This window comes from Stratiformator vulcanicus (genome assembly GCF_007744515.1).
GTDB lineage: Bacteria > Planctomycetota > Planctomycetia > Planctomycetales > Planctomycetaceae > Stratiformator > Stratiformator vulcanicus.
Genome location: NZ_CP036268.1, coordinates 2,454,785 through 2,512,455 on the forward strand (window position 1 = coordinate 2,454,785; position 57,671 = coordinate 2,512,455).

The 57,671-nt window shown below is 57.1% G+C and carries 48 protein-coding genes, 1 tRNA gene and 1 CRISPR repeat array (1 of these 50 cut by a window edge); of the genes, 27 read left to right on the forward strand and 22 right to left on the reverse strand.

What is annotated here, in order from left to right:
* Nucleotides 1–87 precede the first annotated feature (87 nt).
* The 9 genes from cas2e to Pan189_RS09560 form a co-directional block, all read right to left on the reverse strand.
* Nucleotides 88–408, reverse strand: coding sequence for a type I-E CRISPR-associated endoribonuclease Cas2e (cas2e, locus tag Pan189_RS21670; protein ID WP_145363687.1), 321 nt, complete (start codon nucleotides 406–408; stop codon nucleotides 88–90).
* Nucleotides 293–1,225, reverse strand: coding sequence for a type I-E CRISPR-associated endonuclease Cas1e (cas1e, locus tag Pan189_RS09525; protein WP_310821297.1), 933 nt, complete (start codon nucleotides 1,223–1,225; stop codon nucleotides 293–295). Before cas1e ends, cas2e begins: the two co-directional genes overlap by 116 nt.
* 16 nt (nucleotides 1,226–1,241) lie before the next feature.
* The gene (gene cas6e / locus Pan189_RS09530; protein WP_145363689.1) at nucleotides 1,242–1,934 is read right to left on the reverse strand and encodes a type I-E CRISPR-associated protein Cas6/Cse3/CasE; all 693 of its coding nucleotides are present in this window, start codon (nucleotides 1,932–1,934) and stop codon (nucleotides 1,242–1,244) included.
* A gap of 4 nt (nucleotides 1,935–1,938) precedes the next feature.
* Nucleotides 1,939–2,682 (reverse strand): type I-E CRISPR-associated protein Cas5/CasD, encoded by a 744-nt coding sequence (cas5e, locus tag Pan189_RS09535; protein WP_145363690.1) that lies wholly within the window; start codon nucleotides 2,680–2,682, stop codon nucleotides 1,939–1,941.
* Complete coding sequence (gene cas7e / locus Pan189_RS09540; protein ID WP_145363691.1) at nucleotides 2,679–3,887, reverse strand: type I-E CRISPR-associated protein Cas7/Cse4/CasC; 1,209 nt, start codon at nucleotides 3,885–3,887, stop codon at nucleotides 2,679–2,681. The genes cas5e and cas7e overlap by 4 nt, the downstream gene beginning before the upstream one ends.
* Before the next feature lie 95 nt (nucleotides 3,888–3,982).
* A complete protein-coding gene (gene casB / locus Pan189_RS09545) occupies nucleotides 3,983–4,579 on the reverse strand; it encodes a type I-E CRISPR-associated protein Cse2/CasB (protein WP_145363692.1) in 597 nt (198 codons plus the stop codon).
* On the reverse strand, nucleotides 4,576–6,183 hold the full coding sequence (gene casA / locus Pan189_RS09550) for a type I-E CRISPR-associated protein Cse1/CasA (RefSeq protein ID WP_145363693.1): 1,608 nt from the start codon (nucleotides 6,181–6,183) through the stop codon (nucleotides 4,576–4,578). Before casA ends, casB begins: the two co-directional genes overlap by 4 nt.
* Entirely contained in the window at nucleotides 6,176–8,980 is a 2,805-nt protein-coding gene (cas3, locus tag Pan189_RS09555) for a CRISPR-associated helicase Cas3' (RefSeq protein WP_145363694.1), read from the reverse strand. The genes casA and cas3 overlap by 8 nt, the downstream gene beginning before the upstream one ends.
* A complete protein-coding gene (locus tag Pan189_RS09560) occupies nucleotides 8,977–10,035 on the reverse strand; it encodes a helix-turn-helix transcriptional regulator (RefSeq protein WP_145363695.1) in 1,059 nt (352 codons plus the stop codon). Before Pan189_RS09560 ends, cas3 begins: the two co-directional genes overlap by 4 nt.
* Nucleotides 10,036–10,308: 273 nt before the next feature.
* Nucleotides 10,309–11,313: direct repeats of the CRISPR family, unit length 29 nt; unit sequence GAGTTCCCCACGCACGTGGGGATGAACCG.
* Between the two features lie 934 nt (nucleotides 11,314–12,247).
* Between Pan189_RS09560 and Pan189_RS09565 the strand changes: the two genes are divergently transcribed.
* The 4 genes from Pan189_RS09565 (at nucleotide 12,248) to Pan189_RS21335 (ending at nucleotide 14,853) form a co-directional block, all read left to right on the forward strand.
* The gene (locus tag Pan189_RS09565; protein WP_310821299.1) at nucleotides 12,248–12,736 is read left to right on the forward strand and encodes a hypothetical protein; all 489 of its coding nucleotides are present in this window, start codon (nucleotides 12,248–12,250) and stop codon (nucleotides 12,734–12,736) included.
* Entirely contained in the window at nucleotides 12,685–13,320 is a 636-nt protein-coding gene (locus Pan189_RS09570) for a hypothetical protein (protein WP_145363697.1), read from the forward strand. Before Pan189_RS09565 ends, Pan189_RS09570 begins: the two co-directional genes overlap by 52 nt.
* A gap of 74 nt (nucleotides 13,321–13,394) precedes the next feature.
* On the forward strand, nucleotides 13,395–13,646 hold the full coding sequence (locus tag Pan189_RS09575; protein WP_310821300.1) for a helix-turn-helix domain-containing protein: 252 nt from the start codon (nucleotides 13,395–13,397) through the stop codon (nucleotides 13,644–13,646).
* Between the two features lie 538 nt (nucleotides 13,647–14,184).
* Complete coding sequence (locus tag Pan189_RS21335) at nucleotides 14,185–14,853, forward strand: tyrosine-type recombinase/integrase (RefSeq protein ID WP_310821301.1); 669 nt, start codon at nucleotides 14,185–14,187, stop codon at nucleotides 14,851–14,853.
* Between the two features lie 278 nt (nucleotides 14,854–15,131).
* On the opposite strand, the gene Pan189_RS21340 is transcribed toward Pan189_RS21335, so the two are convergent.
* Both Pan189_RS21340 and Pan189_RS09585 read right to left on the reverse strand, forming a co-directional pair.
* Nucleotides 15,132–15,225: transfer RNA gene (locus Pan189_RS21340), tRNA-OTHER, on the reverse strand.
* Between the two features lie 153 nt (nucleotides 15,226–15,378).
* Nucleotides 15,379–16,098, reverse strand: a complete 720-nt coding sequence (locus Pan189_RS09585; protein ID WP_145363700.1) for a carbonic anhydrase — start codon at nucleotides 16,096–16,098, stop codon at nucleotides 15,379–15,381.
* Between the two features lie 262 nt (nucleotides 16,099–16,360).
* On the opposite strand from Pan189_RS09585, the gene ispG reads away from it, so the two are divergent.
* The 3 genes from ispG (at nucleotide 16,361) to Pan189_RS09600 (ending at nucleotide 19,942) form a co-directional block, all read left to right on the forward strand.
* Nucleotides 16,361–17,509 (forward strand): (E)-4-hydroxy-3-methylbut-2-enyl-diphosphate synthase, encoded by a 1,149-nt coding sequence (ispG, locus tag Pan189_RS09590; RefSeq protein ID WP_145363701.1) that lies wholly within the window; start codon nucleotides 16,361–16,363, stop codon nucleotides 17,507–17,509.
* Nucleotides 17,510–17,807: 298 nt separating this feature from the next.
* Entirely contained in the window at nucleotides 17,808–18,554 is a 747-nt protein-coding gene (locus Pan189_RS09595; RefSeq protein WP_145363702.1) for a hypothetical protein, read from the forward strand.
* Nucleotides 18,555–18,574: 20 nt separating this feature from the next.
* A complete protein-coding gene (locus Pan189_RS09600) occupies nucleotides 18,575–19,942 on the forward strand; it encodes a toll/interleukin-1 receptor domain-containing protein (RefSeq protein ID WP_145363703.1) in 1,368 nt (455 codons plus the stop codon).
* 470 nt (nucleotides 19,943–20,412) lie between these two features.
* Here Pan189_RS09600 and Pan189_RS09605 read toward each other — a convergent pair whose 3' ends face one another.
* Nucleotides 20,413–20,823 (reverse strand): hypothetical protein, encoded by a 411-nt coding sequence (locus Pan189_RS09605; protein WP_145363704.1) that lies wholly within the window; start codon nucleotides 20,821–20,823, stop codon nucleotides 20,413–20,415.
* 258 nt (nucleotides 20,824–21,081) lie between these two features.
* Between Pan189_RS09605 and Pan189_RS09610 the strand changes: the two genes are divergently transcribed.
* The 11 genes from Pan189_RS09610 (at nucleotide 21,082) to Pan189_RS09660 (ending at nucleotide 32,153) form a co-directional block, all read left to right on the forward strand.
* Nucleotides 21,082–23,490: a DUF1592 domain-containing protein gene (locus tag Pan189_RS09610; RefSeq protein ID WP_310821302.1), complete on the forward strand. Its 2,409-nt coding sequence runs from the start codon at nucleotides 21,082–21,084 to the stop codon at nucleotides 23,488–23,490.
* Nucleotides 23,491–23,510: 20 nt separating this feature from the next.
* The gene (locus Pan189_RS09615) at nucleotides 23,511–24,803 is read left to right on the forward strand and encodes a DUF1552 domain-containing protein (RefSeq protein ID WP_145363706.1); all 1,293 of its coding nucleotides are present in this window, start codon (nucleotides 23,511–23,513) and stop codon (nucleotides 24,801–24,803) included.
* A gap of 205 nt (nucleotides 24,804–25,008) precedes the next feature.
* Nucleotides 25,009–25,416, forward strand: a complete 408-nt coding sequence (locus tag Pan189_RS09620) for a hypothetical protein (RefSeq protein ID WP_145363707.1) — start codon at nucleotides 25,009–25,011, stop codon at nucleotides 25,414–25,416.
* Between the two features lie 303 nt (nucleotides 25,417–25,719).
* Nucleotides 25,720–26,091 (forward strand): VOC family protein, encoded by a 372-nt coding sequence (locus Pan189_RS09625; protein WP_145363708.1) that lies wholly within the window; start codon nucleotides 25,720–25,722, stop codon nucleotides 26,089–26,091.
* Nucleotides 26,092–26,739: 648 nt separating this feature from the next.
* Nucleotides 26,740–28,488: a SulP family inorganic anion transporter gene (locus Pan189_RS09630; RefSeq protein WP_145363709.1), complete on the forward strand. Its 1,749-nt coding sequence runs from the start codon at nucleotides 26,740–26,742 to the stop codon at nucleotides 28,486–28,488.
* 120 nt (nucleotides 28,489–28,608) lie between these two features.
* A complete protein-coding gene (locus Pan189_RS09635; RefSeq protein ID WP_145363710.1) occupies nucleotides 28,609–28,878 on the forward strand; it encodes a hypothetical protein in 270 nt (89 codons plus the stop codon).
* Nucleotides 28,879–28,971: 93 nt separating this feature from the next.
* On the forward strand, nucleotides 28,972–29,691 hold the full coding sequence (locus Pan189_RS09640) for a hypothetical protein (protein WP_145363711.1): 720 nt from the start codon (nucleotides 28,972–28,974) through the stop codon (nucleotides 29,689–29,691).
* 48 nt (nucleotides 29,692–29,739) lie between these two features.
* Entirely contained in the window at nucleotides 29,740–30,462 is a 723-nt protein-coding gene (locus tag Pan189_RS09645; protein WP_145363712.1) for a hypothetical protein, read from the forward strand.
* Nucleotides 30,463–30,570: 108 nt separating this feature from the next.
* Nucleotides 30,571–31,287, forward strand: coding sequence for a hypothetical protein (locus Pan189_RS09650; protein WP_145363713.1), 717 nt, complete (start codon nucleotides 30,571–30,573; stop codon nucleotides 31,285–31,287).
* A 39-nt stretch (nucleotides 31,288–31,326) separates the two neighbouring features.
* Entirely contained in the window at nucleotides 31,327–31,722 is a 396-nt protein-coding gene (locus tag Pan189_RS09655; RefSeq protein WP_145363714.1) for a hypothetical protein, read from the forward strand.
* 5 nt (nucleotides 31,723–31,727) lie between these two features.
* On the forward strand, nucleotides 31,728–32,153 hold the full coding sequence (locus tag Pan189_RS09660) for a hypothetical protein (RefSeq protein WP_145363715.1): 426 nt from the start codon (nucleotides 31,728–31,730) through the stop codon (nucleotides 32,151–32,153).
* Nucleotides 32,154–32,227: 74 nt separating this feature from the next.
* On the opposite strand, the gene katG is transcribed toward Pan189_RS09660, so the two are convergent.
* The 5 genes from katG to Pan189_RS09685 form a co-directional block, all read right to left on the reverse strand.
* Nucleotides 32,228–34,579 carry a catalase/peroxidase HPI gene (gene katG, locus Pan189_RS09665; RefSeq protein ID WP_145363716.1) on the reverse strand — a complete coding sequence of 784 codons (2,352 nt, stop codon included), beginning with the start codon at nucleotides 34,577–34,579 and terminating at the stop codon, nucleotides 32,228–32,230.
* A 302-nt stretch (nucleotides 34,580–34,881) separates the two neighbouring features.
* On the reverse strand, nucleotides 34,882–35,310 hold the full coding sequence (locus Pan189_RS09670) for a TadE family protein (RefSeq protein WP_145363717.1): 429 nt from the start codon (nucleotides 35,308–35,310) through the stop codon (nucleotides 34,882–34,884).
* 72 nt (nucleotides 35,311–35,382) lie between these two features.
* Nucleotides 35,383–36,555 (reverse strand): TadE/TadG family type IV pilus assembly protein, encoded by a 1,173-nt coding sequence (locus Pan189_RS09675; protein WP_145363718.1) that lies wholly within the window; start codon nucleotides 36,553–36,555, stop codon nucleotides 35,383–35,385.
* A gap of 8 nt (nucleotides 36,556–36,563) precedes the next feature.
* A complete protein-coding gene (locus Pan189_RS09680; RefSeq protein WP_145363719.1) occupies nucleotides 36,564–37,001 on the reverse strand; it encodes a TadE/TadG family type IV pilus assembly protein in 438 nt (145 codons plus the stop codon).
* A gap of 207 nt (nucleotides 37,002–37,208) precedes the next feature.
* Complete coding sequence (locus Pan189_RS09685; RefSeq protein WP_145363720.1) at nucleotides 37,209–39,698, reverse strand: DEAD/DEAH box helicase; 2,490 nt, start codon at nucleotides 39,696–39,698, stop codon at nucleotides 37,209–37,211.
* A gap of 333 nt (nucleotides 39,699–40,031) precedes the next feature.
* Between Pan189_RS09685 and Pan189_RS09690 the strand changes: the two genes are divergently transcribed.
* From Pan189_RS09690 to Pan189_RS09705, 4 genes are all read left to right on the forward strand, one after another.
* The gene (locus Pan189_RS09690; RefSeq protein WP_145363721.1) at nucleotides 40,032–41,180 is read left to right on the forward strand and encodes an aminotransferase class V-fold PLP-dependent enzyme; all 1,149 of its coding nucleotides are present in this window, start codon (nucleotides 40,032–40,034) and stop codon (nucleotides 41,178–41,180) included.
* Nucleotides 41,181–41,451: 271 nt separating this feature from the next.
* A complete protein-coding gene (locus Pan189_RS09695) occupies nucleotides 41,452–42,549 on the forward strand; it encodes a DUF1559 domain-containing protein (protein WP_145363722.1) in 1,098 nt (365 codons plus the stop codon).
* A 46-nt stretch (nucleotides 42,550–42,595) separates the two neighbouring features.
* Nucleotides 42,596–43,054 (forward strand): hypothetical protein, encoded by a 459-nt coding sequence (locus Pan189_RS09700; RefSeq protein WP_145363723.1) that lies wholly within the window; start codon nucleotides 42,596–42,598, stop codon nucleotides 43,052–43,054.
* A gap of 57 nt (nucleotides 43,055–43,111) precedes the next feature.
* Nucleotides 43,112–44,038, forward strand: a complete 927-nt coding sequence (locus Pan189_RS09705) for a DUF1559 domain-containing protein (protein WP_145366144.1) — start codon at nucleotides 43,112–43,114, stop codon at nucleotides 44,036–44,038.
* An 8-nt stretch (nucleotides 44,039–44,046) separates the two neighbouring features.
* On the opposite strand, the gene truB is transcribed toward Pan189_RS09705, so the two are convergent.
* From truB to Pan189_RS09730, 5 genes are all read right to left on the reverse strand, one after another.
* Complete coding sequence (truB, locus tag Pan189_RS09710) at nucleotides 44,047–44,925, reverse strand: tRNA pseudouridine(55) synthase TruB (RefSeq protein ID WP_145363724.1); 879 nt, start codon at nucleotides 44,923–44,925, stop codon at nucleotides 44,047–44,049.
* Between the two features lie 87 nt (nucleotides 44,926–45,012).
* Nucleotides 45,013–46,635 carry a CTP synthase gene (gene pyrG / locus Pan189_RS09715; RefSeq protein ID WP_145366145.1) on the reverse strand — a complete coding sequence of 541 codons (1,623 nt, stop codon included), beginning with the start codon at nucleotides 46,633–46,635 and terminating at the stop codon, nucleotides 45,013–45,015.
* 155 nt (nucleotides 46,636–46,790) lie between these two features.
* Nucleotides 46,791–47,564 (reverse strand): 3-deoxy-manno-octulosonate cytidylyltransferase, encoded by a 774-nt coding sequence (kdsB, locus tag Pan189_RS09720; RefSeq protein WP_145363725.1) that lies wholly within the window; start codon nucleotides 47,562–47,564, stop codon nucleotides 46,791–46,793.
* Nucleotides 47,565–47,730: 166 nt separating this feature from the next.
* Nucleotides 47,731–51,288 carry a protein kinase domain-containing protein gene (locus tag Pan189_RS09725; RefSeq protein WP_310821309.1) on the reverse strand — a complete coding sequence of 1,186 codons (3,558 nt, stop codon included), beginning with the start codon at nucleotides 51,286–51,288 and terminating at the stop codon, nucleotides 47,731–47,733.
* A gap of 435 nt (nucleotides 51,289–51,723) precedes the next feature.
* Nucleotides 51,724–52,800 carry a hypothetical protein gene (locus tag Pan189_RS09730; RefSeq protein ID WP_145363727.1) on the reverse strand — a complete coding sequence of 359 codons (1,077 nt, stop codon included), beginning with the start codon at nucleotides 52,798–52,800 and terminating at the stop codon, nucleotides 51,724–51,726.
* A gap of 392 nt (nucleotides 52,801–53,192) precedes the next feature.
* Between Pan189_RS09730 and Pan189_RS09735 the strand changes: the two genes are divergently transcribed.
* The 5 genes from Pan189_RS09735 to Pan189_RS09755 all read left to right on the forward strand — a co-directional run.
* Nucleotides 53,193–54,443, forward strand: a complete 1,251-nt coding sequence (locus tag Pan189_RS09735; RefSeq protein ID WP_145363728.1) for a beta-ketoacyl-[acyl-carrier-protein] synthase family protein — start codon at nucleotides 53,193–53,195, stop codon at nucleotides 54,441–54,443.
* 118 nt (nucleotides 54,444–54,561) lie between these two features.
* A complete protein-coding gene (locus tag Pan189_RS09740; RefSeq protein ID WP_145363729.1) occupies nucleotides 54,562–54,822 on the forward strand; it encodes an acyl carrier protein in 261 nt (86 codons plus the stop codon).
* 54 nt (nucleotides 54,823–54,876) lie between these two features.
* Nucleotides 54,877–56,262, forward strand: coding sequence for a phytoene desaturase family protein (locus Pan189_RS09745; RefSeq protein ID WP_145366146.1), 1,386 nt, complete (start codon nucleotides 54,877–54,879; stop codon nucleotides 56,260–56,262).
* A 122-nt stretch (nucleotides 56,263–56,384) separates the two neighbouring features.
* On the forward strand, nucleotides 56,385–57,344 hold the full coding sequence (locus Pan189_RS09750; protein WP_145363730.1) for an NAD-dependent epimerase/dehydratase family protein: 960 nt from the start codon (nucleotides 56,385–56,387) through the stop codon (nucleotides 57,342–57,344).
* Nucleotides 57,345–57,474: 130 nt separating this feature from the next.
* Nucleotides 57,475–57,671 carry the 5' portion of a hypothetical protein gene (locus Pan189_RS09755; protein WP_310821310.1) on the forward strand. The gene runs 166 nt beyond the window's last position, so 197 of the gene's 363 nt are visible here — the first part of the coding sequence; the start codon lies at nucleotides 57,475–57,477; its stop codon lies off the right edge, out of view.

Consider the following 57,671-nt stretch of genomic DNA (forward strand, 5'->3'; position numbering starts at 1 on the left):
TATTGTGCGCGCCCTCGGACGAGGGAGCATCGAATACCTTGATGACGAGTTAAGTCGTAAACGTCACCCGTAAAGAGGGTTACGATGTTAGCCCTCTTGCCGGAGAGCGAGCCGATCTTCTGGAGAATCAACTTTCGGTCGCAAAACCAAGTGAATTCCTTCCATGTCGAGCATTCGTCGAGACGGATCCCCCTCGACGCGATACACGAAGCCTTGCTCGGCTTTGGGACTCGACCAAGCTTGAAAGCAAGCGCCGTGTTTGGCGTGCTTGACGGCACGCTCCCACAGTCGGTCACGGACCCGCGCACTCACTTTGCCGAGGAATGTCCCGGCCCTCGGCTCGATCATCCACCGGCTCAGGTCTCCCCGCAGGCTGGTCGGGACGCGTTCTAGAATCATGACTGTCATTGCCGAGCACCTTTTCAATTTCCGGCAGCAACCGAGATAGGAACTTTTGCTCTGTGAAGACATCGCGACATGCGATCCGCACCCGACGCTCCACGCTCTTATCGGACTCCGCAACCGTGCGGAATGCCAACGGAACGATCAGATCGATCTTGAACAAGTCGGCCACATCATAGACGAACGAGAGCATCTTGCCGGTATGAATGAAGCCGAGTGCAGAGCTGTATCCAGCTGCCACAATCCCGGCGTGACACACTCCGTTCAGGCAGGCTGACGCCGCTGAGAGGGCTCGATTGAGAGGATCACCTTTCTCCCAGGAACTGTAGTCGTAGTTCCGCCCCTTCCACTGCACGCCGTGTTCCTCAGCAAGTCGTTCATAGGCAGTTCGAACACGGTAGCCTTCCCGACCCCGAATCGTTCTTATGTCTACATCCGGCTCGACTGTTTCTCCGAAACGGCGTGAGTACATCCGTGCGACCACTTCCCGCCGCAAACGCGGGATTGAAACCAACTTTGCTTGGTGGATCAGTCGAGATGCAGAGTGTGTGCCGCCACGCCCATGGGCGTAGTATCGAACTCCCTGCTCAGCACACCAGATGACTGTGCAGTCGCAATCGGACAGGTTGTCGATCGCCTTCTGGGTAATCGTTGCACCTGGACCGAGCATTAACGTCGACAAACCCGAAACGGGTATCGGCGTGCGTCCCAGTTCCGTGACGTAGGCGATCGCTTTCGCCTCCTGCTCGATCCGCCCCTTCTCAAGATAGAGAAAACTCAGCCGATCACCGAAGCGGGCATAATCATGAAGATTTCGCTGCACGGGACCCCCTCGTGTACTAAGAGAGCTTGATCGACAGTAAACCGAAGCCGAAGCCTTTGGCTGGGCCAATACCCGCCAGAAGGGCGTCGCAGAACGCAGCCGGTTCAACGACGCGGATCGAACCTGAATAACGTACGCTTAGCCACTTCCGCTTTGCTCCCTTCGCAGTGCTGCGAACCATGCCCAGCGGTTCGATCTGAAGGTCCCGGCCAAGCTCGAACCCATGAACTGTCCCTTTCCTGATTAACCAGTCGCACTGTTCCTCCTCCTTCAACAGGCCGACTCGTTTTCCCGGGATCTTCCTTTTGGGAACTGGCTGTCGGTGATCGAACTTGCCGACTCTGCGAGTCGGATTAGCGACAAGGCGAAATTGGAAGATATCCCCGTTGTGAATCGGGATACCTCCTCCGGAACGTCCCGCCGGCACCGGTTCGTAATCAATCGAGTGGCAACAGCCCGCCTCGTTGCCGGCGATATAGCCAGAGGGGAGTCGTTTCCATTGAGGCGCTTTCCAAGAAAGCACCAATACCGAAGGTGGAACAGTCTCCGTATGCAGTTCGGTCCGGAACAAGACTCTTCGCCCGTTGGCTCCGTCCGGTTTCTCAGGGCTGAACAGGTTCCAAAGCGTCTTGTGCATTTCGTCGGGAGATCCGAGATCCCTCGCAACGTTGCGTTCGAGCGGGTTGAGCAATAAGCGGCTGAGGATCAAGGCTTTACTCCTGAGCGGAAATTGAGGGTACGATCATTCTTGAGGCGATGTTCCGCGGTCGAAACTTACGCGCGGCGAAATTGAATCGCGGAACGTCGATCCGCGTGCCGGTTGCGGCCCCCGCGTCATCGACGTCTATTACGATACGGCATTCTTCGAGATTGCAGGCTCTTAGTTGAATGCCTTTCGGTGGTGTCGTAAGAACGGCCATGAGTTCGTCCAGCGAATTGCCCGGTACGATCGGGTTTATTTCCGGGAGGAGCGGTTCACCCGGCGGGCAGGACTTGCGTCCGAGGAATAATGGCCAGTGAGGGGCTTTCACTGCCTCACGCAAAAGCTCCATCAGGTCATCCGCGCCCATCAGCCCGACGAGAAAATCCGCATCGGCCAAATAGAAGCGATTTGAGAGAACGGTATCCCCCGGCTTTCCACTGGCTTTGACTACTCCATAGGAAGGCCCGTTACGCTTGCCGCTCAGCGTCCCACCGCCGGCAGTATGGAAGTCGCGAAGCAACTGGCCTGCTTTGTTGATGCGAACCCCCATCTTCAACGAAGTCAGTTCGCCAAAGGTGATTGTCCGGCCCGCGTAGGTAAGTTCTGTCGCAGTGCGGTCCATCCCGAGTGCCGCGCACAGAATTCCGATCATGCCGGACTTGGACGGTTCCCGTCCGGTGTCACGGACAGTGAAGCGGGACTGGGTTCCCCACGACTGAAGCGGCCCTGTGAGCCGTAGGATGAGGATGCTCATGCCGATGCTCCTTCTTTCGAACGGAAGTGGACGGACTTCAGCGTCTGTTCCAGAAGCTGCTCCAGTGTGTCGACACGAGTATCTTTAAGATTCCCCAGCGCCTCATCGTCTAATTTATTGAGCGAGAGCAAGCGCCGCTGTTTAATCCCACTATCGCCGTAGCTGCCGCAGAGCCTGTCCCAATGCTTCAGTAGTGCGTCGGCCGACAATTCCGTCAAACCGTGTTCCGACTGCTGCTTCGGATCGATCGGCTTCTCAAACGCATTGGCAAGGGACCACAGTCCTTGGTCCCGAAGCACGCACAGGATCAGCGTGGGCGGGTTTTGTGCGGCGAAGCTGTTTTGCTTGCCAGTCGGCACGGCGGAGATCGAAGCTCTTAAGAACGCTTCCACGGTCTTATTCGCCAGTTCTTCGTCGCCCTGAAGGTTGTCGACAAGCTGATTGAGATCGACGTTCGCGTAGCGATAGTAGCAGGCCGAGTTAAACTCGACCGTCCCCAGCATTCCCGCTCCGGCGTCTTCCTCACGGTTTTTGAGATCATCGACAGCCGTGAAAAAGTCCATTTCCATCTCAACCTTATTGGTCGAAATGGCGTGCGCAACCTGGCATGAGGCATCGACGTTCTTACCGGGCAGGTCGGCGAGCATGCGGCCGAAGAGGGCGACATCGGCGACTTTTTCGCCACCGAGCACCTGTTCGGCAGCGGATTTGATTTCATCGGGCAGCGTCGTCTCACCTTTCTTTGGCTTTTTCGCCTTCTTAGTCTTTGTGCCGCTCTCTTCCTCGGCAACGCTGACATCCTCCGGAATCTGATCCCAATACTCGTCGACAACTTTCACCAGACGTTGAATCACGTCTTCGCCGAGAAACAGCAAATACTCCGTTTCAAAGTCATCGCTGGATTTAATCTTCTGACTCTGTAATACGTTCGCGGTTTTTTGCAGCGAAAGACCCTCATCTCGTCCGTGGTCGCGGACCAGGTGCTCCGCGACGCGACCAATGACCCGCTTCGTCCGGAACGCCAGAACTTGGGGTGCGAGCAACTGATCATCTCGAAAATGCCTTCGAATCGACCGCTTGATGCACTGACTGCTGATGCGAGCCCGCCGATAGCCGCCGAAGACGCAATCTTTCGGCGCTCCGGTATCGTCTCGATTTAGGTTTGACGGAGCAAAATTTTGCAAAATGTGGACTTCCAGAAACATATTGTGTCCTCCGCCGCGCAGCATCTATGGAGCAACCGTGACGGGCGCGGTTCGCCGTCGATCGCTGATGAGTGATCTTTTTTTATCGCCGCTGCCTATGTCGTGCCGACAGCTTCGGATGCTTGCACCTGCTCGTCGGCCTTCGCAGCTCCGCCGCCGCCCCAGAAATCGCGGGCCCAGTGGGTCTGAACCCGCCGCTGCTGACCGTTCCAATTCAGCAGATCGTAGAGCAATTGATGGTAGTCGAAAGGCTTGTCTTTCGACTTCAGGAGCGAAACGACCTGTCTCAATCGATGCGGAAGGTCTTCACGGTCGGAATTCAGCAGCGCGACCAAACGTTTCTCGACGCCAGACCCCTCCGCCTCCCGCGGATCGTCCAGCGTATCTCGAAGTGCCCGGCCGATTGAGATGTCCTTGGCATGATGCTTTCCGGAGGTCGCCCCGCCTTGTTTCATCGCAAAGAGTGAAGCGACCAGCGCGTACCACTCTAATTCGCAATCAGGATCATCGTCGGTATGTCGCAGGACAAAGCGATCACGCAGCGGAGCCGCGCCGAACGGCTTACCGAGTCCGCCTCTTAATTCGGCGAGCGTTCGCCGGGAGGAGGCGTCATTCGCTCTGGCACCCTTTCGGACTTCGATGAGCGAAAGCAGTTGTTTGACGAATGGGTAGTTTTGCAGTTGGCGTCTCATGCAGCATGCTCCCCGCTAGTCGGCTCAACGTAGCTCTCAAGGAGCTTGTGTAATTTCATCCCCGGGTACCCTCGGCCTTTGTGAACGGCTTTCAGGATGCGAGCCGAACTTCCGAGCGGCACGACGGCATCGCTAAAGGCACTCCAAGCCGTGCGTCTCACGGGGCCGTGAACCCAACGCGCCAGTGCGACTGTATAAACTTCGTGCTCCGCCTGCTTATCGATTTCAGCAAGCCGTTCGAAGAATTGATAGAAATGCTCTTCCAGTCGCGACCAATAGAGCCGGTCGGGGGCGAGTCGATTCGCCATCGCCGTGACGGCGGACGCGTCGGGCGATCGGGTCCCGAAGGTTAATGATTCCCCGGCAACGACGCGGGCGGCCCGTTGTAACGTGAGTGCGACATCTTCCGCCAACCTGAGTGCTTCGCCCAGAAATTCGACGAGACGGCCTCCCTTGGTGTATCGCACCGGGAGCGGAAGCACGTCGTATCGCCAAGCGAAGACCTTGGCATTTGTGTTCTTAAGGCCCGTAACCGCTAGTCGGAAGCTCATCTCGTCTGGAATGATACCCTCGTGCACAAGCTCACGGACAAACTTTAACGTTGCCGGGCCGTGGTAAGTGGTTCCTTTTTGCGACTGCTCGCGGTCGAAATGGAACAATGCTTCGCTGTCCCGCCAGACGGCCCGGTCCAAGTCCAGTCCGATTTGTTGCCGACGTTTGTCGGTGACATAAGCTGAAAATGGTTCGCTTGTCTTGTCGGCAAGTTCGATCGTTCTTCCCATCGCGAACGCCATCTGCCTGACTTTCAGCTTTCCGTCGTCGACCTCGGGAATGAGCCGCACTTTGCGACTCACGGCAGTCAGGTGGTCGAGCAACCCCCGCGGCCGTCGCGTCTGAGCCTTCGCCGGTGTGTCAAGCTCCCAATTCGGCTGTCCTAATTTCGCGAGTTCCACGGCTTCATCTTCGATGATCTCCGTGGGCAGCAGATTTAAGAGGATCGTTTCGAAAAGGTTTTCCCCCAGAAGCTGAAAACAAAGTCCACGTGCTCGCACCGTTTGCAGATAGCCGCGACCTCCACTGATGGCGAACGCCTGCAGGGCGATTAATCGGCGAGCTGCCTCCGCCGGATCAATTGGATTTGCCGGAGTATGCCGACTCGGACTGCGGTCGTGGTGAAACAGCGAGTTGATCGGTTCGGTGCCTGTCAACAGCTTGTTCATTCCGTCGAGCGTGCTCGCCGGCCCGTCGATCGGCAGCGACGCATCCTGCAGAAACGGATGGTGCGGATGAAACAAGTCGAACCGCTCTTGCCACTGGTCCAGATAGTTTTCGACCGTTTCCTTCGGCAGCCGCCCCGCGTTCCAGAGTTCCCGCCAGTCGTCAAAACTCTGCGGGCCGTCGATCGCTCGATGAACGATGGCAAGGAGCAATTGCAATGACGCTGCGGTGACAAGCGGCGACTCGTCGCGGAGTTGGTCAATATTGTGGGCTTCAAGCAGTGCCTCTCGAAGTCCAGCGTCGCGCATTTCTCCGTCTCTTGAGACCGGGAGCCAAGGTTGATCGATCAGGTCGAAGGTTGGAGCAGCTTTGACAAAATCAGACATTCTTCGTCCTTTCCATCAGCACCCCGCGCAGCCGGTCATACCGCAGTGCGAATCGACCATTCTGGTATTGGCCCCCATCGCTCAGAATGCAGGGGCGGTGGTAGCGTAGGGCACCACTTTTCTCCCACCCTGATGGAACGGGCTGCCGTGAGAAGTGGCCGCACCAATGATTTTGGCTGAGAGAGACTGAACTTTTCAGTAACGCTTTCACTTGTGCGAGCGACGGACGCAATTCGAGATCAATCGCCTTGTGATCCGCGATCAGAGCGACTGCTCCTGCGATCTCTTGGAGAAGCACGATCGACACCGTCGCGTCGATCTCCCGCGTTCTGGCCCGCAGTGAATCGTGGGTCGTAGGATCGTCCTCGTCGAGTCCGAGCGATCGCTGTTTCAAGAGCCGAGTGTAGTCTGGGGCCATGATCAAGCCGCCCGCCGCATTCGCGCAGCTCTCGCTGCGTTGTTCCTCGAGCGCCTCGCGACTCTCCCGCAACACCGCCCCCCACTCCTGCGGCACCTCGCCCCAGTCGTCTGCATAAACCGCCTCCACTAGCGGCTCGATGTCGACCGGCAATGCGATCTGCGACCGCTCCTTTAATACTAGCCATGTCCTCAGCAAGACGTGGCGGGCGTAGACCCCCTTGCCATTACCGTCGTCCTCGAAGCTGCCGAAACTCGGTACACCCGACGCGCTTAATTCAGTCGGCTCGACCAACAGCAGGCGAGGCGTCTGTACTTGCTCCGGCCGGGGCGTTCGGAAGTGTCGGTGCAGGCGGCCTGCCCGCTGCAACAAAAGGTCAACCGGAGCCCATTCCGAAATCATCAGATCGAAGTCAAGGTCGAGACTCTGCTCGATCACCTGTGTCGCGACGAGCACGCAGCGCGGCCGGGTCCCTTCAAATTGGACTGACCCCGTGCCCGTCTTTATCGCCTCGCCTTTACCGAACTTTCGCAGCACGGCCTCTTCAATCTGCTGTCTGCGACCAAACGGAAAGCGGGCGTGAAACAGCAACAGGTCACCCTCGGGAATCGGATCGTTCCTCGACCAGTCGTCCGGCAGATCGATCGGACTGAAACCGGCAGCGCACAGATCATCAAATAACCTCTGTGCGGACCCCACGGTATTGCAAATCACCGCCGCACATCCGCCACCGGACAATGCTTTCCCCAATTGTTCCGCGAGACCCGAGGCGGAAACCTCACCGAGCCTGACAGTGCGTTCGAGTGCCTTGTTCCAAGCGAAGTGATGAGCCCGAGGCTCGCTCTTCGCATCGGTCACTGAGGTCACCCGCGGATACGCCTCATCGGGAATAGTCACGTCGTCTACGTTCCGGCCTTGCCACGCCGCAATCAATTCCCGCCTCCGACCCGCGGGCAATGTCGCCGAGAGCAACACCACCGGACTGCCTAAGCTCCGAAGCCATCTCAGCAGTCGTGACTGGATCGTCGACATATAGGCGTCGTAGGCATGCACCTCGTCGAGGATCACCGTCCGCCCACTCAAGCCCAGCAGCCGGACGAAATGAAACTTCGTCTGCAGAACCGCCAACATCGCCTGATCGACGGTCCCGACGCCGAACGGGGCGAGTAACGCCTGCCGCTTGTCCGACGCGAACCATGCTTCTGCGACGACCGCTCCGCGAGATTCATCGGCTTCCTCGTCATCCCCGTAGACTGGATTGAACAGCGCGCGATCCTCCGATCGCCGCACCATCTCTTCGAATGCTTCACTCAACGAAGCGCCGCCGTGAATCAATTGAAGGTCGATCGACTGGCGGGGATAACGCTCCGCAAGAAAATTCTCGATCCGCGGCAACATGCCGTTGCTAGTCGCCTGAGTCGGCAATGCGACATAAAATCCACGCCTGCCGGCAGCATGTTGAAAGACGTCTGCCAGGAAGAGTGCGGCCTCCGTCTTTCCTTCGCCCATCGGGGCCTCGATGATCGTCAGCGACGGCCGATCGGCGAGTTCAGTCGCAATCTCGGCGACGAATGTCTGCAATGGTCGCGGTTCTGAAATAAACGGAAACAAGTCAGTCAGGCCCACCACATCCGCGCGTCCGCCATCTCGATTGAGCCAGCCCGTCGCTTCAACTGCGGACCGGCACCTTTCCTGACTGCCCGCAACGTAGGCTTGCAAGTCGACCTGAATGCCCGCCGGCGGAAATTGAAGCTTCTGCGAACCGAGCCAATCCGCCACAGAAATTAGCCCGGCCAGGAACAGCCACCACGCTCCGTCACGAGGCTGTGGCCGATTCAACTCGGCGACCTTGAAGAACCGAGCAAGTTCATCGAGCAACTCGACTCGGCTCGCGTGCCAATCGCGGGCGGATGATTTTACGTCGACATGACTCGGTACGATCCCGTGATGACCGGCTACGACTTGGGAAACCCTCCGTGCTTTCGGTTCCAGCCACTTCAGTGTTTCCACGAGCCAGGGAAGCAGGGCCCGCCCGCTAATTTCCGCGTGCGGCCTACTTCCGCTCATTTCGGAGAGGCCCAATGATCGGCGAATAGCGTTCTTCTGCGGCTCAGGGGCTCGGCCGTACTGAAAGTCGGGAGAGACTTTTCCCACATCGTGAACGGCTGAGAAGAAAGCCGTCCACCGACCTGTCGTCGTTTCGTCAAGGCCGACGCATTCCGACCAGTGCCGCTTGACCCCCTCGGAAAGCCCCTCATCCCACAACACTTGCGCGCAGCCACCCACGTCGATGCAGTGGCAAATCACCGGGTGAGCATCGTCCGGATAGACACCGTCTCTGCCCAACTTCGCCCAAAACTGAGACTGTGAGACGCTCAAGTTTCGCTCCTCGCCAGAGCCTGCGAAGAGGAAATCGAGGCTGCAGCATCGTCTTCACCCGAATGAGCTTTCGCCATTCGAATCGCGGCAGTGCGCACCGTCGACTTTAATTCATCCGGCTCCAAGACGATGGCTTGTCCGCCAAAGCTCATCACGAAGCTTTCGATTTCCTCAAGATCGGTTACCACGAAGACTCCGAGCAGCGACCCGTCATGTTGCGGTTCAAGACGCCTGCAGGAACCCCACTGGTGTTCTTCGACAAAGCGACGAACCGCAGATTCGAAGCGAATCCGCACGGTGATCGGCGGACCGTCGCTACTGAAGATGCCGAACGAGTTCTTAAAAAATCTCTCAGGATCAAAACTTTTCGGCTCTGGAAATGGGAAATTGTCGACATGGACATTGGAAATACGGTCGACCTTAAACGTGCGGATTTCATCGTGCTGATGCGACTGGGCGATCAAATAAAACGAGCCTCGGAACTCTTTTAGATGATATGGCCAGACATCATAGGTGAGAGGCTCGGTCGAACGCTGCGACTGATAGGTAATATGTGTCGTCCGTCGCTCTTCGGTCGCCATCATTAAATCATCGAGTATCGGGCCGTGGCCGGAGTAGTCGCTCGATCGCGTCTGCGAGACACCGACCGCTCTCTCGACCTTATCAAGGTAGCGGATCAACGATTCGCCAACTGTCGAACGAATTTTACGGATCGCCGACTCAACGCCCTCCCACAGCGGCGTCCCTGCAAAAGACTCCATTTTCTTCACGGCGACGTAAATGGACAGCAGCTCCGAAGCGTCGAGCCGCACGTTCGCAAGCCCCTCATCGGCGGCCATTCGCCACCGTTTTCGACCGTAGGCCTCTTCGATCTCTTCCAACGGGAAACCTGATTGTTGTAGAGCTGAAATGTCTCGCCGGATGGTTTTTTCGCTGGCCCCGGTCTCGTCCACCAAATCGTTGACCGTCAGCCCTCGTCGACGGGACGAAGCCAGGCGAACAATCAGGAGTTGCCTCGCAATTTGCGTCATGTCGTGGGCGTCACGGCGTGGCATTGACCATCTCTCTTTCGAACGTGCAACGCGAGAAGGTTAATCGACAGGGGCGGCAGGGTATGACTTATGCAGATGTTTACCCAATGGTACAAGCGTTACAACTGTCGGCTCATCGCCAGGTACGAATTCCTCTTGAGAGTTTCGTCTGTCTTGATCAAGGTGAGTTCGGCAAGATCGTATCGGGGGAGTTAAAAATGGCTCCGGCATCAAGTAGGAGGTCATTGATCTACACAATTTGGTAGTCAGTGATCACCAGCGACACAAGATGCTGGTGAGTTCCCCACGCACGTGGGGATGAACCGGCCACTGTCGCGATCGTGGTGGAGAACAAGGAGAGTTCCCCACGCACGTGGGGATGAACCGCGACGAAGACAAACGCCGGATCGCGCGCGAACGAGTTCCCCACGCACGTGGGGATGAACCGGCGATAGCGGACCAACCGTAGAAGCTAAGGCGGAGTTCCCCACGCACGTGGGGATGAACCGATCAAAGCCGTTCTCGCGAAGAAGCGAGAGGCGAGTTCCCCACGCACGTGGGGATGAACCGTAGTGTCACGGAACATCTTTGAGGACCATCCAGAGTTCCCCACGCACGTGGGGATGAACCGGCCACCACCGGTCCGGGATTGTCTGCACCTTCGAGTTCCCCACGCACGTGGGGATGAACCGCTCCCGACCTCGACATCATTGCAGATGATGGCGAGTTCCCCACGCACGTGGGGATGAACCGACTCGATCGATGTTCGCGATGTCACTCGTTTTGAGTTCCCCACGCACGTGGGGATGAACCGTCGCACCTCGACTTCGCCATCGCCGACCCGACGAGTTCCCCACGCACGTGGGGATGAACCGGCCCCGTCCGGGGCTTTGTGCCTGCGGCAGCAGAGTTCCCCACGCACGTGGGGATGAACCGCGGACGATGGACCGAGCACGTCGACCGCGGGGGAGTTCCCCACGCACGTGGGGATGAACCGGCTCCGGGGCCAAGTATTACGGGAACCGCATCGAGTTCCCCACGCACGTGGGGATGAACCGTTTGTCCGGTTCCAGCTCGATTGCCGGTCGATGAGTTCCCCACGCACGTGGGGATGAACCGAACTCGCCCTGGCGGATGCCCGCTCGCGGATCGAGTTCCCCACGCACGTGGGGATGAACCGGCCCGCGAGCGGTTGCTGGACTGGACGAAATGGAGTTCCCCACGCACGTGGGGATGAACCGGTCGGTTTTTCGTTGCCGCTCAGTGCGATTCTGAGTTCCCCAAACACGTGGGGATGAACCGGAGCCGATACGGCGGTATCGCTTTCTTCTTCAGAAAGGGAAGCTGATTCCAAGGTATCTATCCGAACATGTTGCGTCGGTTTGAGGGGGCAGGTCAGCCCCCAATATCCCGTCCTGCATCAAGGCACCGCTTTGCGCCGCCAAGTTTGACCGTCGCAACTGTCGCCCGCCAAAGCCACTTTCGACTGCCGTCAGCAGCATTCTCTCAAAGTCGTTAAGAGGCTTGGCTTGGCCGGTGCGGACCCCACCCGACTCATTCCTCCAACGATAGTTGGTCGGAGCTATCACACCAATGAGATGGCCGACTCAGGCAACGGCTTGACCTTGCGGCGGCAGTTCTTCGGCTTCATGCAGGTTCCTGTCTACCAGCACAAGAACGGTCGAAAGTCGTTTGTAAGGTACTGCTCGCCACCTCAGCCACGGAGCCGAACCGTCAGCTTATTATACCGGCACGTGGCGATAAGCTGCCTGGAAAGCCGAGATACGCGCGGACTCGACCGCTAAAAATCCGAACGGCATCAGCAGTGGCGAGCATCCGTGCGATCGTTGCTCTGCCCAGAAGACTGCAGAGACAGTTGACCTAAATTTTTGGGAAAAATGCGTCATAAGACATAGAGAGGGCGTTACCTATCGGCCATTAGCAGCAGTTCAACACAAAGCAACGTCTTCGTCGGTCGAAAACAATTGCAAACGATTTGGCGAAATATCTTCAAATGACACATCACCGCTTGGAGGTCGCATGAATTCTCGCAACGATAACCCCATCAAGGCTTGGCCGAAATCAAGAACCTCGGTGGAGCAAACTCGAAACTCCGCAGCGCAATGCAGGAAATGTCATGAGTCGTCAGAAAGGTCCTCAAATGGAATTTGGTGCCAAGGCTGCCTCGGCTTTCAAAGTCATTCCGCTAATGCCCCTCCCGCGCCCGGATTACCAGATGCGGTCGCTTCCTCCTTGGATGCGTTGGGAAGTTACACGTCGGCACCCGGTATACATCCATTTCTGGGCCGAGATTACGCCGGGACAGTATCCGGGAAAGGACCCTAATATTTTTCCGGTTCTGAAAGCTTCCCGTGATTTGTTCTTAAGTCTTATTGGCGTGAACCCGCAGGGAATTCCTCCGGAGACAGAGTTCGACAAGATCGAACCTGATCAGTTCCCCGAGTGGATGGCAGGTTGTATTCAGCCACACACCTTTCGCGATCTTGCAGCGCAGCTGCTTGACGCACTGCCTGATGATGACATCAAAATCATCGCAGAAATCTTCGCAGCCGCGGCCAATTCCGAACCCGGTCAATTTCCACCGAAGTTTGCTGCGATGCAAAAACTCAGGTCGGTCAAGTCCGACCGACTCGACTGTTTTGCCGACGAGCTATGGTTTCGCTCGATCCGACTGCTTCCGCCCGGAAACTGCAAGATGATCTGACTCAAGTACTCACGGAGTTTCGCAAACGACACACGATAGATGCGAGCCGGGACCGGCAGGACAAATACCGAGAATATCTCGCGGTTTGGGATCAACGAGAGGGATGGACGAACGGAGGCTACGATGATCCACAGAAACTACTTAAGGACGTTGCCAAACAGCTTAGGAAACGCGTTTCGACTATCCAGTACCACTACAAAAGCGCGTTTCAGCTCATCACTGGGTATGAATATACACCTGAGCTTTATAGCCGCTTTTTTGGCATCACGCAGCTGTGCGGTCTCTTCAAGGCACCCGACAAAGTCGCCCTCCGGAGGCCGCTGAAGTCCGGGTCACCCGTACCCGTTCCCGAATCAACGCTCGGACCGCAAGACCACAGCAACTCGATTCTCGATACGATCAGGTCGCTCCAGCCCGACAGTGAACTCCTCGAGAGACTTGACGAACTAATCGCCCTGTTTGAATCCGAAAAGACCAACGCAGAAATTGCCGAACACTATCGGAATGAAGGACTTGATCCGCCAAACGTCGAGTTGGCTCGGGAGCGTCTGCCGGAACTGAAAGCGCTTACCTCCTTTATCTGAGAAATTGCGCCTGCACTAATTCGAAACGGGGAGCCCATGAGGATGGGTTCCCCGTTTTTTTTGCGATGCAGGCCATGTCTGACGATCAAGAACCGCCGTTGTTGACGCTGAAGCAGGCTTCTCAGCGATTCGGCATCTCAGTCTCCACGCTTCGCCGTTGGGCTCGACGGGGCGAAATCGCGTACCTGCAGGCCGGCCGCGGAGGAACGATCCGCATACCAGCGGACGCTCTCGAAGACTTGATGAACCGGCCGACCCCACGATCCCCCGCTCCGCATCCCACGGAGCCTCGCGCGGGCGGCATACCCGATTGGATGCGCCGCTAAACCTCCGAACAGAAGAATCAAAATGCCTAGAAGATCAGCAATTCGATGCGAGTTCTTCACCTACCGAATCTTTCAGCGTCGTGGCGTTTTTTACGCCGATGGAAGGAGTAACAAAACAAATGTTGGAAAGCACTCACTAGGCACCCGTGATCCAGAGGAAGCACTTCAACGACTGAAATTCCTCGATCGGAAACTTGCGATCGAGTCCGGCCTAGTTCCCGAAGAGGAGGCTACTGCTCATGATCATGGCCCGCTGCCGATCGAAGCAATTTGGGACGCCTACTTAAGTGATCGGTCCCGGCCTGCGATTACGGGCGGCGTATCGGATAGTACGGCCAAACGGTACCGGGCCGTGCGAAATAAGCATGCCGATTTCTGCAAACAGAAAAGGGTCAACGACTGGCGGCAGTTTGGACAGCACCAATTCATCAGCTACGCAGAATATCTCGACAAGAAGCTAGAACTTGCTCCAAGGACTGTGGACTTCGAGTCGAACCTTGTTCTCCAAGTTATCAATTGGCTCATCGGGAGTGGTCAGTTGCCAGCGTTGGTGAAACCCAATGTCAAACTCGTCAAGCCGACCGGGAGCGACACGTACTGTTTCCGGCCGACAGAAGTGAAATCGATCCTCGAATACTGCCGGAACAATGAAAAGTTGATTTGGATTTATCAATTGATTGCCGTGCTGGCTTCGACCGGCATGCGGATCGGAGAGGCTCAGAGTCTGCGTTGGACCGACATCGCTCTCAATACCCAGAGCCTGACTGTTCCCGATGAGCGAGCAAGTCACCGAAAACGCAGGCTGGGTTCAGCACGGACGGCCAAAGGAAAACGCGGCCGGAGTGTACCGCTCGGTTCCAACACTATTCAGATTCTAAGTGAACTCGATCGACACCAGGACGGCTACGTATTTCACGGTCCGCTGGGCGGTCGTCTCAAGCCCGATACGGTTCGCAATATTCTCGTGCGGGATGTGCTGACAATGCTGAAGTCTCGATTCCCGACGCTACCTGGGGACATCGGGTTCGAGCACGGTCGATTGCACAGCTTTCGCCACTACTTTGTCAGCCAGGCCTTCGCCCACGGGGCGTCAGAGGGACAGGTCAAAGATTGGGTCGGTCACCGGGACAGCGAAATGGTCGCCTGCTACCGGCACCAATTCGACGACGCGAACCGGCAGCGTATTGACCAAATCCCGTTTATCTAGACAAGGCCAATACGGGAGTTCCGATGTTCGATACGAGTTGATCGAGCAGCATGGTGAGTAGCCACACTTCACGGCGGATTTTCGGCCTCGACTGGGCCCGGCGGATGGTCCGCCGGGCAGGCGAGCCAATCAAACATGGAAGGGAGTCGACGATCCCGATCAGCCGATAGGACGGTCAGCTATGTCCCAATTATTGTCCCAATTCATCTTCGCCAAGAACGAACATCGCCGCAAACCTTTATCTAATAGAGGCTTGCGGCGATGGGTAAAATCGAATGCGGAGAGAGAAGGATTCGAACCTTCGGTTCCCGAAGGAACACGGTACTGTTTCGAACGCAGCACCGTCGCATTAATCCGCTCTGCCACCTCTCCGGGGCGGTCATTCCGTCAACACCGGAAACTATGGCTCACGGGTGACGGCCGGTCGGGCAGAAATTCGAATCTGTCCCAAAAAGTTCTCTTCTCGAGATAGCCCCTGTCCGGCTCTGCTGCGAAGAGAACTCGTGTGAGCGTCTGTTTTGTCGATCAATCGAGGAATCGGATTCGGCCGTTGTGCAGATCGTAGACGGCGCCGACGATCTTGACTTCGCCTGTTTTCTCGGCGTTGCGCAAGTCTTTGATTCTTCGCAGTTCTTCGATGCTGTGTCGGACGTTGGCGGTGACGCCGCGGTGGACACGTTCGTCGTGCTTCAAACTCTTTGGAATTGCCTCGATGCCCGGGGCGATCGATCGCAGGAGCCGCTTGACCTCGATCGGCTCGTCCATGCCCTTGTCCAATTCTTCGAACGCGGCGGTAACGGCCCCGCAATGTTCGTGGCCCAGCACCACAATGAGCCGGGTCTTCAGGTGATGCACCGCATACTCGATGCTGCCGGCGACGTCCGGGTCGACCACATTGCCCGCCACTCGAATCACGAACAGGTCACCCAGCCCCTGGTCGAAGATCAATTCGGGACAAACGCGTGAGTCGGCGCAGCCAAGGATCGTGGCGAAGGGATGCTGGCCTGATTCGAGCGACAGCCGCCACGTTCGCTCTTCGTGGGGATGGGTCGAATGCTCTTCGGCAAATCGTTGATTGCCCTCTTTCAAGCGGACAAGGGCCTCTTGGGCAGTCACGTTGCGAACCTTGGTTGAATCGGTGGCTGCCTCTTCGGCCCCGGCCGAATTCACCTGAATGCGAAAGGGATAGGCCGCGGCGACGATCAAGCCGCAAAGTGCCACAGCGGGCAGGACGGTACGAAGCATGGGGGGGACGCCGGAAAGGGAACTTGCGGGCGGGCTGTTGCAAAATTACCTCAACAAACCGGACCTGCAAGCGGCTTTGAGGCCCTGTGCCTCCGAATTGTCATTTCCACGCATGTTCAAACTCCCATGTCGATCAGCCTGCATTGGTTCCGCGTGATCAATCCCCCTAAAATGCGGTTTCATCACTACAAGCCCGAGGCATCGGCCGTCGGGGTCAGCACGTTCGAACATCGCACACCAGCCCGTCGCAACGGAGCCACACGTGGACCTTCCTCGCAACCCCACCCGCGAAGTCAAAGTCGGATCGATCACGATTGGAGGCGGCCACCCGATCGCCGTCCAGTCGATGACTGCCACGAAAACGACCAACATCGACGCCACCGTCCAGCAGGCAAACGACCTCGTGGCCGCGGGGGCCGACGTCGTGCGGATCGCCGTCGATTCCAAAAAGGAAGCGGCTGCGCTGCTGGAGATCGCGAAGCAGACCGAGGCGAACATCTCGATCGACCTGCAGGAGAACTACCGCCTCGCCGAGGTCGTCGCCCCGCACGTGGCGAAACTCCGCTACAACCCCGGGCACCTTTACCATCACGAACGCGACAAGCCCTGGCAGGAGAAGGTTCGCTACATCGCCGGCGTCGCGACCGACAACGACTGCGCCCTCCGCGTCGGCGTGAACTGCGGCTCTGTCGACCCGGCCAAGAAGGACAAATACGACCCCGCCGACAGCATTTCGCCGATGCTCGAGAGCGCCCTCGACCACTGCGAGTTCCTCGACTCGATCGGCTTCACCCGCTTCGTCGTGAGCCTCAAGGATTCCGACCCGGCCAAGGTAATTGAAGTCAATCAGCGATTCGCCGCCGAGCGTCCGGAAGTTCCACTGCACCTCGGCGTGACCGAAGCGGGCATGCCCCCCGACGGGATCATTAAGACCCGCATCGCCTTCGAGCAATTAATTTCGAAGGGAATCGGCGACACGATCCGCGTCTCGCTCACCGTTCCTAATGATCGAAAAGGCGAAGAAATCGCCGCGGGTCGGGGCATCATTGAGGACATTAAGAGCGGCCGCGTCCGCACCGTCGTGGTACTCGACCCGACCAAGATGAACATCATCAGCTGCCCGAGCTGCAGCCGGGTCGAAAACGAGGCCTTCGTCGACCTCGCCGCCGATGTGAAAAAGATGACCGAATACGCCAAAGACCACGCGATCACAATCGCCGTCATGGGCTGCCGAGTCAACGGCCCCGGCGAAACGGATGACGCCGACCTCGGCCTCTGGTGCGCCCCGAACTATGTGAACCTTAAAAAAGGTGAGGAAACGTTGGGCCGGTATCCGTATGATGAAATCCTCGGGAAGCTGAAGGCGGAGCTGGATAAGCTGATTGAGGAGAAGAGCGGGGTTGGGGTGTAGAGACCACCGGGTGGTCCAAACTATTGGTTGGGTTGCGAGCGGTATATGAGGCGTGAAAGGGTAGGGCCGCCTTGGCTTGAACAAGGCTTTGAATTTGGCGAGTCTGGCTTCGGTGAGAATTATAAATAGATAAGCCCTAAGATTTGTCACTTTCTTTCAAACCGTGGCCCGGTCCGATTTTGGGGGCGGGAAAAGGCGAGAGAGAATGTTGGGGTTGAACAAAATTATAATTCGATTCCGATATCTAGAGAAAATCTATTTTGGTGTATTTGATACTTGATGCCGGAATGAAAAAACAATGAACCCTGACTCCTTGTACAATACGCTTTCAACTCGAGCAATTGGAGATCTTCTTAGCTTAGCTTTGGCAATGGGTATTGCGGCAGTCGCTTTTACATATATCCGCAGAGCATTGTCTGACGAAAGTTGGTTGACCAGTTCCGATCTTTGGCGGCAGGTTGTTCTTTTGTTCTCGATAGCACTGTTCTTCGTCTATATAGATATAACCTACGAGATTGAATTCTACAAAGGCGAAAACAGTGCCGTGAAGAAGATCGAAATTTCAGAGGACATTTTTGAGAAATCTACCTTTCTCCCTCGCATCCGCCTTTTGCTCTTACTGCCAATTGATTTGATCGGGATGGGCTTAATGGCTTCGCTCTTCGGTGTCTTGTTGGTGTTTGGGACGAATAAGAACTATTGGTCGGGTCCATCCACAAGCACTTCATTGGAAGTAATGTATTTGCTTGCCCTCACTGCGTCATGGCATTTCGTGATGATCGGGTGGTGGCTGGTGTATGGGCTGACGGCGCTAGATGTGACGCTAGCGTTGTGGGATGTGATTCTGCATGCGAGCTTTTCGGTCGTCGAAATAATAACTATATTGATTATCCGCCGCATTCGAAATAGCGACTGGGGGTTGCGTAACAGCAACTTAGTTGCATGGTCTGCGACGCTCCTCTACTCGAGCGTCTTAATTACTCTTTATGCCGTTCGTCTATGGGACTACTCCACACGTTTCATTCGGTTAGTAATTTCGAACTGACGTAACTAAGACTGACTACTATGTCGCATATCTTTGTTTCGTACCGGCGAGAAGATAGCAATTGGGCGACCGACCGCCTTATAGGAAAATTGCGAGAGCGTTTCGGACAAGGTTCAGTCTTTCATGACATCGATAGTATCGAGCCAGGCCATGATTTTCGCGATGTTCTTGAGGAGCGACTTTCATCCTGCTCGATTCTTCTTGTGGTCGTAGGTGCCGGTTGGGCTAATGCAACTGATCGCCACGGAAAACGACGGCTGACTTATTCTGACGATTGGGTCCGCGTTGAGATCGAGACAGCGCTCTCAAAAAAAGATGTTGTAGTCATTCCGGTAGTACTCAGGCCAGCAGTGATGCCGCAAGTCGATGAGGTACCGGCCTCGCTGGCCGATTTCTGCTTTCGACAAGAACTTGCAATATTTCCCGGGAGTGACTTTGAGATCGGATTTTCAAAATTGGTCCGGTCTATTGATCGGGTCTTACGATCTAAAGGTATTCAATTAGACGGAGATCGTTATAGGATGGAGCGTGGTGTCCGACGAATAGGGCGACGGTCGCTAAAGATCGGCGTCTTTATCTCACTCGCAACGGTTTTTGTTATCGTCGCGGCGGTTTTCGCTCTTACACGTGGCTTCGAATTTACAGGTGTAACTGTTGGCGAATCGCAACAGGCGAGTGAGGCCGACCGCAAAGACCTTGACCGCGTCGTTAAGAGATTTACTTCTAACCCAATTGTTCCGCGTCGCGAGTCTTCAGTTGAGGAGCGTGAAGTGTTGGCGTTAGGCCGACCAGATTACTCGAATTTCGAAATTCGCTTTGATGAACGCATTTGGAGTTTCCAACATTTTGATCCCAAAACAGTTACAGAATCGTCGAGCTATGTATCTGCGATGATTTCGGATCGAACATTGCTTATGGTCAAAACATCTCCAGTTAAGCAGCTCCGGTTTCAATCACGAACTACTGGAAAAGACTTGGTGTTTTCTCCGAAGGCCGGATGTCCGCCGAGTCACGTAGAATCAGACGGAAGCCTCGTTGACACAGGGATTTTCCGGACAAGATCGAAACATCTTTGTTTCGATGTATCGCAGATCGAGATCAACGAAGAGTTTTCGATTACATATCGGACCATCTACTGGGACGCGGAAGAAGAAGAGGAACCGTGGTTCGGCGCGATGAGTTATGCAGGTTGTTTACGAATGAGAATCATAGCAATCGGATCAGAGCCAAGTTTTTTTCGAAACGTTGAACGTAAGAAATGCAGTAGTTTTGATTCGCCGTTGGAGGACTGCCATGATGGAGTATATGTCACGAATGATGATGACTCGGCATTTCTATGGAATATGCCTGATCCAGAGCCATTTAAGATATATATGTTTTTCTTTTAAGAACACAGAGTTTTCTGTGTGGATCGTTAAGCGAAGTGTAGTTTAGCGGCGGGTGGCGGTACTGTCCCTTGTTCATTGACAGTTTCAACCCATCGAAACCCCCGCGAAACAGCCCCGGAGTGGGCCGGTCACCATCAGGACTGCCCGCAAGGGCCGGATAACCCCGCTGCCCGATGCAATTGCCGACTCAACTGGCATCAATGGGTGCCGGGGTGCGTGTCGCCCCCGCAGGGTGGAATTTGCTACCGCATTGCATCGCATCCACGTGGTGAGCTCAGATAGCCTGCCGGGTAAGCCGGTCGTGCCGGCAGCGAACTCGCCTCCCACTGCGGGGTCGGTATGCCTCCCAGCACCCGGCGTCAATAACTCAGCCGAGCGGTCCGTCGACTTAATTATATTGAAGACTGTCTCGCATTCCGCGTAGCTGAATCAACTGCGTCCGAATGAACCATTCTTAAACAACTGCTTGATTAATCCAATGGCGGCGGCAGTCGGGTTGCGGTTCGTCGTTTTTTCTTGGTGAGCTTGCCTTTTTTCTTCCTTTTCTTGCGTGGCCGTGCAAACACTTCTGAGAGCGGCATTTCCTCGGGGTAATTCCCGGTGATTGCGAAGAAGGCGCAGGCCAATCCCACGGGCACGAAGAATATATAAAGACCGATGTTATCCATCGGCTTTGCTTCGGCGGAAGTCAGATCGCCGAATACCGCGGCAGCCGCCCCGAGGGCGATGCCGGCGGCCACGACTCGGCCAGTAATCCATCGTCCTTTCTCCACCAAGCACAATGCTGCGACGCAGGCCAAGAATCCTGAAAACGCGAAACCGCCGAGATACCCAGCCGGAATTTGATGCCCATTGACAGCGGTAATCATGCCGAGCGCCAAGGCCGTCAATGCTGCAAAAAAATCCGATGATAATCTGCGAGGGACGACTCATGGTGTGAACTCTTTGATCGGTTCGATATCACATATCAAGGCAGGGGTGCACCGCCCGGACGGACAATGCCCTGGGCGCTCGTCGGGTTCTACTGCGGTTGGCTGCGCTCGACCCCCTATTGTACAATGTTGACTCGGTCAAATTCGATGGCCCCGCATCGTAAGCGTGATTCGTTGCAACCGTCCGGCGAGAAAACGGGTTCGCTCATGAAATATCGGCAGACGCTTCAAGGCCTGATCATTGCGTTGTTGGTACTCGACACTGTGTCGCAGACCGCGGCTTACGCGAAAGATCTACCGACGCATCAGCGGTTTATTGAAGCGCACTGTGCTGGCTGTCATGGCGAGTTTCTGGCCGAGGCCAAGCTGAATCTGGAGTCGCTGCCGATGCCGCGTGAGGCGCCGGACAAAGCTGAGTTGTGGCAACAGGTGGTCGACCGATTGACGCTCGGTGATATGCCTCCGGCCGATTCCGAGCAGCCTGCGGAAGCGGATAAATTGGCGGTGATCAAACTACTTCGCGGCGAACTGGAACACGTTCGCGAGTTACGGAAGTCCTCCGCTGAGGTGGTGCTCCGTCGGCTGAATCGCAACGAATTTAATAATGCGATGCGTGACCTCACGGGACTTGACCTGCGGCTCGGGGATCGATTCCCCGCGGACGTCGCGGTGGATGGTTTCGACAATGTGGGCGAAGCGTTGACGGTTTCGCCGTATTTGATGGAGCAGTATATCGAAACCGTCGAAGAGTGGCTCGATACGGCAATTGTGACTGAGCGTCCTGAAGCGGTCAATGTGAAATTGTACGAGTATCAAGGCGGGATGGGCGGGGTTGATCTCGAGAACTACCGACGACCCCGCACGTTCGCCGATCTTTCACCCGACGAGCAGGAGGTCGCCCGCACGAAAAATGTCAAGGGGAATTATTTTAATGGCGGGAAGGTCAATTCGTATATTGCAAAGTTCGAGTGGTATTACATCAACGTGCCTCACGAGGGTCGCTATCGATTCAAGGTATTAATGAGCGGACGGCGGTCGACAGCCGAGCAACCGATGCCGCAAATCCGATTCGTCGCCGCCTCCGGGCCGATCGGCTCGTTGACTGTCGACTGCCCGGCGGGACAGTTAGGCGAGCCAAAGTGGTACGAATTCGAGGCTTGGCTTCCAGCGGGCGTTTACAATTTCCGAGGCGAGTTTCTTAATCCGGAACCGAACGAAGTTCGGGGTCGTCGTAAGAAGAACATCGACGAGTATGTACCAACTTTCTTCCGTGTGCACTGGGTCGATATTCGCGGACCGCTCTACGGGTCGTGGCCGCCTGAGTTCACGCAGAGACTTCTTCCGCCGGAATTAATTGACGTTCGCGATGAGCAGGCTTCCGCCAGAAGAGTGCTTCAGCGAATGATGCGGAAAGCGTGGCGGCGACCGATTAAATCAAATGAAGTCGAAGCGATGCTGAAACTGTTCGACGCCGAACGCCCGCACGTCGATTCGTTCGAGCAAGCAATACAGCCACCACTGACCGCCATTCTGTCCTCGCCGCACTTTCTTTATTTGGTGGAACCGCAAAAGTCGGAATCCTCGAAGCGGCTCAACGACTTCGAATTGGCGTCAAGACTGTCGTTCTTTATTTGGGGCAGCCTGCCGGACGATAAACTTCTATCTTTGGCTGAGAAGGGCAAACTCGGCGACGAAACAACGCTGTCGTCACAACTCGAGCGAATGCTGGCGAGTCCGAAAGCCGACGCGTTTCTCGTGAATTTCGTAGGCCAATGGCTGAAACTCCGGGATCTCGGTTCGATCTCACCCGATCGGCGTCGGTTTCCCACTTATAATCCGTGGCTTGAGGAAAGCATGCGAACTGAGACGCGGGAGTTTGTGCGAGAGTTGATCAATCAGGATTTGAGCGTTCTCAATCTAATTGATTCCGATTTCACAATTCTTAACGACGAACTCGCCCGCCACTACGGGATTGAAGGCGTTGAAGGCGGTCAGTTCCGGCGAGTCCGACTGGACGACGACAGCCTCCGCGGCGGGGTACTGACCCAGGCGAGCATTCTGACGTTGACCGCTGACGGAAAAGAGACCTCGCCCATCCACCGCGGCAAGTGGATTCTCGACTGTTTTCTCGGCACTCCGCTGCCTCCGCCGCCACCTTATGTTCCTGAACTGGAAGAGGCGGAGAAAAATTCATCGAGAGAATTAAAAACGATTCGACAGAAGCTCGCCGCACATCGCGAGGCCGCCGCTTGCGCGGGCTGCCATTCCAAGATGGACCCGCTTGGCTTCGCACTCGAACCCTTCGATCCGGTGGGCGTTTTTCGTGAATATAAAGATGCCAAGGCGAAGTCTTCGACGGAGGCGTTCGGCGAACTCCCGAACGGTGTCGAATTCAATGGTCCGCAGGAATTCAAGGAAGTACTATTAACGCAGCGTAGCGAAGTGTTCCTCCGCGGGCTGACCACCAAATTACTGACGTATGCACTCGGCCGACAGGTTGGATTTTCCGACCGGGGCGAGGTCGACGCGATTGTCAAACGAGTTAAGTCGGACGATTATCGGATGCGGACGCTGCTTATAGAGGTCGTCACGAGCGACGCCTTTCGGTCTTTTTAATCCTCAATCTACATGGCACCATGCCGAATCGTCTTGACCGACGAACGTTCTTAAAGGGCACCGGTGTCAGCCTCGCGCTGCCGATGCTCGACGCGATGCGACCGGCTGTGGCTTCGACCGGCAAATCGGAGACGCCGAAGCGGTTCGCGGCCTTCTACGTGCCGAATGGCGTCAACTGGGACTACTACACGCCGGAAGGTGACGGGAGTGATTGGGGACTTCCCCAATCGCTCAAGGGGCTGAAGCCTCTGAAACAACATGTCAGCTTCCTGTCCGGACTTTCGCATCCTTCGCTCGGCACGCCGCACTTCGGCTGCGACAACTGGTTGACCGGGGCCGATTTCCATATCTCTAATTATCAGAACTCAATCTCGATCGATCAGCGACTCGCTGAGGCATTTGGTGACCAAACCCGATACCCGTCGTTGGAATTGACCGGGGATCACGCCGACAGCTTGCGATATGGATTCATGACGACATTGGCATGGTCGCGTGCCGGAAAACCAATTTTGGGGGAGAACAATCCTCGTCGTGTCTTTGAGAGATTGTTCGTCGACGAAGGCGCCAGTGACTTCGAAAGGAAATTGTTGCGCCTTAAGCGACACCGGAGCATCCTTGACGAACTCATTGAGCAAAGCCGTGCGCTTTCTAATCGACTCGGTCCGGCCGATCGGGCGAAGCTGGAAGAGTACTTCACCTCGGTTCGCGAGGTTGAGCGCCGAATTCAGCGGGCCGAACAGTGGGCACATGTGCCGAAAGCAAAGCTCGATGCGGAGGGTCTCGACCTTAACGTGAACCCGGACACCAGGCTCGATTCTTACGTCCGCACAATGATGGACCTGCTGGTCCTCTCGTTTCAGACCGACACCACCCGCATAGGCACTTATGTCATCGCGCGAGAAGGCGGCGGGACCGGTTCTGCGAATTATAAAGCGATCGGCGTAACGGACGATCATCACAAACTTTCGCACCAGAATAAGAATCCTGAGTCTCGCGAAAAACTACGTTTGATCGACACTTTCCACGTCGATCAATTGAGCTATTTTCTTTCGAGACTGAGCGAAATCGACGAGGGCGATGGTTCACTGCTCGATAACTCCGCGGTGTTATTTGGCAGCGGCCTCAGTGTCGGCTGGAGCCACAATCACAAGGACCTTCCGATTCTCTTGGCAGGCGGTTTATCGCCTCTCAAGCAGGGGCATCATTACAATCTGCTCGGCAAGAGGATCCCTCTGTCGAATTTATTCGTCTCACTGCTTAATAAATATGACGTTGAAGTCGAGCGGTTCGGGACGAGCACGGGCAACTTGTAGCCGGGTTTATTGGGGTGTTCTCTCGCCGCACTTCACAGATCGCGAAGCGACAAGAGATTGCAGAGGGGCCTTCGCCGTAAGAAGCCCGCTGGAAATTTACCCTGGCGCCACGATCTCTTGCCGCTGCGTCGCCCGGACGTAGGGCGTCCGGAGTGCCCGTGTGTTGTACTCAAATGAGTCTTGCCGTTGATTAAAGGTCGCAGCGATGCCAATCGAAGTACCACTCGGTAAGAAAGACCTTCCCGGCGAGAGTAAGCTCTCAATTCAGGATGCGCTTTATTGGTACTTGAACGATGATCTCCGCGAATTTTCCGAAGAGACTGGGATCAGCATCACGCTTAATAAAGCAGCGGTCGTGGAAGCGGAGTTCCTCCTTGAATTCTTTCTGCTGCTGGAATCGGCGGAAGAACGAGTTCGAGTATCAGCAGAAGAAACGATTCATGAAGTTGGGCTCACCATTGAAGAGGGCCAGATTATGTCTTTTGAGATGTCACGGGCCGAAGCACTTGAATGCATTCAAAGGTTGATGGCTTTTGTGAATGATGCCTTTAACGACGATCAAATCCTCCATTTCCGCGGCGTACGCTCGGCGGGTGACGGAGTTCTTCCTTAGCATTAACAGTAAAAAATATCCAAAAACCAAGGGACAACCTCGCCATCTTCTCCAATAGCTCCCGCTCCCAACGTATCAACTCGGGGGTCTCGAAGCGCGGCTTGCGACTGGACCGGGTTGGGGATTTGGGGAAGTCGGTCTGGGCTCCTCTATGCTTTCCGGTCGCGGGTACCGGTATTTGGGTCAATATTCCTCGGATGACGTTCAAGAACAGACTCGCCAGCTGAAAGTTCCAGCGATACACTTGGAGCTATCTTCTAAATGGTTCGGGTCGCCATTTGTTTTCTTAATCAGGAATGAGTTATGGAACTGGGCACATTTTCCATCAGCTTGACGGTGAAAGACCTTAAAGCGTCGCGAGCCTTCTATGAGAAGTTCGGCTTCACCGTGTTCGGTGGCGACGCCTCGCAAAACTGGCTGATCCTAAAGAATGACGAGACGACAATTGGGCTGTTTCACGGCATGTTCGAGAGCAACATGCTGACCTTCAATCCGGGATGGGACAGCGATGCCAACCCACTCTCTTCCTTTACCGATGTCCGCGAGTTGCAAAAACAATTGAAGGCGCAAGACGTTGTGTTATCTGCCGAAGCGGACGAATCGACAACCGGTCCCGCCAGCTTCGTCGCCATCGATCCCGACGGAAACCCGATCTTGGTCGATCAACACGTTTGAGCGCAGATACCCGTATACGCGCCGCCCACGCAGGGGTGGGATGGCTGTCGTATTGAATCTGTCCACTCTTCTATTTTGAGAAGCCCGTAGGCAGGTCGGCTTTTTGATTGAGTGCATAGCGCCCCGATGCGGGACTGACTTGCTCCTCAGCACTCACTGCCCACTCCCTCAAAGTTAGAAACGGCTCTCCGATGAAGCATGGAGATCGGCTTACGAGTGAGGCTTCAGATGGGCTGAGGGCGAATCGCATGCGTGGAGTCTACTGCAAATGAGAGCGCGTCTTCGAGGAACTTGCCGGTTGGATGGCGTGTAACACTTAAAGGTTGACTGATCCGATCGCGACTACCGTTGGTGACATCGTCGTTGTATTTGTTCGGCCGGCGAGCTAGCCTGCCCCAAGCTCCCGCCGGACTCTCGATCGAGTCCAATCCCCACGATCACTCGCCTGATTTTCGCTCCCGCAGCATGAATTCCGTTCGAGTCGCACCAAAGCCGGTCCATTTTCTTGACCTCGCTTCAAAATCCGGGCCAATTTCAGCAATGCAATCTAAGTTTGCAGGGCTATCTCGGGGTCGGGCTCCAGTCGCTAGCGGCTGATTCGCAGCTCACCGCGGCATGACATCAATATCCATTTAAGTATTTATCAGAATGCTCGATTTCTTCCGTCCTGATCAGGGCAACGCCAAGAATGATATTCTCTCCGGCCTGACCGTCGCGCTCGCGCTGGTTCCGGAAGCGGTCGCCTTCGCATTTGTGGCGGGGGTCTCGCCGCAGATCGGGCTCTATTCAGCCTTCTTTCTTTGCTTGATCACGGCCGTTCTAGGGGGGCGACCGGGTATGATCTCGGGAGCAACCGGTGCGATGGCGGTCGTGGTGGTCTCGCTCGTGGCGCAGCACGGCATCGAATACATGTTCCCGGCGGTCATCCTGTGCGGAGTCATTCAGGTCGTCGTGGGCTATGCCCGCCTCGGGATGCTGATTCGCATGGTGCCGCACCCGGTGATGTTGGGCTTCGTCAATGGTTTGGCGATCGTGATTCTGCTCGCGCAATTCGGGAGCTTTAAGACTGTCAACGATCTGGGACAGCTCGTCTTTCTGACCGGGCCGTCTCTCGGGGTGATGGTCGCACTGGTGCTGCTCACGATGGCGATCATCTGGCTGTTGCCGAAATTAACACGCGCGGTGCCGGCATCGCTGGTTGCGATCCTGACGGTGACGTTAATTTCGCTCGGTCTTAATTCCATCGCCAGCCCGGAATCGGCGGGGCTGAACCAGAAGCGACTGGTCATGACGGTGGGCGACATGTTGCTCACCAACGCTAAGGTGAAGGCGGTCAGCGAGGTTCATAACAGCAGTACCAATGTGATCGGTACGGCGGTTCGCGCTCATAGCGGCCACGGTGACGCCGTATCGGCGGAGCCAGTTTCAAAGGAACTGGCGACCTCCGCGATGGCGGCGGTTGATGAATCGGCGGGAAGTATCGGTGGCGGATTGCCGAGGCCGTTTTTCCTCGAATATTTCTTGCCGCCACTGAGCTTCGCGACCTTGTGGATCATCCTTCCCTATTCGGTCATCCTCGCCGCCGTCGGTTTAATCGAGTCCTTAATGACTCTGACCTTAATTGATGAGATGACGGAGACGCGGGGACGCGGAAATCGCGAGTGCATTGGTCAAGGGGTTGCGAACGTCGTTTGCGGTTTCTTCGGCGGAATGGGCGGCTGCGCTATGATCGGCCAATCACTGATTAATGTGAATTCCGGCGGCCGCGGTCGACTTTCGGGCGTGACGGCGGCGGTCTGTCTGCTGGCGTTCGTCTTATTTCTCGCCCCATGGATTGAAATGGTGCCGATGGCAGCGCTCGTGGGCGTCATGTTTATGGTCGTCATCGGCACATTCGAGTGGGCATCGCTGCGGATGCTGCGGAAGGTGCCGACCAGTGACTTCCTGGTGATGGTGCTCGTCGCCGGATATACGGTAATCCAACACGATTTAGCGACCGCCGTTGTGCTGGGAGTCATCGTCTCGGCCCTCAGCTTTGCGTGGCAACATGCGACCCATATTGGTGTCGACATTAAATTGAATGAATTCGGCAGCAAGATTTACCAGCTTCACGGCCCACTCTTCTTTGCGTCGGTCAGTTCTCTTAAGGAAATGTTTGACGTTGCCAACGATCCCGATGATGTGGTCATCGATTTTTATTACACGCGTGTGTATGACCAATCGGGGCTGGAAGCGATTAATTCTCTGGCCGAGCGTTATGAGAAGGCCGGCAAACGTTTGCACCTGACTCATCTCAGCCCGGAGTGTCGCCAACTTCTCGGGCGGGCAGGGGATCTCGTCGATGTCAATCTTTCCGAAGATCCCCAGTATCATCTGGCGACCGATCGCTTGGGTTAGACGGCGGATCACTCGCGGGTGTATCCTCTCTGTCGGGCCCCATTGGGCTATCGTTGAGAGGGAGGGGCCGACTGACCTGCGCGGATTGATATGGATCGAGAGGCCGGTTGAGAATCTCCGATGGACTGGAACACCTTTTGGCGAACGGCTCAAGCGGCGCTGCTGATTTTCTGCGGACTACTGTTTTTCATCGGTCCGTTCTTTGTGAAGTCAAAACAGCCTCGGCCCGACGTGGAGCGGACAGAACTGCCACAAGAGCACGGGGCTGAGCGAACGCCGGTCAACTACGGCCGACTCGTCTTTGAGATTTTCCAGATTGTGCTGGTGGCCGTGCTGATGCTCGGCTTGATCGGCCTGGGTATCATGATCCTGATTGATGTCTATGCGTGAGGCGATGAATTGTGCATTCTGATTCGGCGATTGGTCGGTGAATAGAGTTTATCCTCTTGATCCATCGTTCAATGAAATTTGAAAGCATGAATCATGCCGAGGTGGCAGCAACGGTGGGTGCGGATTTGTTACCTTGTCATCGTCCCGACGTGGCTTGGTTTCTTCGTGCTTGCCGTCTCAGCTGGAATCGCCTTCCCAATTAAGGTCCAACAGGCGCTACCTGCGTTCTCGTTTGTGTTCAGTGTTCCCTTGCTGATCGGATCGTATGGCACAATCAGGTTTTTGATTCGCGACCTGTTTTTACGGCCGTTCAATGATCGATCGCGACGTTCGCTTTGGATTGCGGGAGTTTTTCTAATATGGCCCGGCTGGGTTTATTTTCGCCGCTACGGCGTTCAATTCCGCGTTGCCGATTCCGTGCCTGTGGACGCCCGCGTTAATGAGCAGTCGCTCGGCTTTCTGCCGTGGCAACATGTCGCCTTTTGGGTCTTCCATTTTGCGGCTGCGACGATAATTCTCGCAGACGTACTGTTGCCTAAGCCGGGGCTTGCTGGAGTCTTGCTTGGTCTACCGGAGCCGTTGTTCTTCGCTCCGTCCCTCATTTGGGGGGCGTGCTGTGTCGGCTATATTGCCGCCGTGTTTTGTGATCTCTACGTCCGCCCATTTCGAAAACCATGGCACCGGGAGGCTTGGTCGATCGGTGTCGTGTGCGTGTTCGGGCTGTCGTTCGTGTATTATTTGCTTTACGCGTTTCCCTACGTGTCGGGGGACGAGCGCCGGTTGCGGAATGACGCGTCAGAGCCGAAAGTGTGACAGGCGACGGAAATCGCAGAACAATTTCATTTTGAAGATAACAATTTGATGCGGCGAAATGTGGCGGAAAATCGACAGGAGTTATTTGACTCAGCACAGGTCGCGATGTGTTTTCTGTTCGCCGGAGCCATGTTGTTCTGTGCTTTCGAACTGGTTCATTTAATAAGCCGTCTCGCAGAGCCGGTGACGGCTTTCTCTGCGATGACTTACGTGTCGATCGGGTTTTGGCAGCATTCGGCTATCGTATTTGCGGGCCTTTTAATGGTCTGTCTTCCATGGAATCGCCGGGGCGGTCTCTTTCATTCGTTCCGGGTGTTGACTGCTTTGATTGCAGTCGCCGTGGGTGTTTTAGGGGGCCCGCTATTCGTCAGTCGTGAAGTATCGTTCGACCGGGCGTTCGCCCGGCACGTGGAGGAACTTAATCAGATTGCGTCCACTATCGAAGAGGAAACAACCGCTGATCGCGAACCGATACCTGTCGACCGCCGCATCGGACCATTTACGATTCACAGAGGGTTTACGGCCAACGGGCTCGTGGTCTTGGAAGCGACGAATAACACAATGCCACTGGTTAATGATGAGGGGGAATTGCTCGGTGAGTACGCCGAGTTCGGGTTTGTTCGTGTGCGAACCGCATCAGATGCAGAGCAGTTCGACATGTCTTTGCTTGGACTCGATGGCTTGGAAAACCAGACGATCGGTCGAGTTGCTTGCGGTCGATGGTACGTCTATTACTCGAGATATTGGTATCACAAGGAAGGTTGGAGCTAGTTTCCGAAGCAATTGGACGTGAGGGCTGGCGGAGAAACTGACGCGGTGTTTAAAATCGCTTTTGTTCACCGTTTCTTCTCGCTCCCCGTTGCTCAGGAGTTTGTGTTGATGAAGTTGTTCAAAACGTGTTCTGCTGCCTTGGCTTTAGCCGTTTTTGTCGGCGGTATCGCTGGTGCTGACGACGCCACCGCACTCGCTCGGTTGAAGGAGAAGGTGCCCGAGCCGCGGGTCGGTAAGAATCGGCAAGGGGAGATCGTTCAAATATCTGTGAACGCGCCCAATTTGACGAACGAGGAGCTTGCGCTCTTTAATCAATTTCAGCACCTGCAGAAACTTACCATCTCCCACGCGGGCTATAAGAAAGGTGGCAAGACCGGAGTTGATTTCTCTGGTGTCGCGGCGCTGAAGGATCACCCCTCGCTGAAATACTTCTCAGCGGGCGGGGCCATCGGTAAGGAGTATCTGAAGGCGCTTTCTCAGCTGTCAAATATTGACGAGCTATACATCCAGACGACAAACAGCATGGATGAAGATTGGGCCCCGATCGGCGAGATGACGCATCTCACATACCTTGGCGTCCGTGTTCGTAATGACCGCATGAGCAAACTCAGTGAGGGATTCTTTCCACACTTGATGCCGCTCGACAATTTAGAGCGGTTTCTGCTCAGCGAGATGACGTTCAAAGACCCGCAGCCGTTCGTGGATTTCGTGATATCACGTCCCAATCTGAAGCAATTGACGCTGCGGAAGTCGAAACTGCCCGAAGCGTCGCTCGCCGAGATTCGAAAAGCGAAACCGGACTTGGAAATCGTGGAAAAGAATTAACGTCTGATGTCTTATTAGATATTCCCTTTAAGCGGTTCGGTGGCTGCCGTGTTGACAGTCTTCCGCGTGTTTTACGTCAGTGCATTTGTCTGCGTAACAACGGGATCCGCAATCGTTTTGATCGAACTGCCGGACGACGTGATAAAGGCAGTATGTGTTTCTTTGGCGTCTGTCATAGCGGGAGCGTTTTTCAGCGGGGTAATGCTGCAGAGTTGGCGAATTCCGTTTCTCGCTGCACTTTTTGTCGCCAACGCTGCCGCAGGCATTGCGGCTGAACTGATTTCTGAGGGATGGGACTGGCTGCCGATTGCTTTGAGCGGGGCGTCGGCAGTCGTGTGCCTTTTGTTTTTAAGCTCACCCGTGGCTGTCGGCAGCGATTGGGTCAGCGCGATCCTTTCGTCACGTCAGGTTCGTGCGGAAGAGGATGAGGGTTAAACACGATGAGCGATGCTCGGATTAAACGCCCCGCCATCTGGGCGCGGGAGACGTGGCCCTATTGGGTGACGCTCTATATTTTGCTCGGACTCGGACCGATCGCGTTACTGCACTACGTGCTGCTACTCGCATATATGCAGATTGTGGGCGGAGCCTATGCACGACCCTCACGCTGGTGGAAGGCGGCTGCAATTTTTACCTCCGCGGCAGCACTGTTATTGTTCGGCGTTCAGTTATTTCAGTACGGACCGGCGGGTTGGCCCTTCCGTTATTCCACAGATGATTCGCAAGAGTTGTCCGGTCAGCTCTCGCCATCAATCGGGGTCGGCGTCAATGTGGTCACATTGTTAGGACTTACGGCCGTGTTCCTCCCGCTGTCAATTGCGTGCGTGGTTGACCGCCTCTACGCAAGATTTCGTCCAATGTCTTAAGCGGATAAAAAATAAGACCGACTTCCCGACAAAAAATTCGGGAAGCCGGTCGATTCGAGATTGGAGCACTCCAGCTATTTGGAGGCCATCGCCTTCGATCCCGCTCGCACTTCGGGTTTGAGGTCAAATCGGTCAAGCCTCATTACCTTGGTCCACGCGTCCACAAAGTCATTTACGAATTTCTGCTCGCCTCCATTCGAGGCATAAACCTCGGCGATCGCCCGCAGTTGCGAGTTCGATCCGAAGATGAGGTCGACGTTCGTGGCCGTCCATTTCACATCGCCGGACTTGCGATCGCGTCCTTCGTAGAAATGATCGCACATTGGCGAGACCGACCACTCGGTATTCATGTCGAGCAGGTTCACGAAGAAGTCATTCGTCAGCGTGCCCGGCTCATCGGTGAAGACGCCTAACTCTCCGAGTGGGCCACTACCTGCGTTGGTGTCGAGCACGCGGAGGCCGCCGATGAGGGCCGTCATTTCGGGAGCGGTCAGCGTGAGCAGATTGGCCCGGTCGACCAAAGCGGCTTCTGCTCGTCCGTCGAAGTCGCGGCTCTGATAGTTGCGGAAGCCATCGGCTCGCGGCTCCATCACCTCAAATGCGGCGACGTCGGTCATCTCAGGCGTCGCGTCAGTGCGTCCCGGTGCGAACGGAACCGTGACGTCGTGCCCGGCGTTCTCAGCAGCCTGTTCGACCGCGGCCGATCCCCCGAGAACGATCAAGTCAGCGAGCGAGACCTTCTTGTCACCCGATGCCGAGCCATTAAACTCCGCCTGAATTTCTTCTAGAGTCTTTAAGACTTTGGCCAATTGTTGTGGCTCGTTGACGGCCCAGTGTTTTTGCGGCGCAAGGCGGACTCGAGCGCCGTTGGCGCCGCCCCGCATATCGCTGCCACGATAGGTCGATGCCGAGGCCCACGCCGTTGAAATTAACTCAGAAGGCGTCAGCCCAGACTTAAGGATGACGCTCTTCAGAGATGCGATATCCTCTTCATTAATCAGCTCGCAATCGACTTCGGGAACAGGATCTTGCCACAACTGCGGCTCGGCAACTTCGGGACCGAGCAGTCGAGATACCGGACCCATATCGCGGTGCGTCAATTTGTACCACGCTTTGGCGAAGGCTTGCTTCAACTCATCAGGATTCTCATGAAAACGTTTTGAGATTTTCCGGAAGCCGGGGTCGAGCTTTAGTGCCAGGTCGGTTGTAAACATCATCGGCGGGTGCGACTTGTTCGGATCGTGGGCATCGGGGACTGAGTCCTCTGCGGAGTCCGTCTTCGGCGTCCACTGGTGCTTGCCGCCCGGGCCGGTGATTAATTCCCATTCGTAGCCGAACAGGTTGTCAAAGTAGCCGGTCGACCATTCGGTCGGGGTCGATGTCCAGGCTCCTTCGAGGCCGCTGGTGATTGTGTCGCCGGCGTTGCCGGTGCCGTAAGAGTTCTTCCAGCCGAATCCCTGTTCAGCAAGACCAGCCGCTTCGGGTTCGGGACCGACATATTTAGAGGGGTCAGCCGCCCCGTGCGACTTACCGAAGGTGTGACCACCGGCGATCAGGGCGACGGTTTCGTAATCGCTCATGGCCATGTTACCGAACGTCTGGCGAATCGCGTGCGCGGCCGCGAGAGGGTCGGGTTTGCCCTTGGGGCCTTCCGGGTTGACGTAGATTAAGCCCATCGTCGTGGCGGCGAGTGGGTCGGGCAGATTCTCACCAACCTGATAGCGGGCGTCGCTGAGCATCTTCGTCTCGGGGCCCCAGTAAACGTCTTTCTGCGGTTCCCAAACGTCTTCGCGACCTCCGGCGAAACCAAAGGTCTCAAAGCCCATCGTTTCCAACGCGACATTGCCGGTTAGAATCATCAGGTCAGCCCACGAAATTTTCTGACCGTACTTTTGCTTAATCGGCCAGAGCAGTCGGCGGGCCTTGTCGAGGTTCCCGTTGTCGGGCCAGCTGTTGAGGGGAGCAAAACGTTGCATGCCGTCACTCGCCCCGCCGCGACCATCAGCAAGTCGGTATGTGCCGGCGCTGTGCCAAGCCATCCGGATGAAGAACGGGCCGTAATGACCGTAGTCGGCGGGCCACCAATCTTGCGAGTCGGTCATCAGTTCCGCAAGATCTTTTTTGACGGCTTCGAGATCGAGTGACTCGAACTCTTCAGCGTAATTGAAGTCATCGTCCAGCGGGTCGACCAGGTCTGAGTTCTGACTGAGCAGGTCGAGATTCAACCGATTCGGCCACCAATCGTCGGTCGAGCGGGCTCCGGCTAACGCGGGGGGAAGTTTGCCACCCATCACCGGGCACATCCCCGCGGCACACTCTTCACCTTTCTCAGGGATTTTTTCGTATGGCGTGTCTTCGGCGAACGCTGTCGCGGCGATGCCTAGCGCGGCACAGGTTGAGATCAATCGAGCGCAGTTCATTATCATGGTCGAACTTACTATTGGGATTGAGGTCAGAGATCGACCGCGAAAGCGACGGCCGACGGTGTATTATTGGCGACCGTCCTTCAAATGCCCAATGCATTGCATGGATATGAGCCATGCACGCGCCGCATGAGGAACCACAACTCATCTTCTGAGTTGGAGTGGGGCAGAGGATTCTCCGGAGAAGTTTCGTTCAGGCACGAGGAATCGGCGGAACGAGTTTGCGCTCTGGCGCACCCCGGAGCGATGGCCAAATCTGGGCTCTTAGAGTGTTTGGCTCATGGTCCAGAGGCTGGTGAGCACGCCTAGTCGTCGAGGTTGGCCGGCATTGTACACTGGGCCGACATGCTGGAGTTATTCAGATAAGACGGCGTGACGTATGAGACGTGCGCGAACGGCACCGTCACGATCACCGTGACCGGGTCCATGTGCTGCTGAAAATCGCTCTTCGCCGGAGGATCATAGGTGACGAGGTATTCGGTGATTCCGGCTCTCGTCATCGCTTCCGAAATGACATTTTCAGTGGCGGCTGCCGGAACACTCTGGATCGAATGCACGCGGCAACCGGCTTGGGCGATTTCCTGCAGGGTGTTCTGAAGCCAAATGCCTCGACCGATTTCCAACGCGCCCATCAATAGTGCGACAAGCACCGGCAGAATGACGGCGAATTCGACGGCGGCTGCCGCGCGGCGTCGCCGAGGAAATTTGGGTTGATGAGTGCGAAATCGAATCATTGGTTTGCCGGGGGAAGGGCGGGGAATGAGCGTGGGCTATTCAGTTTTTAGTCGGCTCGCCGTGAATTGAACTTAGTGAACCAATTCGGTGCCCTTAATGGCACGCGAAACTTTACGAAAGGCGTCGGTCAGCGATGCGGAAAGGCCGCTGCCGGATCCGCGGGCGATGAAATGTTGACCGCCGGTCCTGTCTGCGATCCTCTGCATCAAATTTTCATCGGCTGAGTTTCCAAGGCTGATCGTGTAGACGGCGATCCCCTGGTCGACGGCATAATCGGCCATTTCCATTGCGTAGCCCCGACCGTTTCCGTTCGGTTTATTAGCACGCCCGTCACTCATCAAGACCACGAACTTCTTAACGTCATTGTCTGCACGGCCGTTGGTGACGAGGTAGTGGACCGAATCTCGCAACGCAGCACCGACCGGGGTCCAACCGTTGTACTTGCTCGCCACGAGCGAATCGACGCTGAGAACCGTATCGCGGAGATAGCCAAAATTTTTCGTCAGCGGACTTTCCAGCACGCCGACATATTCTTCTGGGTCATCCGGATAGAGTTGGGCGGGAGCTTTAAGATAGGAAACCCCCAGATGGCCCAAAGCGAGCGGATCATATTTATCGGCGAGGGCCCCGTAACCCATCACGCCGATGTAGTCTTCATCTCCGACGTCTTCAATAACGTCAATGAATGTCGGTGCCGCCGAATGCAAAGCCTCGATCCGTCCTCGTGACCGCATCGAGCCGGACAGATCAAGCGTCATCATAATATCCATGGGATTGCCGCCGGCCCGCGCGATGGCGGAGCGGACGGTGCCGAAGGTCTCTTTGCCAAGGATCGGCCCGAACATGAGTGGCTCATCGCCCAGAACAGCACTCACACGGATCGCGTCGGGCTTCGTCGAATCGGGAATAAAGGTGCGGGTTCCCTCGTCCCAATAGCCTGCTTGGACGGCAATCACGTCCGAAGCCACGACCGATCCCCACCCGACGCGATTTCGTTGGACGAATTCCTTCGCCTTTTCGACCGCGTCGTTGACGTCGTCAGGATCGTTCTGGAACTGCATACTCGCGGCGATCGCCCCGGCATCGACCGCACTTTGAAGCTGTGCTCGAACGAGATACATCCAGCCGACGTCGACCGCAAACGCGACCATGCCGCCGACGACCAGAATTAAGGCCACCATTAGAATCAGCGTGGCGCCTTTGCGTTGCTGACTTTGTGGTTTGGAACTGTCATGGAGTCTCATTGGGATACTCACTCGTTGTCCGAATATTCTTTGGGCATCGTGCAGGAGCCGGTCAGGCGGGCATTGCTTAAAAACGTCGGCACCGGAATCCAACTGACTTCTTTGTATTGCGCTTCAATCGTGACGGAGACCGGCTCCCAACGCTGGGCCGATGAAACATTCTTAGGCTCAATGTTGATCGTAAATTTATCGATACCGCATGAGTCGAGTATGGGACTCATCTCAGCGGCCACACTCTCCGTAGTGGAACCTTTAAGAATTGCGATGCGGCAACCGGCTCTCGCTGCTTCTTCCAAGGCGTGGGAGACCATGAGGGCCCGCTCGAATTCGATGCTGCCGAAAATGATCAGCAACAGCGGACCGAGAACGACCGCCATTTCGACGGTCGTCGCTCCGCGGCGACTATTGCCGCGTTCGGGTTTGGCTCGATGTTTGGTCGACAACATGGTTTCATTACTAAGGCGGGTTCCGCAACAGTCCACCAAACATATAGCTTGAGAAAAGCGCGAGATCAGGCGGAGCGAGCGATAGATTGAAAATCCATGCTCAAAATTCCACGCGTTCCGACCTGATGCCGATTATCAACACGCCGTGTGTCGGCAGAATCGTTGCGACCGGCACGAATAGAACGACCCCGGCTCTATCGACGCGGATCAATCGATCGCGAGCCCGTCGCCGAAGGGCGTGTGGTCACCCAAAGAACCGTTCGCGTCATCGGCTTCGCTGGGCTCCGGCTCGCCGTCGAGCGGGTCGTGCTGGCTTTGTTCGAGCATTACGTCGGTGCTCTGCGTATCGACGGCGCGGCAACTTTCGGTCAGCGCGTTCTCAATTTCCAGCAGTTCTTCCGACCATTCGGCGGGATCGCGCCCGTCCGGGCATACGGCTCGAAACTCGCCGCAGAGCAAAATCAGTCGCAGTAAATGTCGGAAGATAACGCCTTCCTGCCGCGCTAAATCACGCCCGCTGACGTAGCTATTGAAGTCGCCCCCGAATTCGAGCAGGTCGGCCGCGATTCGCACCGCCCGGACCCGCACGTCTCGGACGTTGGGGAACTCATGACGGAAGAGTAACTGCACTTTCTCGCCGATCGGCGGTGCGAATTGATGAAGTTCCCTTACGGCCTCGTCGCTTCGGTCGGGGTAAAGCTCTTCGGCTGACAGTAGGCCTCGGGCGAGGACCTCTTGATCGACGTATTGCGTTGCGAGTGGTCCTGGCTCGAGTCGGTCCGGCTGCGGCACACGCACCTGTCGCTGGGTGGAACCGGGCACTTCGAGCAGGCTTTCGAGAATCTGCAGCGTCTCCTCGCGATCAGCCTTTCCTAGCAGTCGCAATAGGAATGAACCGTAAAGGGGATTCACGCTGCGAAACGCGAGTAGCTCCTGCATCTTCTCCGTCGGCACGGCCAGTCGTGGCTCGTAGTGGGACAGGACTTGACCGTCACCAGAATCGTTCTCCTCTGAGGCAATTTTATTATCCGCCTCGGAGACCTCGATCAGACCGGCATCCTCTCTGGCATCCTCGATTAATGAACCGAGTAGGCCTTGGTCCGGCTCGGCTTCAGGTTGCTGGGACGATGAATTCCCGTCGTTTTTCGTCTCACCCTTTTCCTTCGGCTTCGGGGGAGCCGGTTCCAGTTTTACGAATCCGCCGGCGTCGAGCGATAACAGCATCCGCGTCAGATTTTTTTGCCCGCCCTCCACACCGCCCGGTGGCAACAGCCGTTTCCTGACGACCTCCCGCAGCGGCTCGACGTCGGGCGAAATTTTGAGCAGGTGGGCCAGCAGTCGCCACGGCAACTGCCCGCGACTGGAGAGCTTGCCGGGCGGAGCTTCGATCAATTGATTAAATTGCTCCTCGCCCCAGTACTGAAAATTACTGCGACGTTTCGGCATCTTTTTCTTAAGACGCTTGATCGTGGCCCGCACCTTCGGGTCGGGGGAGTTTTCAAGCTCTTCCAAATTGTTTTTCTGGTGCCAGCGGGCAATTTTGACGTCGTCGTCATGGGCCAATGCGACCACATGGCCCTTATCGTCAAACTGCGGCCGGCCGGCCCGACCGAACATCTGGTGGGCGGAGCTGGCATCAATCAGTTTCTTGCGTCCCGGTGGGCCTTTCAGCAGCGTTGTTAATACGACCGACCGCGCCGGAAGATTCATTCCTGCTGCTAGAGTCTCTGTGCAAACAACGACGGAAAGCAATTTACGAATGAAAATCTCTTCGACGATCCGCTTGTATTTCGGAAGAATGCCCGCATGGTGAACGCCGACGCCGCGGAGCAGGATCGGCTTTAATTTCCGACCCGCTGCGGTGTCGAGAGAGTATTCTTCTAGAATCGCAGCCAGTTCCTTTTGACGGGCACTGGAAACGAGATGCTTCCCCTTTAAGGTCTCGGCAACCGACCAGCACTCATCTCGGTTAAAACAAAATAGCAGGGTCGGCACGAGTCGCGAGTCATCGTCCCCCTGAGTCATCGATTCGATCTGGTCGGTTAATAATTCATCGCCGACCCAATGGTAAGTGAGCGGGACTTTCCGCTCCTCCGTGCGAACAAGTTGAATCGTGCGACCGTGCGCGCCGTGCAGCCAGGCGACAAACTCGGGCGCGTTTCCGACCGTCGCTGAAAGCAACAGCAGCCGCACATGAGCCGGCAGCAGGCTCAGTGACAATTCCCACACGATGCCGCGCTCGGGGTCGGCGAAGCTGTGAAACTCATCCATCACAACTGCGGCGACGTCCGCAAAGTCGAACGCCTCGCGGTGCAGCAGACGGTTGAGCAGAATCTCAGCCACGACGACCAGCACCTTGGCCCGCGGGTTGACCGCACGATTGCCCGTGACCAGCCCGACATCGTCGGCCGAGAAGCCCCAGCGGACGGCCGCGTCACGAATTTCCTGAAATTTCTGTTCCGTGAGTGCGATCAGGGGCGTCGTGTAATAGGCCGTCTTGCCGGTATGAAGTGCTTCGAACAGAGCCGCTTCGGCGATCAACGTCTTTCCCGTGCCCGTCGGTGCGCAGACCAAAACGCCTTGCGGGTGGGTGAACCACGCCAGGAGAGCCTCCTCCTGCACCGGATAAGGATCGTACGGCAGTGCATCGAGATACTGCGACAACAGGTCGTCGCGACTGGGCGGGGCATCAGGCATTCTGGCGGCGCTCGTTGAGCAACGTGTCGGGAAGCCGCATCATAAGTGCTCGCCGTGATGATCGCGAAGCACGTGCAATGGGGTGTGCCTGGGAGGGCATGGGTGAGGAGTGAGAAGCGAGAAGCCAGAAGCGAGGAGTCAGAAGTCAGTAGCCAGAAGTTAGTAGCAAGAGGCCTCGCGACTTGAGAGAGGGGACAGAGCTATAGTTCGGCGTTCTTCGCTTCTTATTCCGACTTCTAACTTCCGACTCCTGGCTTCCAATTTCCAACTTCCAACTCCAACCATCTCAATCATCGCGTGCCGACGTGCAGCCACGTTTTGAAAGACTGAGCATTGAATACTGTTGACCAAGAAGACTTGTTCAAAGACTTTCGCTGGAAGATGCCCGTGGCCGAGCGATGGGCGTATTTCAATCACGCTGCCGTCGCGCCTCTGCCGTCGCCAACGCGGGGGGCGATGACGGAGTACGTCAACGACTTCTGCGAAAATGGGACGGCCGATTGGCCGCGTTGGCGGAAGAACGTCGAAAAGGTCCGGACTCTCGCCGCCGAGATGATTGGCGCGGAGCCGTCAGAAATCGCCTTCATTCGCAGCACGACCGAAGGTATCGGCTTGGTCGCGGAAGGGTTCCCTTGGCAGCCGGGCGATAATGTCGTCGTGCCGCGGTCGGAGTTCCCGAGCAATCTCCACCCGTGGCGAAACCTCAAGAGTCGGGGCGTCGAGGTCCGAATCATCGGCGATGGTTGTGAGGGGATCGATCCCACAGAGATCGACGCCGCCTGCGATGCACGGACTCGGATCGTCAGTTGCAGTTGGGTCGGCTACCTGACCGGCTGGCGTTGTGACGTAGCCGCCCTTTGCGAAATCGCCCATCAGCACGCGGCCCTGTTTTTTCTCGACGCGATTCAGGGGCTCGGGGTTCTGCCACTCGACGTGAAAGACATCCCGATCGACTTTCTCGCCGCCGACGGACACAAGTGGATGCTCGGACCGGAAGGAGCCGGTGTGATGTATGTGCGCGAGGAAAATCTTGAACGTCTCCGTCCTCTACTGGTGGGCTGGAACAGCGTGACGAACGCGGCTCAGTTCGATCACGACACGTTCGACTTGAAGCCAAATGCCGGTCGCTACGAGGGGGGGACCTACAACATGGTTGGCGCGGCAGGGCTTGCTGCGAGTCTCGAGCTGCTGTCGGCGGTCGGGCCTCATCGATCAGCCAAACGGCTCCGCGAGATAACCGATTTGCTCGCCGAGCAGCTACGGAGCATCGGAGCTCGCATCGCGAGCGACCGTTCGGAAAAACATTGGTCCGGCATTGTCGCCGCCGATCTACCGGGGATCGACAAGTCAATCGTTTTGGGAGAGGCTGCCGACGCCGGTATTCAGCTCAGCGTCCGCGGCGGAAACCTTCGCTTGAGCCCACATATCTACAGCACGCCGGCAGACTCCGAGCGTCTCGTCAGTTTTCTCAGAGCGCAATAATGAATTGTCGGAAAGGTATGATAACCGCCCAACGGTAACTCGATTTCGGTTTTTTCTTTGAGGAATCTTTCTTTGCAAGGCTCTATTTCGAAAGGGCTTACGATCGAGTCGCCAACATGTCTTTTAAATTTGGAGATAATTTGTCAAATCGACGCGCCCTGATTTGAGCCACGCTACGCCCATTGTCTTAACCAGTCTCTAATCACTTCACAGAGTCGTCACACCTCCGAATTTCATCGGACGATGACTCGGACCGCTCAGGAGCCGCTCAATGAACCGTCACCACGGTCGCGCTCGGCGTGCGCGCGCATTTACGCTGATCGAACTTCTCGTCGTGATTGCGATTATCGCAATTTTGATAGCCCTACTGCTGCCTGCAGTGCAGCAGGCTCGCGAGGCGGCGCGGCGTAGCTCGTGTAAGAACAACCTGAAGCAGATCGGGTTGGCAATGCACAATTATCACGACGTCCACAATGCATTTCCGCCCGGTATCGTCGCGGAGGAGGGAAGCATCCAATATCGAGGCGGAGGAGCAGCCGCCGGAATGAGGGCTTGTGCGAACGTCTTAATTCTTCCATTTCTAGAGGAGACGGCCCTCTATGAGCAGTACGACTTCAACGTTGAGCCCCGCGATGTCGCGGCGCTAATTCTTGCCGCGGGCGCTCCAAATACCTTTATTTGCCCGTCCGATCCGATCCCGAATCGGGTTATCCCCGGCTACACGTCGTGGGGCTACGCCAGCAGTCATCCGTTGCGAACTGCTCCACGAGGCTTTATGGAAAGTCGCAACAATTACAGTGACGATCGAAACGTCGCTTTAGCATGGGTCAGCTATGCTCTGAATTCCGGCCGAAAGTTACTCGATGATCCTGCCGGCGGAAGCTATGACCGCGACGATTATTATTCGAACGTCGACTTAAGAGTGCTTCCGGCCGCTGCCGGGTCGAGATCGCTCGCGGGTCCCTTCTCAGTTAATAGTCGGACACGCTTTCGTGATATGACCGATGGTTCTTCTAACACTCTGCTCTTGGGTGAGGCCACATTTAACGATTTGCCGAACCATGACGAATCCAGTTGCGGTGAAAGCTCGAACTGCGGTCGCTCAAGAATGAATCCCTTCTTTCACGGCTCGGATGCGGCCGTCATGCGTTCGACCGAGTTTCCACCTCAGTCCAGTATTTTCGACTGTACTCAGCGTTTAGGGCTACACGAGTATGAATGCGGTCGTCTGTTTGCCGGCCCGCACGTCGGCGGAATTCAAGTCGTACTCGGCGATGGATCGACCCACTTCGTTAGTGAGAATATTTCCCTGGCGGTTTGGCAGAACCTCGGCTCCATGGGCGACGGTATCCCCGTGACAACATTCTAAGTTCAAGCCTGTCTTAACCGTTAAGATTACAGGGGGAGTATGATCAATGACAAAGTCGATCTCTCGACATTATTCGACGGCTTGGCTCGCCATATTTGCGGCTTGTTTGCTCGGGTGTGGCTCGGAATCTGGTGTTCCCGGCCAGACGGTATCAGGGCACGTGAGCGTTAACGGCAAGCCGATCAATGATGGCAAAATCTGGTTCCTTCCGCAGGAAATCCGAGAAGATTCTCTCAGTCGCGTGGCATGGTCGCAGATTGACGACGGCACTTACAGTATTAAGTCTGAGGAGGGACCTGCCCCCGGCGAGCACGTCGTGAGAATCGAGGCTTATGACAGATCGAATGAGTCGAAAGAAGTATTCGACGAGGATACCGGTGAAACCGTCGAGCAGGTCGTTGAGGTAGTTGACCAACTCCTCCCCCCAGAATTTAACAGCCGATCCGGTCTTTCTGCGACGATCGCTGAAGGTAACAACGAAGTGGATTTTGAGCTGGACCCCTAGCGCGAAGTACTGCTTCTTCTGTCTCAACAAACATGCTTTCATCCGCGAGGTTTTCTAATGAAGTCCAAAGGATTCACGCTCATTGAATTATTGGTGGTTATCGCCATCATCGCCATTTTGATTGCCCTGCTACTTCCGGCAGTGCAACAGGCACGTGAGGCGGCCCGCCGCAGTACTTGCAAAAACAATTTGAAGCAGATCGGTCTCGCTCTTCACAATTACCTCGATACCGCCAACGAATTTCCGGCCGCGGTTTACCCTTCGGAGGGTCCAAATTCCGCGTTGGGAAATCAAGAGGCTTATTGGGCTTGGGGTACGATGATTTTGCCCTACATGGAGCAGGCCACGCTCTATCAAACCCTCAATGCTTCCAACGCGAGCGCGGAAGTGGCGCTCCAGACGCACGGCTCACCCAACGCTGATCCGACGATGGTGACGCAGTCGAGAATCGGCTCGCTCGTCTGTCCGTCCGACTCCGGTCCCGCGCTCGCCGTTGAAACGCAGCGCCGGATGTATGGACAGGCTTGGACAAGCTTTCTCGGTCACGATGCCGTTCTCTCGAAGACCAATTATCTTGCTTCGCAAGGCACGGGCACGCGGGTGCCGAATGGAACAGACTTTGGCGATGGATTTATGCAAAATCGATTTGGCGTCAACGTCGAAGACGTCGTCGACGGGTTAAGCAATACGATCGCCATCGGCGAGCGCGCGTGGGATTCACCGAAAGGGGCGAACGGCTTTGGGGGCGTGATCTTTACAGTCGCGAAAAATAACGCGACGGAGGATGCCAGCGGCGTCGTCGGAGCGGGACTGAACCCCCGAGTCAGTGGAGATGCCCAAGACGGATTCAGCAGCTTCCATGTCGGTGGCGTGCAGTTCGTGATGGGAGACGGTTCGGTCCACTTCATCAGCGAGAATATCTCGCAAGGTGTTCTTAATAATCTCGCCGATCGATCTGACGGAACTCCAATCGGTGAATTCTAAACTGACACTCAGTCCTTGAATACGATACGCGGCCGGAGCGTTTGCTCCGGTCGGTCGTGTTCAGCGATGCAGATAAGATTCCCGGCCGGGTCGATGACGGCCAATTCATCGAATGCGGACGCGTCATGAAATTCAAGTCGCTGGCCGTTGCGGAGGCGATCGGCAGTTGTTGGATCGACAGCCACTTTCTGAAGATCGCCGACAGCTTTGATTGGTTGAAGGATTGACCCTGCCCATTTCTCTTCACGATCTTCAGTCGGATCGAGTGCTTCGCGTAATTCAAATTGTCCAATCGAGGTTCGGACAAGAGACGTCATTACGGCCTGCGTCCCTAAAGCCGCGGCCAGATCGCGGCATAGGCTGCGAATGTAGGTGCCGGAACCACATTCAATTTCGAACTCGCCTTCGCGGTCGTTCCAACTGAGCAGTTCGAAGCGATAGACCTCCACCGTGCGGGTGGGCATTTCTACTTCGCGACCGGCACGGACTTTTTTATAGGCCCGTTGGCCGTCGACGCGTACGGCCGAATAAGCGGGCGGTGTCTGTTCAATTTCACCCAGAAATTGCGGCAGTGCTGCGATGATTTTTTCTCGGCCTATGTCTTCTGCTCCGCCGACCTCTTCGGGTTCAAACTCAAGGTCGAGCGAATCGGTTCGGCAGCCGAACCGAAATGTGGCGCGATAGGTCTTCGGCATCCGCTGTACGAAGGGGATCAGCCGAGTTGCTGTGCCCAGGCACACGATGACCACACCGGTCGCGAGCGGATCGAGCGTGCCGGCGTGCCCCGCCTTCGTCTCAAGTACACGTTGCGCTCGATCGACGATCGCCCGCGAGGTCAGTCCCGCCGGCTTATTAATATTCAGCAGTCCACAGAAATTCGAACTCATTCCTCTTCGTCGAGTTTGGCTTTCTTCGTTCTGCGCGGTGTCTTCTTAAAGACGTGTCTCGGGGCGATCTGAGTACAACCCGACATTCTATACCAGCGCTTCGGTCTTGTGACCCGCCTTGTTCAGGGCGGCTTGGACGAAGCCGGCGAATAGCGGGTGGGGGCGATCCGGCTTTGATTTGAATTCCGGATGGAACTGCACGGCAACAAACCAAGGATGCTCGGGCACTTCAACGATTTCGACCAGCGTTCCCGCCGCATGATGTCCGACGGGAGAAAGCCCGGCGTCGATAAATCGCTCGCGATAAGCCGGGTTGAACTCGTAGCGATGGCGATGTCGCTCGGAGATTTCGGACGTCTCGTAGCACTCGGCAGATTTTGAATCGTCCGCCAGAATGCAGGGCTGGGCTCCCAGCCGCATCGTGCCGCCCTTTTCGGTGATGGTCCGCTGCTCTTCGAGCATGCAAATCACGGGGTCGGGTGTGTCTTTTTCGAATTCGGTGCTGTTCGCTTCGGCGAGGCCGAGCACGTTGCGAGCGAACTCGATCACCGCGCACTGCATCCCGAGGCAAATGCCGAAGAACGGAATCCCGCGCTCGCGTGCATATTGGATCGCTTGGATCTTGCCTTCGATCCCACGCATTCCGAAGCCGCCCGGAATCAGCAGGCCGTCGATGCCGTGCAGGTGGGCGTCGGCGCCGTCTCGCTCCAGTTCCTCGGCCTCAACGCGTTTGATGCTCACGCGAGTCAGGTGCGAAAAGCCGGCGTGGTCGAGTGACTCGTAAATCGACTTGTAAGCATCGCGATGATCGATGTATTTGCCCACGACGCCGATCGTGATTTCGTGCTCGGGGTTTCGGATTCGATTGATTAACTCCTGCCACTCTTCGATCAACAGTCGACCGGCATTCATCCGCAGCTTGTTGACGATGAGCTGATCGAGGTTGTCCTCGGCGAGGCTCAGCGGGACCTCGTAGATCGAAAATTCTTTGTCGACCTCGACGATCACCGACTGCTTTTCGACGTTGCAGAACAGCGCGATCTTGTCGGTGTGCTCCCGCGGGATCGGCTTCTCGCAGCGGACGATGAGGATGTCGGGCTGAATGCCGATCTGGCGGAGCTGCCCGACGCTGTGCTGCGTCGGTTTGGTCTTCGCTTCCCGTGCCGCCTTCAAGTACGGCACGAGAGTCAGATGAATGAACAGACAGTTATCTCGCCCGATGTCGAGCGGCACCTGCCGGATGGCTTCGAGGAACGGCAGCCCCTCGATGTCGCCGATCGTGCCGCCCAGTTCGGTGATGACCACATCGACATCCGGCCCGGCCAGATTGAAGATCATCGATTTGATCTCGTCGGTCACATGCGGGACGACCTGCACGGTGCGGCCCAGATATTCGCCGCGACGTTCCTTGTCGATCACCTTCTTGTAGATCTGCCCGGTCGTGTAGTTCGATTCGCGGGTCAGGGGGCTGTTGGTGAACCGCTCGTAGTGTCCCAAATCGAGGTCGGTCTCCGAGCCGTCGTCGAGGACGTAAACCTCCCCGTGCTGGTAGGGGCTCATCGTGCCGGGATCGACGTTGATGTAGGGATCGAGCTTCTGCATCCGGACGGAGAGCCCGCGTCGCTCGAGCAACAGGCCGATCGAGGCGCTGGTCAGCCCCTTTCCGAGCGAACTAACGACGCCGCCGGTCACGAAGATGTGTTTGGTCATGCTTTGGCTGAGTGGAATCCGTCGGAAGGTATGTACGTCATTGCGAGCGGGCATTCGTACGAGTGGGCTTCACCGCGAGTCGTCGTCTCAGACGGACTTCGCAGCGTGACGAGTGAAAAGAAGGCCGGCGCGTGTCCGTTTCCGCCCCTTCGCCCTCACTCCCCCTCGCCCTCTCGCTGATACCGAACCCGCCGGGCGAAGCGAGCATAATCTTCCGCGGTGTCGATGCCAATCGCCGGGTGCCGGACTTCCGCCACGACGATGCGCCCGCCCAATTCCAAAGCGCGGAGTTGTTCCAGCTTCTCCAATTGCTCCAGCGGAGAGGGCGAGGCATCGGCCAATTTCAGCAGAAAATCGGCCCGATAGGCGTACACGCCGATGTGCAGCTTCCACGGCGAATTTGCTTTCAGCAGTTCGTCCGGTTCTTCGTCGCGCACAAAGGGAATCATTGCCCGGCTGAAGTACAAAGCTGTGCCATCTTGCGTCATGACGACTTTCACGCACGATGGCGAATCGCGGTCCTCAGCCGACTCGATCGGAGTCGCGAGAGTTGCCATCTGGGCATCGGGCCGCGAGCGGAGCGTCTCGACGAGCAGGTCGAGCTGCGACGGATCAAGCTCCGGCTCGTCCCCCTGCACGTTGACCACGACGGCGTCGGTCGGCAAATCGAGCCGCCTAGCGACTTCGGCAATGCGATCGGTTCCGGAGGCGTGCTCACCGGTCATCTCGACCTCGCCGCCGAATTCGCGAACCGCCTCGGCAATACGTTCGCTGTCGGTCGCAACGATCACCCGTTCGAAGCAGCCCGCCCGGCTCGCCGCCTCCCAGGTGTGCTGCAGCAGCGGCTTGCCGGTCTCGGACAGCAACAACTTCTCCGGCAATCGGGACGACTGCAGTCGGGCGGGGATCATTGCGATAACCTGTGCCATGTCTGATCCGCGTTGTGTCGGTCAGTTGCCTCGCGAAGAGTCACTCCGCGGTGTCACCGAAGCGAGACTGATCGCTGACAGCGATAGAGCGTCGTGCCGCAGCGATATTGCTGCAACGATGCCCGATTTTCGCTTCGATGCAAGGCTCCTCCGCCACCCCGGCTTTTCAGTTCGCACTCGCCCGGCGGCGGAATTGGCTGGGGTTTAAGACTTCGAGGCTGCCATCGGGGGACTCGACGAGGTAGACGAGTTCGCTGCCGAGGTTGACGCCGCGGGAGGCGAGAAATTTGCCGTCGGTGTCGACCGTTAACGTGCGGGCGGGGCCGTCGACCGTGGGGACGAGCACGCAGGTCCATTCGACCGATTGTTCGTCCACGTTATAGAGCCGCAGCGTCCCGTCCTTTCCGCCGGCAAGCAGCCGACTGTCGTCGAACCAGTCGAGGGCTTCTTGCGAAATGTCGCCGGCGTGCTGAAATGTCGCGACGCGGGTGCCTTCTGTGTCCCAAACGGTGATGTTGCCGCACCAGGTGGCTGTAGCAATCCGACTGCTGCTCCGACTCCAAGCGAGCGTTTTTGCAGGCGCGCTTTCATCGAGACGAAGCGTTCGCGAGCCAACACCGTCACGCTCGCGAATAGTAACAACTCCTGATCCGCCAGTGGCGATCGATTTTCCGTCCCGAGACCATTTCAAGTCATGGTGTTGGCTCGAATTGGGGAGCGTTGCAATCTGCGTCCCGTCGGGACGGAAAATGCGAATTTCATTGCGAATTAAGATGGCGATCTCGTCGAGACTTGACCAGTCGATGACGTCGTCATGGTGGTCGGTCATCGGAATAATTACGCGTGATGAACCGTCGATTCCGACAACCTTGGCGTGCCTTGCCGTGAAGTCCGCAATGACGAGTGAGCGGCTGTCGGAACTCCAGCGGATATCGTTTCCTTTATCAACTGACTGCCACAACTGGCGTGTGCCTTGAAACAGGGCCGCATACCCGCCCGTGCCGGGGCCGAGCCTCGCTGCGAGCATTTTTCCGTCGGGGCTCCAAATGAGCCGTGCCGCGTCCTCGTCCTCGTACTTCAGATACGATTGCACTTCGCCGATAGGTGAGGCGATCAGACCGCAGGGGCCGCCGCGGGCCAGTCCGACCGCGATGCGTTTTCCATCCGTTGTGATGGAGACGCCTTTGACTTCAGCAGGTCCACCGAGATCTTCGGACGTCTCGACATGACCCGCCAACGTGGCTACGCCGAGATGATAAGACCTGCCAATTCTGCTGGCTGCCACGATTCGGTTCCCTTCGGGTGACCAATCAATTGCATTGGAATGCACTGTACCCTTTTTGGTCACGGGAGCGTCCGGCCCGTGCGGCCAAACATAAACGCCATGCCCTCCACAGACCGCTAACTTTCTGCCATCGGAGGCCACGCTCATGTCAAGGCAACTAATTGTTGTCTTGCCATCCGATTCTAAAAGAGGCGAAACACTGCCGGTCTGGGGATTGAAGAGCGACAGCCCCTGATAGCTGCCCACCAGTAATCGACCGTCAGCGAGGCGGGCTAGGTTAAGGATCTTATGTGAAACGTGAATCTGGCGAACGGTTTCCAGCGTATCGTTGAAGATTTGGATCGTCTGACCCGTGTGCACGGCGGCTATATTGCCGTTCGCCAAGAACGTGCAATCATCTAATGGATAATCAGTGTCCGTGTGCCCTAATAATTCCCCAGTATCAGTGTAGAGTCGAAGTATATTCGGCTGCCTCGACCCTACCGCTAATCGCCGACCGTCGTGACTCCATGCAACAGCTGTCGCCCGGTCTTCGGCAACACGAATCCGGTGCAGCAACTTCCCGCCGGGTTCCATGAGAAGCAGTTCCCCGCGGATCGTCGTGGCCGCGATGCGGTCGGCGGTGGGACTCCATTCCAGATCCGTTATCGACGAGCCGGGGTGTGGCAGGATGCGAACGAGGTCGAGCGACTTGGGATCGAGCAGCCGGACGTTACCGGCCTCGGTCCCGACGGCGATCAGTTTGCCATCGGGCGACCAATCGAGGCATATGACCTCACCGCGGAGCTTCCGCGTTTCGAGTTGCCAGCGGGAGCCGTCGGGGAGATTGGGCGGCGTCGCCACCAGCCCCGGCAAATAGGGGCTTTCGCCGACGGGCGGAGCCTGCGCCGATGCCGGAGCCGCTGTGTTTTGCTCACCCTGTTCCGGTGGCAACGGAACAGGCCGGGAGGGGATCGAAGCGATCTGTGTCGGAGACGGCGCTTCGGCCGAACTCCCGGTCGATGGCGGTGTGGCGTTGCCGCCTGAGTCGCCTTCACTCGCTGAGGGAGGCGTCGTGCCGCTCTCGTTCGATGCCGGAGCCACGGGGGTGGCGTCTGCAGCATTCGCCGTGGCGGCATCGGCCTGAGCAATCGTCGTTTCGCTCTCGCTGGCGGAACTGTCTCCGGAACCGCTGAAAGCGACGACAAGCCCCACCGCCACGAGCAGTGCCATCGCCCCGCCGGCGATGCTGCCGTAGAGAACGATCGGATTCGGCTTCTTTTTCCGGTTATTGGGCGTCGCCTTGGACCGCCGCCGTCTTGTCTCGAAAAGGGGGACCTCGGGTTGGGTTCCTCCGTAGGTCTGCCCGGCCTCGAATGAGCCGTCGTATGAGAAGTCGCCGCCTTCCCCGAGCGTTTTTTCCGGCGAAATCGTCGCCTGTTTTTTCTTGTTCGACTCGCCCCGCGTTTTCGAGGTGAAGGGTTTCAGCTCTTCGGCCAGTTCTTTAGCGGAGTCGGGCCGATCGTCGGTGGTCTTGGCCATCAGCCGATTGTAGATGTCGCACAGTTCGGGCGGTGCGTCCGGACAGGCCTCGGCCAGGTCGGGAGGCGTTTCACTCACATGCCCGACCATTTTGCGGGCAATTGTCGAGTAATCTTGCCCCGAGAACGGCGCACGACCGGTGAGCAGAAAGAACAACGTGCAGCCGAGGGCGTACAGGTCGGCCGGCGGGCCGACCTGCCGCATGTCCCGCCACTGCTCCGGCGACATATAGTCGGGTGTGCCGAGCACCTGTCCCTCGACCGTGAGACCCGCTTCGGAAGCTTCGACGGCCGCTTCTTCGCTGAGCCGGGCGAGACCGAGATCGAGGACCTTCACGCTGCCTGAGCGGGCGGCGAACAGGTTCGAGGGCTTGATGTCGCGGTGAACGAGACCTTCGGCGTGCGCCGCGGCCAGACCGAGGGCCGCCTGCCGGATCGCCCGGCAGGCCTGCGAGACCGACAGCGGCCCCTTTTTCTTGACCTTCTCATGCAGGTCGTACCCGTCGACATATTCGATCGCGAGATAGTGAGTGCCGTCGACCTCCCCGGCATCATACGCATGCACGATATTAGGATGGCTGACCTTGCCGGCCGCCTTCATCTCGCGCGAGAACCGGGCGACGCGCTTCGAGTCGGCGACCAAGTGCGGCGGCAGCAGCTTGAGTGCGACCTGTTTGTCGAGGTGACCGTGCGTCGCCAGCCAAACGGTCCCCATGCCTCCTTCGCCGATTTTCCGATCTAGGCGGTAAGGCCCGATTTCCGCTCCCGCGGACGCGTCGAACGTCGCGGAGAGATTAGGCTTTTCGAAGTCGAAGGTCTGTTCGGAGACTTCATCCCCCTGCGTCCCGCGAACGGTTTCCCCACCGGTATTCGATTGAGGATCCTCGGCAGAAGCCCGCGGCTTACGAGACTTGGCCATTATCAAGACCATCAAGAATTTTAGTGGGCGACTGAAAGCGTGGAAAAACGTGCTGAGAATGTACCAGAACGCATTGACATGCAAAGTCGCCGCTCCGGTTCGTGCTGCCGAAATCAATATATTTTTGACAGCATCTAGGTGGTTGTACTAGCTTTTTGTGGGCCGTATAGGCGGCTTCCACAATGCGGATTGCGCTGACGGGCCAGCCGATGGCAGACCGCGCAACCATCTCACCACGGGTAGAGGAATGGTGCACCACCTCTTTTCACCCCGCCGGTGGGCGTGGCCGTGAGGCTGCGAGTGACCCATGCGGCGGATGATGCCGCGGCATAGTGCCCGGACGCGTCCGGATTTTTTGAGTCGAGAGTCGAGTGGCTAGAGTCGAGAGTTGAAGCCTTGAGAACAGATCGAAAGCCGTAAGCGCTGCGGTCTTTGCTATTCGATTTCGTCGAGCCGGTATTTCGGTCGGTTGGACCGCTCTTGGCGGACGTTGGCGGTTGCGCGGCGGCGCTTTCTCTGCTTCGATCCGGTGTGCGGGCCGCGGAGGGCGTGGTTGGTGGCCTGTTCGATCCGAATCAATCTGTCGCCCAGCATTTCGACCCGGGTGCGCACGTCGCTGGAGGTCTGCTCCATCCCTCCGGAGATCAGCGTGACCACTCCGAGGAACAACATCATCTGTCCGGCGGTCATCACGATCCAGCCGGTCGGGGCGTAGCCGGCGGGTCCGCCGAAGTAGCTCCAAATGACCAGAGCAGCGCCGCAGGTCAGTCCGAGCGTCCCGCTGTAAGCGAGAACCTGCCCGAGCGTCACCGCCCAGCGGTTTGAAGTCGGCACGGACGTGGCGGGCAGATTCGATGTGTCGAAGTGCGGAGCTTCACTGCGGACATCCTCATATTCGTCAATCCGAATCTGACGGCGACCCCGATCCCGGCGGCTCGTGTGAGGTCCGTGAAGTACCGTCCGGCGGTTCTGGTACGACGCGGATCGTGCGTGATCCACATCCGCCGTTTCGTCTTCGTAGAATTCGGAGTCTTCGAACGACTCGGGGTCCTCGTGGCCGGCATCAGTCCGCAGGTTGCGCCGGACGCGTTGAGATTCACCCGATTCGGACCTTCGGCGAGCCCTCGACGCGAATTTCGGCCCGCGCAGCGTATTGTGTGGAGCCTCGGCTTGCTCGTTCGCTTCGACTTCGTCGCGACCCACTTCAGCGGTGGGAGGATGCGGCTCGGCTGCCGGGTGGTCATCTTGTGCGGGATGGGAATTCTCAGGAGCCGGGCCGAGGTCACTTTCAGCGTCTTGTGATTCAGCGTCGGGATTTTTCGACCCGAATTCGGGGGGTTCCAACAGCGATTCGCCCGACCAGCGTTCGAGCAGCGACCGGGCCTCATCGGTGGACGACCCATGGCCCGCGCGGTCGCTCTCGAGCGATGCGTTGCAGGTGGCGCACCGGAGGATGCGATCGGACGGCGAGTACTCCGCGGCGACGTCGGCTTGGCAGTCCTCACACCACATCAGAATTCTCGGTCAGAACGGCGAAGGGTGGAATCTCCCGCATCGGCCCGCGCGAGATTTTTGATCGGAAGTCGCGACTTGGTGCGCTCAGGCATTTCGAATGCGACCGGGCACCAAGATCGTGCGCAAATGTAGGTTGTGACGGCGTTTGACCACAAGATCGGATCGGCCGGACGCAACCGGCCCACTTCGAAATGAGTGACGCCGCGTCAATCGGTCGCAAGTTCGTCCAATCAAGTTTGTGGACCGATGCGGGGCGTCAGATTAGACTGCGGTGCGCGACGGGGCGGTCGGACGAAGCCGTTTCAGACCGACTCCCTACGTAAGCTATGTGAACACAGACCGTTAGCACCGCGGAACTCCGCGAAGCTCCTTCAAACGCGACCCGCCGGATGACGGAACCTTCTGCCGATCGTGACCGGATCGTAATTACCGGTATCGGACTGACATCGCCGAACGGCAACACGCTGGACGAGTACCGCGCGAATCTGCTCCGCGGTGAGTCGGGCGTCCAACCGTTCGAAACCCGCTACATGCCGCCGGTCATCGCGGGCGTGTGTGATTTTGATGCGCTGAAATACCAGAAACGCAAAGAGATCCGCCGCGGTACGCGCGCGGGCTCGGTGGCCGTCTATTGTGCAAACGAGGCGGTCCGCGACAGCGGTCTTGATTGGGAAAACGTTCAAAAGAACCGTGTCGGCGTCTACATCGGCATTACCGAGCACGGCAACGTCGAGACCGAAAACGAGATCTACGAGATCTCCCAATTCGATTACGACACGAAGGTCTGGTCGCACCACCACAACCCCCGGACGGTCGCCAACAACGCGGCTGGTGAAGTCACGCTGAGCCTGCGGTCGACCGGACCGCACCTCACGATCGGCGCGGCGTGCGCGGCAGGGAATGCCGGGTTTATTCAAGGCGTGCAGATGCTACGGCTCGGCGAGGTCGATCTCGCGATCGCCGGGGGCGTCTCGGAGAGTATTCACACGTTCGGCATTTTCGCGAGCTTTCAGGCACAGGGGGCACTGGCCCATCACGAAGACCCGGCCCTGGCCTGTCGGCCGTTCGACGCGAAGCGCAACGGAATCGTGGTTGCTGAGGGAGGCGGGCTCGTCACGTTGGAGCGGCTCTCAGACGCGAAGGCCCGCGGGGCGAGAATTTACGGCGAAATTGTCGGCTACGCGATGAATTCCGACGCGAAAGACTTTGTGCTCCCGGACCGCCACAGCCAGGAAGCCTGCGTGCGGCTCGCCATGGAGCGAGCGCAACTCGGTCCCGAAGACATCCAGATTGTGAGCAGTCACGCGACAGCCACAGAGCAGGGCGACATCGAGGAAGCCACGGCATTGGGAGCCGTGTTCGGCGATTCTCCGAAGACTCACATCAACAACACGAAGAGTTTTATCGGTCACGCCATGGGGGCGGCCGGTGCTTTGGAACTTCTGGGCAATTTGCCTTCGTTTCAAGACGAGGTGGTCCACGCTACAATCAATCTCGACGAGCAGGACAGCCGGTGTCCGTTGGAGAACGTCGTGGCGAACGAGCCGCGGCGGATCGGGCGGGTCGACCACATTCTGAACAACTCGTTCGGGATGCTCGGCATCAACTCGGTTGTCATTGTCCGTCGCCCACCCGAATAAGTGCAGTTGCATTATCCGCCCTTCCGGCGACAGAATCGCAGTCCGCACGCAAACGGATGCGTCGAGATCCTCGGCACGCATCGAATCCACGAGTCGATTGAGGTCGGAGTCGTACTGAATGAGCCGTGAGCAGATTCGTCAGGTGATCATCGAAATTTTGGAGCGGATCGCCCCGGACGAAGACCTGAGCGACCTGGATGATTCCGTCTCCTTCCGCGAGCAGATGGAACTCGACAGCATGGATTTCCTCGACATCGTCATGGAACTCCGCAAGCAATATCGTGTGCAGATTCCCGAAGAGGACTATCCGCAGCTCGCTTCGATGAACAGCACCGTCGACTATCTGGAACCGAAGCTGGCCGACGTGCAGCCTGCCTGATTCTGTCACGCTCGGCGCAATGTGACCGGCACGAATCCGGGGACCGATCCCGCTGTGGATGATCGATACGACGTCATCATTATCGGGGCGGGGCTGTCGGGCCTCGCCGCGGGCATCCGGCTTGCCTACTACGACAAGCGCGTCTGCGTGCTCGAACGTCACACGACGATCGGCGGGCTGAACTCGTTCTATCGGCTCCGCAAGAAAAACCACGATGTCGGCCTGCACGCGGTCACCAACTGGCGGCCCCCTGGAACCAAGAAAGGGCCGCTGTCGAAATTGCTGAGGCAGTTGCGCATCGGTTGGGAAGACTTCGGTCTCGTCGAGCAGAACGGCTCCAGCGTGGTTTTTCCGGGACAAAAACTCCGGTTCACCAACGACATCGCGATCCTCGAAAGCGATATCGCCGAGCGTTTTCCATCTCAGATCGACGGCTTTCGCCGGCTGACCCGCCACGTCGATGAATCGGACCCTTTCGACCTCTCGCCGGAGGAGACCTCGTCCCGAAAGGTGGTTGGCGATTTTATTTCTGATCCCCTGTTGGCCGAGATGATCTTCTGCCCTTTGTTCTTCTACGGCAGCGCAACGCCCGATGACATGGACTGGCGACAGTTTGTGATCCTGTTCCGGGCCCTCTATCAGGAGGGGTTCGGGCGACCGTGGGCCGGCGTCAGGCCGATCATGAAGGTCGTCACCCGGAAGTTCAAAGAGTTGGGCGGTGATCTCAAACTCCGTCACGGCGTCCAGCAGATTGATCGCGAAGAGGGGCGGGCCGTCGGGGTGACGCTCGACGACGGGCGAAAGCTATACGGCGACAAAGTCCTCTCCTCTGCCGGCGCCGCCGAAACTGCCCGGCTCTGCGATCCCGACGCCGGCTTCGACGACACTTATCGCCCGGGCGGAATATCGTTCGTGGAATCGATCTCGATTCTCGACCGCGAACCGGCTTCGTTCGGACATGACGAGACGATCGTGTTCTACTGCCACGATGAGCGGCTCGCTTACCGCTGCCCGGAAACGCCGGTCGATACGCGGAGCGGGATCATCTGCTCGCCGAATAATTACCAATACGACGAGCCGCAGCCCGACGGTCGCATTCGCATCACCGCGCTGGCCGAACCGGCCTACTGGTTTGACTCACCGGACGAAGAATACTATCCGGCGAAGGAACGAGTCGCGGCCGAAATCGCCGAGTCATCGGTGAAGGTCATGCCCGACTTCCGTCGGTACGTGACCGACCTCGACGTCTTTACGCCCCGCACCATTAAGAAGTACACCGGCCACCTCAACGGTGCCGTCTACGGGTCCCCGCACAAGTTCCGCGACGGTTGCACGCCGGTCGAGAACCTGTTTCTGTGCGGGACCGACCAAGGCTATCTCGGAATTATCGGAGCGATGTTGTCCGGGGTATCGATCGCGAATATGCATCTGTTGAGATGAACGAGAAGCGGTGAGGGAGAAGCGAACGATTGCGATGCCGCTTCTCGCTTCTCGCTTCCCGCTCATCGCTTCCCGCAGACTTGGCAGAAGTATTCGAGCTACACATCACCAAGGCATTTTCGATGCGCGTTCTCGTGACCGGCGGTGCCGGGTTTATCGGCAGCCATATTTTGGAGCAGCTTGCTTCCGCGGGGGTCGAGGCGGCGGCGCTCGACGATCTGTCGGGGGGCAAAAGAGAGAACGTCCCTGAAGGCGTTCCCCTATTCGAGGTCGACGTTCGCGATGCCTCGGCGGTGAAAACGGCGTTTGATGAGTTCCGACCGACGCACGTCTCGCATCAGGCCGCGCAGGTCTCGGTCAGCCGTTCGGTCCGCGAGCCGGAGTTCGATGCTGAGGTGAATGTGCTCGGGCTGCTGAACGTGATTCGTTGCTGCGGCGAGTCGGAAGTCGAGCGATTGCTGTTTGCTTCATCGGGCGGTGCGATCTACGGCGACGTGCTCAGCCCCGCGAAGGAAGACCACCCGACTCAGCCGCTCGCGCCTTACGGCATTTCGAAGATGGTCGGCGAGCACTACCTGCGGTTCGCGCACGCCGAACACGGCCTCATCGCCGTCGCGCTGCGTTATTCCAACGTCTATGGCCCGCGGCAGGATCCGCACGGCGAGGCGGGGGTCGTGGCAATTTTCTCTCAGAAAATGCTCAGCGGCGAGGAGGTCACGATCTTCGGTGACGGAAAATACGTTCGCGATTATGTGCACGTCGGCGATGTCGCCGCGGCCAACGTCGCCGCACTAGACGCCGAATTGGAAGCGGGAAAGCACGCGTTCAACATCGGCACGGCGGTCCCGACCGACGTCAATCAGCTCGCTGCGCTCGTGATGACCGCGGCCACCGAGGCGACCGCTGAGGCCGGCAAGCCGGTCGAGATCCCAAAGCCGGTACACGGCGATCCCCGAGCCGGCGATTTACGCTCGAGCATTATCAGCTCGGCAAAAGCGAAGGCGGAATTGGGTTGGGAGCCTCAGCACTCGATCGAAAGTGGCTTGGCCGAAACGGTCAGGTGGTTTTTGCGGCGAGGTTAGAATTGCAGGGCCGGCGAGCAGCCAATTTCCGCAATCGATGCTGGACATTGACGCACGCTTCGGCCACGCTGGTCGGACAGCTTATTCTCTGACGATGTCCGCTTCCGGCAATGTCCGCGGAGACCGCCCCATGTCGCCGATCGAGAATCTCGCCGCACGTCGCCGACGTCGCTTGTCGCTGATCGCCCTGTCGAACTCATCGGAGTTCGACAGCGACTTCGAAGAGCACGCCTTCGAAACGGAGGCAGTTCCCGACTCCGAGCCGGAGCGCATCGAGCCACAGCCCGTTCTGCCCGATGCCGAACATTTGCTTGAACTCTCGCGGCG

Excerpts from the sequence above, each read along its gene's own strand:
- Pan189_RS09575 (WP_310821300.1), top strand. The coding sequence starts at position 13,395 with ATGTCTGACGATCAAGAACCGCCGTTGTTGACGCTGAAGCAGGCTTCT.
- Pan189_RS09570 (WP_145363697.1), top strand. The coding sequence starts at position 12,685 with ATGGTTTCGCTCGATCCGACTGCTTCCGCCCGGAAACTGCAAGATGAT.
- Pan189_RS09585 (WP_145363700.1), bottom strand. The coding sequence starts at position 16,098 with ATGCTTCGTACCGTCCTGCCCGCTGTGGCACTTTGCGGCTTGATCGTC.
- Pan189_RS09610 (WP_310821302.1), top strand. The coding sequence starts at position 21,082 with ATGAAATATCGGCAGACGCTTCAAGGCCTGATCATTGCGTTGTTGGTA.
- katG (WP_145363716.1), bottom strand. The coding sequence starts at position 34,579 with ATGATAATGAACTGCGCTCGATTGATCTCAACCTGTGCCGCGCTAGGC.
- pyrG (WP_145366145.1), bottom strand. The coding sequence starts at position 46,635 with ATGACCAAACACATCTTCGTGACCGGCGGCGTCGTTAGTTCGCTCGGA.
- Pan189_RS09625 (WP_145363708.1), top strand. The coding sequence starts at position 25,720 with ATGGAACTGGGCACATTTTCCATCAGCTTGACGGTGAAAGACCTTAAA.
- kdsB (WP_145363725.1), bottom strand. The coding sequence starts at position 47,564 with ATGGCACAGGTTATCGCAATGATCCCCGCCCGACTGCAGTCGTCCCGA.
- Pan189_RS09730 (WP_145363727.1), bottom strand. The coding sequence starts at position 52,800 with ATGTGGTGTGAGGACTGCCAAGCCGACGTCGCCGCGGAGTACTCGCCG.
- Pan189_RS09650 (WP_145363713.1), top strand. The coding sequence starts at position 30,571 with ATGAAGTTGTTCAAAACGTGTTCTGCTGCCTTGGCTTTAGCCGTTTTT.
- Pan189_RS09615 (WP_145363706.1), top strand. The coding sequence starts at position 23,511 with ATGCCGAATCGTCTTGACCGACGAACGTTCTTAAAGGGCACCGGTGTC.
- Pan189_RS09685 (WP_145363720.1), bottom strand. The coding sequence starts at position 39,698 with ATGCCTGATGCCCCGCCCAGTCGCGACGACCTGTTGTCGCAGTATCTC.
- Pan189_RS09735 (WP_145363728.1), top strand. The coding sequence starts at position 53,193 with ATGACGGAACCTTCTGCCGATCGTGACCGGATCGTAATTACCGGTATC.
- Pan189_RS09600 (WP_145363703.1), top strand. The coding sequence starts at position 18,575 with ATGTCGCATATCTTTGTTTCGTACCGGCGAGAAGATAGCAATTGGGCG.
- cas7e (WP_145363691.1), bottom strand. The coding sequence starts at position 3,887 with ATGTTTCTGGAAGTCCACATTTTGCAAAATTTTGCTCCGTCAAACCTA.
- Pan189_RS09645 (WP_145363712.1), top strand. The coding sequence starts at position 29,740 with ATGCGGCGAAATGTGGCGGAAAATCGACAGGAGTTATTTGACTCAGCA.
- casB (WP_145363692.1), bottom strand. The coding sequence starts at position 4,579 with ATGAGACGCCAACTGCAAAACTACCCATTCGTCAAACAACTGCTTTCG.
- casA (WP_145363693.1), bottom strand. The coding sequence starts at position 6,183 with ATGTCTGATTTTGTCAAAGCTGCTCCAACCTTCGACCTGATCGATCAA.
- Pan189_RS09750 (WP_145363730.1), top strand. The coding sequence starts at position 56,385 with ATGCGCGTTCTCGTGACCGGCGGTGCCGGGTTTATCGGCAGCCATATT.
- cas5e (WP_145363690.1), bottom strand. The coding sequence starts at position 2,682 with ATGAGCATCCTCATCCTACGGCTCACAGGGCCGCTTCAGTCGTGGGGA.
- Pan189_RS09670 (WP_145363717.1), bottom strand. The coding sequence starts at position 35,310 with ATGATTCGATTTCGCACTCATCAACCCAAATTTCCTCGGCGACGCCGC.
- truB (WP_145363724.1), bottom strand. The coding sequence starts at position 44,925 with ATGAGTTCGAATTTCTGTGGACTGCTGAATATTAATAAGCCGGCGGGA.
- Pan189_RS09660 (WP_145363715.1), top strand. The coding sequence starts at position 31,728 with ATGAGCGATGCTCGGATTAAACGCCCCGCCATCTGGGCGCGGGAGACG.
- Pan189_RS09675 (WP_145363718.1), bottom strand. The coding sequence starts at position 36,555 with ATGAGACTCCATGACAGTTCCAAACCACAAAGTCAGCAACGCAAAGGC.
- Pan189_RS09635 (WP_145363710.1), top strand. The coding sequence starts at position 28,609 with ATGGACTGGAACACCTTTTGGCGAACGGCTCAAGCGGCGCTGCTGATT.
- Pan189_RS09620 (WP_145363707.1), top strand. The coding sequence starts at position 25,009 with ATGCCAATCGAAGTACCACTCGGTAAGAAAGACCTTCCCGGCGAGAGT.
- Pan189_RS09640 (WP_145363711.1), top strand. The coding sequence starts at position 28,972 with ATGCCGAGGTGGCAGCAACGGTGGGTGCGGATTTGTTACCTTGTCATC.
- Pan189_RS09695 (WP_145363722.1), top strand. The coding sequence starts at position 41,452 with ATGAACCGTCACCACGGTCGCGCTCGGCGTGCGCGCGCATTTACGCTG.
- cas2e (WP_145363687.1), bottom strand. The coding sequence starts at position 408 with ATGACAGTCATGATTCTAGAACGCGTCCCGACCAGCCTGCGGGGAGAC.
- Pan189_RS09595 (WP_145363702.1), top strand. The coding sequence starts at position 17,808 with ATGAACCCTGACTCCTTGTACAATACGCTTTCAACTCGAGCAATTGGA.
- Pan189_RS09560 (WP_145363695.1), bottom strand. The coding sequence starts at position 10,035 with ATGCCACGCCGTGACGCCCACGACATGACGCAAATTGCGAGGCAACTC.
- Pan189_RS09740 (WP_145363729.1), top strand. The coding sequence starts at position 54,562 with ATGAGCCGTGAGCAGATTCGTCAGGTGATCATCGAAATTTTGGAGCGG.
- Pan189_RS09705 (WP_145366144.1), top strand. The coding sequence starts at position 43,112 with ATGAAGTCCAAAGGATTCACGCTCATTGAATTATTGGTGGTTATCGCC.
- Pan189_RS09700 (WP_145363723.1), top strand. The coding sequence starts at position 42,596 with ATGACAAAGTCGATCTCTCGACATTATTCGACGGCTTGGCTCGCCATA.
- Pan189_RS09630 (WP_145363709.1), top strand. The coding sequence starts at position 26,740 with ATGCTCGATTTCTTCCGTCCTGATCAGGGCAACGCCAAGAATGATATT.
- Pan189_RS09680 (WP_145363719.1), bottom strand. The coding sequence starts at position 37,001 with ATGTTGTCGACCAAACATCGAGCCAAACCCGAACGCGGCAATAGTCGC.
- Pan189_RS09725 (WP_310821309.1), bottom strand. The coding sequence starts at position 51,288 with ATGGCCAAGTCTCGTAAGCCGCGGGCTTCTGCCGAGGATCCTCAATCG.
- Pan189_RS09565 (WP_310821299.1), top strand. The coding sequence starts at position 12,248 with ATGCGGTCGCTTCCTCCTTGGATGCGTTGGGAAGTTACACGTCGGCAC.